The organism is Streptomyces sp. NPDC021020 (assembly GCF_044333285.1).
Taxonomy (GTDB): Bacteria; Actinomycetota; Actinomycetes; order Streptomycetales; family Streptomycetaceae; genus Actinacidiphila.
This window is the reverse complement of sequence record NZ_JBIRQQ010000010.1, coordinates 54,249-108,894: the sequence shown is the minus strand read 5'-3', so window position 1 is coordinate 108,894 and position 54,646 is coordinate 54,249. Positions and strand designations below refer to the sequence as shown.

Annotated in this window: 56 protein-coding genes, 1 pseudogene and 1 riboswitch (1 of these 58 running past the window's edge); of the genes and pseudogenes, 20 read left to right on the top strand and 37 right to left on the bottom strand. The window is 75.1% G+C overall.

Annotated elements, in window-relative coordinates; all coding sequences use genetic code 11:
- Positions 1–2,645, top strand: the 3' portion of a protein-coding gene (locus tag ACH4SL_RS28370) for an AAA family ATPase (protein ID WP_398450568.1). Its footprint begins 859 nt before the window's first position; the window shows 2,645 of its 3,504 coding nt (coding positions 860–3,504); its start codon lies beyond the left edge, outside the window; the stop codon is at positions 2,643–2,645.
- Between the two features lie 19 nt (positions 2,646–2,664).
- Here ACH4SL_RS28370 and ACH4SL_RS28365 read toward each other — a convergent pair whose 3' ends face one another.
- Positions 2,665–3,111: an Lrp/AsnC family transcriptional regulator gene (locus tag ACH4SL_RS28365; protein ID WP_398190372.1), complete on the bottom strand. Its 447-nt coding sequence runs from the start codon at positions 3,109–3,111 to the stop codon at positions 2,665–2,667.
- A 94-nt stretch (positions 3,112–3,205) separates the two neighbouring features.
- Between ACH4SL_RS28365 and ACH4SL_RS28360 the strand changes: the two genes are divergently transcribed.
- A complete protein-coding gene (locus ACH4SL_RS28360; protein ID WP_398450566.1) occupies positions 3,206–3,730 on the top strand; it encodes a rhodanese-like domain-containing protein in 525 nt (174 codons plus the stop codon).
- Between the two features lie 22 nt (positions 3,731–3,752).
- On the opposite strand, the gene ACH4SL_RS28355 is transcribed toward ACH4SL_RS28360, so the two are convergent.
- From ACH4SL_RS28355 to ACH4SL_RS28330, 6 genes are all read right to left on the bottom strand, one after another.
- The gene (locus ACH4SL_RS28355) at positions 3,753–4,277 is read right to left on the bottom strand and encodes a GNAT family N-acetyltransferase (protein ID WP_398450564.1); all 525 of its coding nucleotides are present in this window, start codon (positions 4,275–4,277) and stop codon (positions 3,753–3,755) included.
- A gap of 284 nt (positions 4,278–4,561) precedes the next feature.
- Positions 4,562–6,250: a DUF885 domain-containing protein gene (locus tag ACH4SL_RS28350; RefSeq protein ID WP_398450562.1), complete on the bottom strand. Its 1,689-nt coding sequence runs from the start codon at positions 6,248–6,250 to the stop codon at positions 4,562–4,564.
- 175 nt (positions 6,251–6,425) lie between these two features.
- Entirely contained in the window at positions 6,426–7,637 is a 1,212-nt protein-coding gene (locus ACH4SL_RS28345) for a GNAT family N-acetyltransferase (RefSeq protein WP_398450560.1), read from the bottom strand.
- Positions 7,638–7,805: 168 nt separating this feature from the next.
- Positions 7,806–8,366 (bottom strand): GNAT family N-acetyltransferase, encoded by a 561-nt coding sequence (locus ACH4SL_RS28340; RefSeq protein ID WP_398450558.1) that lies wholly within the window; start codon positions 8,364–8,366, stop codon positions 7,806–7,808.
- Between the two features lie 310 nt (positions 8,367–8,676).
- Positions 8,677–10,137: an NCS2 family permease gene (locus ACH4SL_RS28335; protein ID WP_398450556.1), complete on the bottom strand. Its 1,461-nt coding sequence runs from the start codon at positions 10,135–10,137 to the stop codon at positions 8,677–8,679.
- 237 nt (positions 10,138–10,374) lie between these two features.
- Positions 10,375–11,121, bottom strand: a complete 747-nt coding sequence (locus ACH4SL_RS28330; RefSeq protein WP_398450554.1) for an SDR family oxidoreductase — start codon at positions 11,119–11,121, stop codon at positions 10,375–10,377.
- A 261-nt stretch (positions 11,122–11,382) separates the two neighbouring features.
- Here ACH4SL_RS28330 and ACH4SL_RS28325 point away from each other — a divergent pair, with 261 nt between their 5' ends.
- Positions 11,383–12,144, top strand: a complete 762-nt coding sequence (locus tag ACH4SL_RS28325; protein WP_398450552.1) for a GntR family transcriptional regulator — start codon at positions 11,383–11,385, stop codon at positions 12,142–12,144.
- Between the two features lie 72 nt (positions 12,145–12,216).
- Here ACH4SL_RS28325 and ACH4SL_RS28320 read toward each other — a convergent pair whose 3' ends face one another.
- The 5 genes from ACH4SL_RS28320 to ACH4SL_RS28300 all read right to left on the bottom strand — a co-directional run bounded on the left by ACH4SL_RS28320 (position 12,217) and on the right by ACH4SL_RS28300 (position 17,356).
- Positions 12,217–13,374 (bottom strand): ROK family protein, encoded by a 1,158-nt coding sequence (locus tag ACH4SL_RS28320; RefSeq protein ID WP_398450550.1) that lies wholly within the window; start codon positions 13,372–13,374, stop codon positions 12,217–12,219.
- 128 nt (positions 13,375–13,502) lie between these two features.
- Entirely contained in the window at positions 13,503–14,078 is a 576-nt protein-coding gene (gene mug / locus ACH4SL_RS28315) for a G/U mismatch-specific DNA glycosylase (protein WP_398450548.1), read from the bottom strand.
- A 14-nt stretch (positions 14,079–14,092) separates the two neighbouring features.
- The gene (gene purB, locus ACH4SL_RS28310) at positions 14,093–15,526 is read right to left on the bottom strand and encodes an adenylosuccinate lyase (RefSeq protein WP_398450546.1); all 1,434 of its coding nucleotides are present in this window, start codon (positions 15,524–15,526) and stop codon (positions 14,093–14,095) included.
- A 44-nt stretch (positions 15,527–15,570) separates the two neighbouring features.
- The gene (locus ACH4SL_RS28305; protein ID WP_398450544.1) at positions 15,571–16,452 is read right to left on the bottom strand and encodes an SGNH/GDSL hydrolase family protein; all 882 of its coding nucleotides are present in this window, start codon (positions 16,450–16,452) and stop codon (positions 15,571–15,573) included.
- Between the two features lie 64 nt (positions 16,453–16,516).
- Positions 16,517–17,356, bottom strand: a complete 840-nt coding sequence (locus ACH4SL_RS28300) for a helix-turn-helix transcriptional regulator (RefSeq protein WP_398450542.1) — start codon at positions 17,354–17,356, stop codon at positions 16,517–16,519.
- 103 nt (positions 17,357–17,459) lie between these two features.
- Between ACH4SL_RS28300 and ACH4SL_RS28295 the strand changes: the two genes are divergently transcribed.
- The gene (locus ACH4SL_RS28295; RefSeq protein ID WP_398450540.1) at positions 17,460–18,170 is read left to right on the top strand and encodes an SDR family NAD(P)-dependent oxidoreductase; all 711 of its coding nucleotides are present in this window, start codon (positions 17,460–17,462) and stop codon (positions 18,168–18,170) included.
- A gap of 18 nt (positions 18,171–18,188) precedes the next feature.
- Here ACH4SL_RS28295 and ACH4SL_RS28290 read toward each other — a convergent pair whose 3' ends face one another.
- The 3 genes from ACH4SL_RS28290 to ACH4SL_RS28280 all read right to left on the bottom strand — a co-directional run bounded on the left by ACH4SL_RS28290 (position 18,189) and on the right by ACH4SL_RS28280 (position 21,151).
- A complete protein-coding gene (locus tag ACH4SL_RS28290) occupies positions 18,189–19,205 on the bottom strand; it encodes a hemolysin family protein (RefSeq protein WP_398450538.1) in 1,017 nt (338 codons plus the stop codon).
- Positions 19,202–20,536: a hemolysin family protein gene (locus ACH4SL_RS28285; RefSeq protein WP_398450536.1), complete on the bottom strand. Its 1,335-nt coding sequence runs from the start codon at positions 20,534–20,536 to the stop codon at positions 19,202–19,204. The genes ACH4SL_RS28290 and ACH4SL_RS28285 overlap by 4 nt, the downstream gene beginning before the upstream one ends.
- A gap of 186 nt (positions 20,537–20,722) precedes the next feature.
- A complete protein-coding gene (locus ACH4SL_RS28280) occupies positions 20,723–21,151 on the bottom strand; it encodes a GNAT family N-acetyltransferase (protein ID WP_398450534.1) in 429 nt (142 codons plus the stop codon).
- A 133-nt stretch (positions 21,152–21,284) separates the two neighbouring features.
- Between ACH4SL_RS28280 and ACH4SL_RS28275 the strand changes: the two genes are divergently transcribed.
- Together ACH4SL_RS28275 and ACH4SL_RS28270 are read left to right on the top strand one after the other, a co-directional pair.
- Positions 21,285–21,512, top strand: coding sequence for an antitoxin (locus ACH4SL_RS28275; RefSeq protein WP_398450532.1), 228 nt, complete (start codon positions 21,285–21,287; stop codon positions 21,510–21,512).
- Positions 21,509–21,886, top strand: a complete 378-nt coding sequence (locus tag ACH4SL_RS28270) for a fic family toxin-antitoxin system, toxin component (RefSeq protein WP_398450530.1) — start codon at positions 21,509–21,511, stop codon at positions 21,884–21,886. Before ACH4SL_RS28275 ends, ACH4SL_RS28270 begins: the two co-directional genes overlap by 4 nt.
- 39 nt (positions 21,887–21,925) lie before the next feature.
- Here the strand turns inward: ACH4SL_RS28270 and bioD are convergent, their stop codons facing one another.
- From bioD to bioB, 3 genes are all read right to left on the bottom strand, one after another.
- Positions 21,926–22,657, bottom strand: a complete 732-nt coding sequence (gene bioD / locus ACH4SL_RS28265; protein WP_398450528.1) for a dethiobiotin synthase — start codon at positions 22,655–22,657, stop codon at positions 21,926–21,928.
- A gap of 168 nt (positions 22,658–22,825) precedes the next feature.
- Complete coding sequence (locus ACH4SL_RS28260) at positions 22,826–24,157, bottom strand: adenosylmethionine--8-amino-7-oxononanoate transaminase (protein WP_398450526.1); 1,332 nt, start codon at positions 24,155–24,157, stop codon at positions 22,826–22,828.
- Complete coding sequence (gene bioB / locus ACH4SL_RS28255; protein WP_398450524.1) at positions 24,150–25,334, bottom strand: biotin synthase BioB; 1,185 nt, start codon at positions 25,332–25,334, stop codon at positions 24,150–24,152. Before bioB ends, ACH4SL_RS28260 begins: the two co-directional genes overlap by 8 nt.
- A 192-nt stretch (positions 25,335–25,526) precedes the next feature.
- On the opposite strand from bioB, the gene ACH4SL_RS28250 reads away from it, so the two are divergent.
- Positions 25,527–26,705 carry an aminotransferase class I/II-fold pyridoxal phosphate-dependent enzyme gene (locus ACH4SL_RS28250; protein ID WP_398450522.1) on the top strand — a complete coding sequence of 393 codons (1,179 nt, stop codon included), beginning with the start codon at positions 25,527–25,529 and terminating at the stop codon, positions 26,703–26,705.
- A gap of 23 nt (positions 26,706–26,728) precedes the next feature.
- Here the strand turns inward: ACH4SL_RS28250 and ACH4SL_RS28245 are convergent, their stop codons facing one another.
- Complete coding sequence (locus ACH4SL_RS28245) at positions 26,729–26,980, bottom strand: DUF397 domain-containing protein (protein ID WP_398450520.1); 252 nt, start codon at positions 26,978–26,980, stop codon at positions 26,729–26,731.
- Positions 26,977–27,870, bottom strand: a complete 894-nt coding sequence (locus tag ACH4SL_RS28240) for a helix-turn-helix domain-containing protein (RefSeq protein WP_398450518.1) — start codon at positions 27,868–27,870, stop codon at positions 26,977–26,979. The genes ACH4SL_RS28245 and ACH4SL_RS28240 overlap by 4 nt, the downstream gene beginning before the upstream one ends.
- A 279-nt stretch (positions 27,871–28,149) precedes the next feature.
- Here ACH4SL_RS28240 and ACH4SL_RS28235 point away from each other — a divergent pair, with 279 nt between their 5' ends.
- Positions 28,150–28,581: an ATP-binding protein gene (locus tag ACH4SL_RS28235; RefSeq protein ID WP_398450516.1), complete on the top strand. Its 432-nt coding sequence runs from the start codon at positions 28,150–28,152 to the stop codon at positions 28,579–28,581.
- A gap of 18 nt (positions 28,582–28,599) precedes the next feature.
- On the opposite strand, the gene ACH4SL_RS28230 is transcribed toward ACH4SL_RS28235, so the two are convergent.
- The 3 genes from ACH4SL_RS28230 to ACH4SL_RS28220 all read right to left on the bottom strand — a co-directional run bounded on the left by ACH4SL_RS28230 (position 28,600) and on the right by ACH4SL_RS28220 (position 30,556).
- A complete protein-coding gene (locus ACH4SL_RS28230) occupies positions 28,600–29,085 on the bottom strand; it encodes a C40 family peptidase (RefSeq protein WP_398450514.1) in 486 nt (161 codons plus the stop codon).
- A 3-nt stretch (positions 29,086–29,088) separates the two neighbouring features.
- A riboswitch (cyclic di-AMP (ydaO/yuaA leader) is annotated at positions 29,089–29,261 on the bottom strand.
- A gap of 339 nt (positions 29,262–29,600) precedes the next feature.
- Positions 29,601–29,915, bottom strand: a complete 315-nt coding sequence (locus ACH4SL_RS28225) for a hypothetical protein (protein WP_398450512.1) — start codon at positions 29,913–29,915, stop codon at positions 29,601–29,603.
- A 5-nt stretch (positions 29,916–29,920) separates the two neighbouring features.
- Positions 29,921–30,556, bottom strand: coding sequence for an ATP-dependent Clp protease proteolytic subunit (locus ACH4SL_RS28220; RefSeq protein WP_398450510.1), 636 nt, complete (start codon positions 30,554–30,556; stop codon positions 29,921–29,923).
- Positions 30,557–30,614: 58 nt separating this feature from the next.
- On the opposite strand from ACH4SL_RS28220, the gene ACH4SL_RS28215 reads away from it, so the two are divergent.
- The 8 genes from ACH4SL_RS28215 to ACH4SL_RS28180 all read left to right on the top strand — a co-directional run bounded on the left by ACH4SL_RS28215 (position 30,615) and on the right by ACH4SL_RS28180 (position 37,319).
- On the top strand, positions 30,615–30,905 hold the full coding sequence (locus tag ACH4SL_RS28215; protein WP_398450508.1) for a type II toxin-antitoxin system Phd/YefM family antitoxin: 291 nt from the start codon (positions 30,615–30,617) through the stop codon (positions 30,903–30,905).
- Between the two features lie 93 nt (positions 30,906–30,998).
- The gene (locus ACH4SL_RS28210) at positions 30,999–31,301 is read left to right on the top strand and encodes an urease subunit gamma (RefSeq protein ID WP_398450506.1); all 303 of its coding nucleotides are present in this window, start codon (positions 30,999–31,001) and stop codon (positions 31,299–31,301) included.
- 9 nt (positions 31,302–31,310) lie between these two features.
- Positions 31,311–31,622 carry an urease subunit beta gene (locus ACH4SL_RS28205; protein WP_398450504.1) on the top strand — a complete coding sequence of 104 codons (312 nt, stop codon included), beginning with the start codon at positions 31,311–31,313 and terminating at the stop codon, positions 31,620–31,622.
- A complete protein-coding gene (locus ACH4SL_RS28200) occupies positions 31,615–33,336 on the top strand; it encodes an urease subunit alpha (RefSeq protein WP_398450502.1) in 1,722 nt (573 codons plus the stop codon). The genes ACH4SL_RS28205 and ACH4SL_RS28200 overlap by 8 nt, the downstream gene beginning before the upstream one ends.
- A 2-nt stretch (positions 33,337–33,338) precedes the next feature.
- Positions 33,339–34,061 (top strand): urease accessory protein UreF, encoded by a 723-nt coding sequence (locus ACH4SL_RS28195; protein WP_398450500.1) that lies wholly within the window; start codon positions 33,339–33,341, stop codon positions 34,059–34,061.
- 15 nt (positions 34,062–34,076) lie between these two features.
- Positions 34,077–34,760, top strand: coding sequence for an urease accessory protein UreG (gene ureG / locus ACH4SL_RS28190; RefSeq protein ID WP_398450497.1), 684 nt, complete (start codon positions 34,077–34,079; stop codon positions 34,758–34,760).
- Positions 34,757–35,542: an urease accessory protein UreD gene (locus ACH4SL_RS28185; protein ID WP_398450495.1), complete on the top strand. Its 786-nt coding sequence runs from the start codon at positions 34,757–34,759 to the stop codon at positions 35,540–35,542. Before ureG ends, ACH4SL_RS28185 begins: the two co-directional genes overlap by 4 nt.
- A 190-nt stretch (positions 35,543–35,732) precedes the next feature.
- Positions 35,733–37,319 (top strand): alpha/beta hydrolase, encoded by a 1,587-nt coding sequence (locus ACH4SL_RS28180; RefSeq protein WP_398450493.1) that lies wholly within the window; start codon positions 35,733–35,735, stop codon positions 37,317–37,319.
- 102 nt (positions 37,320–37,421) lie between these two features.
- On the opposite strand, the gene ACH4SL_RS28175 is transcribed toward ACH4SL_RS28180, so the two are convergent.
- The 4 genes from ACH4SL_RS28175 to ACH4SL_RS28160 form a co-directional block, all read right to left on the bottom strand.
- Positions 37,422–37,964: a YbaK/EbsC family protein gene (locus tag ACH4SL_RS28175; RefSeq protein WP_398450490.1), complete on the bottom strand. Its 543-nt coding sequence runs from the start codon at positions 37,962–37,964 to the stop codon at positions 37,422–37,424.
- Positions 37,965–38,004: 40 nt separating this feature from the next.
- Positions 38,005–38,835 (bottom strand): TIGR02452 family protein, encoded by an 831-nt coding sequence (locus tag ACH4SL_RS28170; protein WP_398450488.1) that lies wholly within the window; start codon positions 38,833–38,835, stop codon positions 38,005–38,007.
- Between the two features lie 112 nt (positions 38,836–38,947).
- Positions 38,948–39,670, bottom strand: coding sequence for a lysophospholipid acyltransferase family protein (locus tag ACH4SL_RS28165; protein ID WP_398450486.1), 723 nt, complete (start codon positions 39,668–39,670; stop codon positions 38,948–38,950).
- A gap of 255 nt (positions 39,671–39,925) precedes the next feature.
- Positions 39,926–41,383: an MFS transporter gene (locus ACH4SL_RS28160; RefSeq protein WP_398450484.1), complete on the bottom strand. Its 1,458-nt coding sequence runs from the start codon at positions 41,381–41,383 to the stop codon at positions 39,926–39,928.
- A 184-nt stretch (positions 41,384–41,567) separates the two neighbouring features.
- Here ACH4SL_RS28160 and ACH4SL_RS28155 point away from each other — a divergent pair, with 184 nt between their 5' ends.
- Positions 41,568–42,290 carry a TetR/AcrR family transcriptional regulator gene (locus tag ACH4SL_RS28155; protein ID WP_398450482.1) on the top strand — a complete coding sequence of 241 codons (723 nt, stop codon included), beginning with the start codon at positions 41,568–41,570 and terminating at the stop codon, positions 42,288–42,290.
- 30 nt (positions 42,291–42,320) lie between these two features.
- Here the strand turns inward: ACH4SL_RS28155 and ACH4SL_RS28150 are convergent, their stop codons facing one another.
- The 5 genes from ACH4SL_RS28150 to ACH4SL_RS28130 all read right to left on the bottom strand — a co-directional run bounded on the left by ACH4SL_RS28150 (position 42,321) and on the right by ACH4SL_RS28130 (position 47,466).
- The gene (locus ACH4SL_RS28150) at positions 42,321–43,277 is read right to left on the bottom strand and encodes a cytochrome c oxidase assembly protein (RefSeq protein WP_398450480.1); all 957 of its coding nucleotides are present in this window, start codon (positions 43,275–43,277) and stop codon (positions 42,321–42,323) included.
- Positions 43,278–43,404: 127 nt separating this feature from the next.
- The gene (locus tag ACH4SL_RS28145) at positions 43,405–44,430 is read right to left on the bottom strand and encodes a 6-phosphofructokinase (protein WP_031513423.1); all 1,026 of its coding nucleotides are present in this window, start codon (positions 44,428–44,430) and stop codon (positions 43,405–43,407) included.
- Positions 44,431–44,632: 202 nt separating this feature from the next.
- The gene (locus ACH4SL_RS28140; RefSeq protein ID WP_398450478.1) at positions 44,633–45,364 is read right to left on the bottom strand and encodes a type 1 glutamine amidotransferase; all 732 of its coding nucleotides are present in this window, start codon (positions 45,362–45,364) and stop codon (positions 44,633–44,635) included.
- 35 nt (positions 45,365–45,399) lie between these two features.
- Complete coding sequence (locus ACH4SL_RS28135; RefSeq protein WP_398450475.1) at positions 45,400–46,638, bottom strand: MurT ligase domain-containing protein; 1,239 nt, start codon at positions 46,636–46,638, stop codon at positions 45,400–45,402.
- Between the two features lie 186 nt (positions 46,639–46,824).
- Positions 46,825–47,466 carry a TetR family transcriptional regulator gene (locus ACH4SL_RS28130; protein WP_398450473.1) on the bottom strand — a complete coding sequence of 214 codons (642 nt, stop codon included), beginning with the start codon at positions 47,464–47,466 and terminating at the stop codon, positions 46,825–46,827.
- A gap of 148 nt (positions 47,467–47,614) precedes the next feature.
- Between ACH4SL_RS28130 and ACH4SL_RS28125 the strand changes: the two genes are divergently transcribed.
- Complete coding sequence (locus tag ACH4SL_RS28125; RefSeq protein ID WP_398450471.1) at positions 47,615–48,844, top strand: acyl-CoA dehydrogenase family protein; 1,230 nt, start codon at positions 47,615–47,617, stop codon at positions 48,842–48,844.
- 33 nt (positions 48,845–48,877) lie between these two features.
- On the opposite strand, the gene ACH4SL_RS28120 is transcribed toward ACH4SL_RS28125, so the two are convergent.
- Positions 48,878–49,030 carry a hypothetical protein gene (locus ACH4SL_RS28120; protein ID WP_199923334.1) on the bottom strand — a complete coding sequence of 51 codons (153 nt, stop codon included), beginning with the start codon at positions 49,028–49,030 and terminating at the stop codon, positions 48,878–48,880.
- Positions 49,031–49,081: 51 nt separating this feature from the next.
- Positions 49,082–51,185 (bottom strand): annotated as a pseudogene (locus tag ACH4SL_RS28115) (FUSC family protein).
- Positions 51,186–51,374: 189 nt separating this feature from the next.
- On the opposite strand from ACH4SL_RS28115, the gene ACH4SL_RS28110 reads away from it, so the two are divergent.
- A complete protein-coding gene (locus ACH4SL_RS28110) occupies positions 51,375–51,503 on the top strand; it encodes a hypothetical protein (protein WP_398450468.1) in 129 nt (42 codons plus the stop codon).
- Positions 51,504–51,597: 94 nt separating this feature from the next.
- Positions 51,598–52,209 (top strand): winged helix-turn-helix domain-containing protein, encoded by a 612-nt coding sequence (locus ACH4SL_RS28105; protein WP_398450466.1) that lies wholly within the window; start codon positions 51,598–51,600, stop codon positions 52,207–52,209.
- 39 nt (positions 52,210–52,248) lie between these two features.
- Here ACH4SL_RS28105 and ACH4SL_RS28100 read toward each other — a convergent pair whose 3' ends face one another.
- From ACH4SL_RS28100 to ACH4SL_RS28090, 3 genes are all read right to left on the bottom strand, one after another.
- Entirely contained in the window at positions 52,249–53,469 is a 1,221-nt protein-coding gene (locus tag ACH4SL_RS28100; protein ID WP_398450464.1) for a cation:proton antiporter, read from the bottom strand.
- A gap of 3 nt (positions 53,470–53,472) precedes the next feature.
- The gene (locus ACH4SL_RS28095) at positions 53,473–53,955 is read right to left on the bottom strand and encodes a cation:proton antiporter regulatory subunit (protein WP_398450462.1); all 483 of its coding nucleotides are present in this window, start codon (positions 53,953–53,955) and stop codon (positions 53,473–53,475) included.
- A 109-nt stretch (positions 53,956–54,064) separates the two neighbouring features.
- Positions 54,065–54,529, bottom strand: coding sequence for a universal stress protein (locus tag ACH4SL_RS28090; RefSeq protein WP_398450460.1), 465 nt, complete (start codon positions 54,527–54,529; stop codon positions 54,065–54,067).
- Between the last annotated feature and the right edge of the window lie 117 nt (positions 54,530–54,646).

Here is a 54,646-nt window from a genome sequence, read left to right as displayed (position 1 = left end):
ACGCCGCGGCCCTCGCCGCCGAGGCCCCCGCCCGGACCGCCGCCCGCGCCGCCCTGACCCGCGCCCAGCGCGCCACGACGGTCGACCCGGCCCTCACCCACCGCGACAAGGCCGCCGCCCACCACGCGGAGGCCCTGGCGGCGGAGCACGCGGCGGCGACCGCCCTCTCCGCCGCGGGCGACCTGGGCCTCGCCGTCCCGCCGCAGCAGGCGTCCGGGGCCGAGGACGTCCCCGCGCGGGCGGGCGCGCGGTACGCGGGGGAGGCGGGTGGGCCGGGCGCCGCGGGGGAGGCCCGCGCGGCGGCTTCCCGCCGAGTGCTCGGCGAAGCCGTGGGCGCGGCGGGGCCTGCCCTCGGCGAGGGCGGTGGGGCCGGTGGGAGTGGCGCCGGGCATGGCTCGTCGGTGACAGGCGCGGAGACGGTGCCGTCCGGCGGCGCCGACGCGGTGCAGGCCAGTGGCCCGGCCGGTGCGGGCCGCGCGGACGGCGGCGTGCCGGGCGCCCGGCAGAGGGCCGGCGACTTCACGCCGGGCTCGGCCGCCGGGCCCGGTCCCGAAGCCGGTGGAGTGTCCGCTGCGGGTCTCGGGGACGGGAGCGGTGGTGTGCCGGACGCCCGGGCGCCCGGCACGGTAGGCGGGCCCGGGCGCCGCGAGGGCTTGCGGGCCGATGTGCTGGAGCGGCGTGCGGGGGAGCTGCGCGAGGTGCTGGGCGGGCTCGGCGCTGCTGCGGAGGCCGAGGCGCGGGTCCAGGACGTCGCCGCCCGGCGGCAGTTGCTGGAGCGCGAGGAGCGGGACGACGAGGAAGCCGTACGGGACGCGAGCGGCTGGCTCGCCGGGTGGCCGCGCGAACGGGCCGCCCTCCAGGCCGGGCTCGACGCGGGCCAGGAGGCCGCGGCCCGTGCCGCCGCGCTCGCCGCCGAGCTGACCGCGGCCCGGCAGCGCAGGGACGCCGCCGCCCGCCGGGACACGCTCGCCGCCGAGCTGGAAACCGCCGAGCAGGCCGCGCGCGCAGCCCGCGACCAGGCCGCCGACGCCCGCGAGGCCTGGCAGGACATCCGCGAGAGCCGCATCTCCGGCATCGCCGCCGAACTCGCCGCCGGCCTCGGCGACGGCGAGCCCTGCCGCGTCTGCGGCTCCCCCGACCACCCCGCGCCCGCGCGCCCCGCCGGGCACCACGTCACGCGCGCCGACGAGGACGCCGCGTACGCCCGCTTCCAGCGCCGTACCGCCGCCCACGACACGGCCCGCGAGGACGCCGCCCGGCTGGGCGCGGCCCTGGAAGCGGCCACCGCGACGGCCGGCCCCGCCCCGTACGCCGAACTTGCCGCCGGGTACGGGGAAGTGGACGCCGCCCACACCGCCGCCGTACGGGCCGCCGCCGGGGTCCCCGAGGCGCGGGCGGCCCTCGCCCGCGCCGAGGAGGAGCGCGACCGGCGTACCGCCCAGCAGCAGGAGGCCCAGCGCCGGGCCGCCGCCCGTACCTCCCGGCGCGAGGAACTGGACGAGCAGTACGAGCGGTTGAGCGGCGAGGTCACCAGAGCCCGGGCGGGGCACCCGAGCGTCGCCGCCCGCCGGGAGCGGCTGTCCGCCGCCGTCGCCCTGCTCGACCGTGCGGCGCACGCCGCCCGCGACCGCGCCGACAGCGGGGAGCGGCTCGCCGAGGCGGAGTCCGCGCTCGCCGAGGCCGCCGTCCGGGCCGGCTTCCGCGACGCCGCCGAGGCCGCCGCCGCGCTCCTCCCGCCCTCGCGTCTGCGGGAGGCCGAGCGTCAGGTCGCGGCCTGGGACCGCGAGGAGGCCGCGGCGCGCGCCGCCGTCGAGGCCGCGGAGCAGGCCCTGACGGCCGCCGCCGGGGCGACCGCGGGCCAGGACGGCCCGGCGGGCACCGAGGGCGCGGCCGCGCCGCCCGCGGGCGGCCCCCTCGCCCTCCCGGAGGCCCCCGACCCCGTCGCGGCGGAGGCCGAACTGGACGCCGCCGGGCTGCGGTTGCGGCGCGCGGCGGCCGAGGAGTCCGCGGCCGGGACGCGGTGCGCGGAGCTCGACCGGCTGGGGCGGGAGGCCGCGGCGCTCGTGCGGGAGCTGGCGCCGGCCCGTACCGCGTACGAGCGGCTCGCCCGGCTGTCCGACCTGGTCTCCGCGACCTCCGCCGAGAACCGCTTCCGGATGGAGCTGGAGACGTACGTGCTGGCCGCGCGGCTGGAACAGGTCGCCGCGGCGGCCGGGGTGCGGCTCCAGCGGATGTCCGGCGGGCGCTACACCCTCGTGCACAGCGACGCGCGGGGCGGCGGGCGGGCCAAGTCGGGGCTCGGTCTCGTCGTGGTCGACGCCTGGACCGGCACCGAGCGGGACACGTCCACGCTGTCCGGCGGCGAGACCTTCTACGCCTCGCTCGCGCTCGCGCTGGGCCTGGCCGACGTGGTCACCGACGAGGCGGGCGGCATGCGGCTGGACACCCTCTTCATCGACGAGGGCTTCGGCAGCCTCGACGAGCAGGCCCTCGACGAGGTCCTGGACGTGCTGGACGGGCTGCGCGAGCGGGACCGCGCGGTCGGCATCGTGAGCCATGTCGCCGACCTGCGCGACCGCATCCCGGCCCGGCTGCGCGTCAGCAAGGGCCGCGACGGCTCGACCCTGCGGCAGCGCACCGGCTGAGCCCGCTTGCCAGCTGGCCTCACAGCACGAGCGGGCGGCGCTCCAGCGGCGAGGAGTAGACGACGCTCGTGGTGACGGCGCCCAGTCCGGAGAGCCGGCCGGTCGTCTCCTCCAGATGCCGCATCGAGCGGGCCGCGACCTTCATCACGAAGCAGTCGTCCCCCGTGACGTGATGCGCCTCCAGCACCTCGGGGGTGCCGGCCAGCAGGTCGTGGAAGGGCTTGTAGTTGCCGTGCGGATAGCGCAGCCGCACCAGCGCCAGGATCGGCAGCCCGATCCGCTCGGGGTCGATCACCGCCGAGTAGCCGGTGATCACCCCTGCCTCCTCCAGCCGCCGCACCCGCTCGGTCACCGCGCTCGGCGACATCGCGACGGTACGGGCCAGCTCTGCGAAACTGGCGCGCCCGTCCCGCTGCAGGGCTTCCAGCAGCTTCCAGTCGGTGGCGTCCAGGGAATACGCGGTCATGCCCGAGAAATACCAGGGGAATCCCCGGCCGATCAACCCGGACGCCGGGGAAGCGCACTTCCCGGCCCCGCGGACGGATCATAGGCTTCCCGTCATGACCGTGGAAACCGCCGCAGAGGCCACCCCCGTACCCGCCCTGACCAGCGAGAACCCCGTTTTGCGCGTCCCCCCGGCCGCCCCCGCCGACGCCGCCGCGCACTTCGCGGCGAGCCTCGCCTTCCACACCGACGTGTCCGACGTCGCCGCGGCCCTCGCGACCGCCGCCGGGACGGATACGGACCTCGGCTTCGTCCTGGTCGACACCCGCAGCACCGAGGCGTGGGAGCAGGGCCACATCCCCGGCGCCGTCCACCTGCCGACCGCGCAGATCCCGCAACTGGCCGACGCGTTCCTGGACCGCGCGGTCCCGGTGGTCGTCCACTGCTGGGGCCCCGGCTGCAACGGCGCGACCCGGGCCGCGTACGCCCTCGCCTCCCGCGGCTACCAGGTCAAGGAGATGCTGGGCGGCATCGAGTACTGGATCCGCGAGGGCTTCGGCTACGAGACCGCCGAGGGCGCCGAGCAGCGCGCCGCCGACCCGCTGACCGCGCCGGCCGGCGCCGACGACTGCGGCTGCTGAGCAGCGGCGGGCCGGCGGGCCGTCAGGCGGGCAGCACCCGCAGCTCGTACGCCCACAGCTCGCCCCGGTCCGCGACCCGCACGAAACCGACCCGGCCCAGCACCGCCTGCGAGGCGCTGTTGCCCGGCTCGGTGGTGGCCAGCACCCGGTCCACCTCGGGCTGGCCGAGCGCCCACCGGCACAGCGCCCGCGCCGCGTCGGTGGCCCAGCCCCCGCCGCGGCCGGACACGGACAGGTCGTAGCCGATCTCGACCGCGCCCGCGTCCGGCGGGCCGTGGAAGCCCGCCCCGCCCAGCGCGGTGCCGTCCGCGGTGCGCTGGATCGCGAAGACGCCCCAGCCGGGCCGGTAGAGCCCGGCGACCGCGGCCGCGACCGTCATCGAGGCCGCGCCTATCGTGCCCTCGCCCGGGGCGCCGTCGATCCAGGCCAGCCCCGCGGGCTTGCCCTCGGCCAGATCCGCGGCGTCCCGCGGAAGCTGCTCGCGCAGCGTCAGCCGGCCCTCGGTCAGCACGAGCCGACCGCCGTCCAGCGAAGCGTGCAGGGTCATCGGCCGTACCGCCTTGTCCAGGAGCAGAGGAGAAGTGCCGGGGACGGGGGTGGGGGCCGGCCCCCCCCCCCCCCCCCCCCCCCCCCCCCCCCCCCAACACCCCCCCCCCCCCCCCCCCCGGCCCTCATCGAGCGCCCCACCCCCACCCCCACCCGCCCGCACAACCCCCCGGGTGGTGGGTTGCCCGCCGCCCGCTCCGTGGGCCCCTTGTGTCCGCGGCTGGGGGGGGGGGGGGGGGGGGCCCCCCCCCGCCCCGGGCCGCCCCCCCACCCCCGCGTACGTACTTACAGTGCCGAGATCTCCGCGAGCAGGTCGTCCAGGCCCAGCGAGCCCTGCGACAGCGCCGCCATGTGCCACGCCTTCAGGTCGAACGCGTCGCCGTGCGCGGCCCGCGCCGCCTCCCGGCCGAGCAGCCAGGCGCGCTCACCGAGCTTGTAGCCGATCGCCTGGCCGGGCATGCCCAGGTAGCGGACGATCTCGCTCTCGACGAAGGCCGCCGGCCGCCCGCTGTGCCGCCCGAAGAACTCCTGGCCCAGCTCCGGCGTCCAGCGCTCGCCCGGGTGGAAGGGCGAGTCGGCCGGGATCTCCAGCTCCGCGTGCATGCCGATGTCGATGATCACCCGGACCGCGCGCATCATCTGCGCGTCCAGGTAGCCGAGCCGCCGCTCCGGGTCGGACAGGAAGCCCAGCTCGTCCATCAGCCGCTCCGCGTAGAGGGCCCAGCCCTCCGCGTTGGAGCTGACCAGGCCCGCGGTCGCCTGGTAGCGGGAGAGGTCGCCCGCGACGTGCGCCCACTGCGCGAGCTGCAGGTGATGGCCCGGCACACCCTCGTGGTACCAGGTGGAGACCAGGTCGAAGACCGGGAAGCGGGTCCGGCCCATCGTCGGCAGCCAGGTACGGCCCGGCCGCGTGAAGTCCTCGGAGGGCGCGGTGTAGTACGGGGCCGCGGCGCCGCCGGGCGGGGCGATCCGCGCCTCGACCTTCTTGACCCGGTCGGCCAGGTCGAAGTGCGTGCCGTCCAGGCCCTCGATCGCCTCGTCCATCAGCGCCTGGAGCCACGCGCGGACCTCGTCGACGCCCTCGACGGCCTGCCCGTGCGCGTCGAGATGGGCCAGCACCTCCCACGGGTCCTTGCCGGGCAGGATCTTCGCGGCCTCGGCGACCATCTCGGCGTGCAGCCGGTGGTATTCGGACCAGCCGTACGCGTAGGCCTCTTCCAGGTCCAGGTCGGTGCCGTTCCACATACGGGAGAAGGTCGCGTACCGCTCGCGGCCCACGGCGTCGGGCGTGCCGGCGACGGCGGGCGCGTAGACGTCGCGCAGCCAGTCGCGCAGCGCGGCGTACGCGGCGGTGGCGTCGGCGGCGGCCGCGTCCAGCTCCGCGCGCAGGTCCTGCGGGCCCTCGGCGACCAGCTCGGCGAACCAGCTGCCGTCGCCGCCCTCGCCCGCCCACTCGCCGAACTGCGTCACCATCGTCTCGACCTGGCGCGGACCGCCCGGCAGCCCGCGCGACAGCCCCTCGGCGAGCGAGGCCCGGTAGCCCTCCAGCGCGGCCGGCACACCGCGCAGCCGCGCGGCCAGGTCGGCGAAGTGCTCGGGCGTCTCGGTGGGCATCAGGGTGAAGGCCTCCCGCACGGAGTGCGCGGGGGAGTTGAGGTTGCTCACCGTCCGCAGGTGCTCGCCGGCGGCGTGCACCGCGAGGTCCGCCGTCAGCCGCTCGCGCAGCAGGCGCGCGCAGCGCCGCTCCACCCCGGTGCCGGCCCCCTCCACCTCCTCGGCCGCGGCCAGCCGCTCCAGCGTCCGCCGGTGCAGCGCGGCGAGGGCGTCCGCCCCGGCGGGCGAGAAGTCCGGCAACCGCCGTGCGGCACTGGCGACACCGAGGTACGTGCCGAGCAGCGGGTCGAGTTCGATGAGGTCGTCGACGTACGCGTCGGCGACCTGCCGGGGAAGCGAGGTGCTGGTCAGATTGGACATGCGGCCATCTTCGTACGAACGCCCCGCCGATTGCCACCGCCCCCGCGGCCGGAAGAACCGCAAGATCGGCGCGCCCGGGCACCCCTGGCCGCGAGGAACTGCGCACCGGACCCCGCGCGGCCGCAAGTTCGGCCGCCGGAGGCAGGCGTTCCGGGGGCGCGGGGTGACCGCGTGCTCAGCCCCCCGCCGGGCGGCGCAGCGTGCTCCACGGCAGATGCGCCGGCGAGGCGGGAAGGGCCGCGGTGACGACGAGGGTGCCGTCCTCGACCTGGTAGTCCAACGGGAGTCCTAGCTCGCGCATGACGCCCGCCACCCCCGGGTTCGCCGCGCGCGTCACCGCGTAGACGCTGGAGCGCCCCGCCTCCGCCGCGAGTTCGACGAGCCCGCGCAGCAGCGCGCTGCCGATGCCGCGGCGCTGCCAGCCGTCCTCGACGAGCAGCGCGACCTCGTTCTCCTCGCCGTCCCACAGCAGGTGGCCGAGCGCGACCAGGCGGCCCGACGCGGTCTCGACGGCCAGCGACTGGCCGAAGCGCGGGGTGAGCAGATGGCCGAGGTAGCGGTCGGCGTCCTGGACCGGGCCGTGGTAGCGGCGGGCGAGCGTCGCGGGGGAGCAGCGGGCGTGCATCGCCAGCGCCGCCGCGTGGTCCTCGGGCCCGGCCCGGCGGACCGTCAGCTCGTCGCCCGAGGCGAGAGGGCGGGCCCGCCCGGCCGCGGGAGTCCGCACGCCGAGCCGGGCGTCGAGCTCCACCAGCGCGCGGGCCCGGGCGAATTCGGTCGGCGTGAAGGGCGGGTGCGCCCGCCGTACGGTCAGGGTGCCGCCGGACGGGTCGCGCAGCTGCATCATGGTGGGCTCCAGCGCCTCCACGGGCTCCTCGCCGGGGGCGGCGGGGGCGGCGGTGACGGTGCAGCGCCCGAACAGCTGCCGCAGCGCCAGCGGGAGTTCGGCGGGGTCGAGCGCGGTGCGGGTGGCGAGCGCGAGGACCTGCGCCGGGGTGTCGACGAGGTCGTGCGCGTCGGCCCGCTCCAGCCACGTGTCGGTGCCGCCCGCGCCCTCCACCAGGCGCGCCAGCTCGGGGCCGGCCGCGCCGCCGGGGGCGCGCAGCAGGAACTCGTCGACGGTGCCCTCGGCCAGCGGGTGGGTCTGCAGGGTCACGATGTCCACCCGGGCGCCGGCGAGGGCCGCGCACACCGCGGCGAGGCTGCCGGGGGTGTCCCGCACGGTGGTGCGCAGCCGCCACAACGCGGTCTCGGCGCGGGTTTCCGGTGTCAGGGCGGGAGCCGCCGGCGCGGCTCCGCCGCCGCGCGTCGGGCGGGTACGGCGGGCGAGCGGCCACAGCAGGAACCGGGTCACGGCTCCGGCCGGGGGCTCAGGAGTCGAATGTGGCATACGCCTACAATGGCGAAGCCGTGTTGCGCGATCACGAACATGCCGTGACCAGACGGTAAAGGACGGATCTTCTCGGTCAACCGGCCCTTTCCCTTCGTTGCCGCCCGTTGCCGGTACGAAACCGATCGAAGCGACCGCCTTCCCACCGCGCCCGGCCCGTACGGGAGTTCAGCCCGCCACGGGCCCGCGGACGTGCAGGTGCCCCGGCTGCGGGAATTGCGGCGGGTAGGGATCCAGCTCCGCGTGCAGCGTGAAACCGCACTTCGCGGCGACCCGGCAGGACGCGGTGTTCCCGACGGCGTGCAGCAGCTCCAGCCGGGTCAGCGGCCGGTCGTGGCCGCCGCCGAGCGCCCAGCCGGTGACCGCGCGCGCCGCCTGCGTGGCGACGCCGCGGCCGCGCGCGGCGGCCGCCGTCCAGTAGCCGACTTCCGCCGACGTGTCCCCGGCCGCCTTGCGCTTGACCGCGACGTGGCCCAGGAGCCGGCCGTCCTCCTGCCCCAGCACGGCGAAGGTGTACCGCGTGCCGTCCGCCCAGCCCCCGGCCTGCGCCGCGATCCAGCGCCGCGCCTCGGCGACGCCGTCGATGCTCGTCGCGAGCCAGCGCTTCATCACGGGGTCCTGGTGGGCGAGCGCCAGCGCCTCCGCGTCGTCCGCGCCCCAGGGGCGCAAGGACAGCGCGGGAGCGCCGTCCGCCGCGGGTACCGCCAGCCCGGCGAAGTCGGTGGCCATGCCCGGTCCTCCCTTGCCTCGTCCGTCCCGCGGAAATCTACCCGCACTCCCGGACACTCCTGGCACGCGGGCGGGAAGGCGGGCGAAGCGGCGGGGGGAAATGTCCGGCGGCGGGAACTCCGGTGCGATGGCGGGAGTTGTGACAGTACGGGCCGGTGCGCGGCACCGGCCCGGCCAGCTGCCCCGACCGGGCGCCCCCGTCCCGGTCGGGGCGCCGACCGCTCCGCGCCTGCCCGCCCCCTCCTCGGGCGGGCGCGGCGCGGAGCGGGTCCCCGTGCCGGGGAAGGGGCGGAGCGGCGGACGGCAGGCGCTACTTCACGCCCAGCAGCTGCTGGAGCGGGTCGATCGCGAAGTAGACGACGAAGCACACCGACACGCCCCACACCAGCGGGTGGATCTCCCGCACCTTCCCGAGCGCCAGCTTGATCGCGACGAAGGACACGAAGCCCGCCCCGATGCCGTTGGTGATGCTGTAGGTGAAGGGCATCGCGGCGATCGTCAGGAAGGCCGGGATCGCGATGTCGTACTGCGTCCAGTCGATGTTGCGCACCTGCGCCATCAGCAGGAAGCCCACCGCGACGAGCGCGGGCGCCGCCGCCTGCGAGGGCACGACGGCCGCGAGCGGGGCGAGGAAGAGCGACACCGCGAAGAGCGCGCCGGTCACGACGCTCGCCAGGCCCGTACGGGCCCCCTCGCCGACGCCCGCCGCCGACTCGACGTAGGCGGTGTTGGACGAGGCCGAGGCCACGCCGCCCGCGGCGGCCGCGAAGCCGTCGATGAAGAGCACCCGGCCGATGTTCGGCACCCTGCCCCGCTCGTCGAGGAGCCCGGCCTCGCTGGAGATGCCGACGATCGTGCCCATGGCGTCGAAGAAGTCCGAGAGCACCAGCGTGAAGATGAACAGCACCGACGTCACCACGCCGGCCTCGGAGAAGGACCCGAAGAGGCTGAAGTGGCCGATGAGCCCGAAGTCGGGGGTGTCGACGACGTCGTGCGGCACCTTCGGCGCGGTCAGGCCCCATGCCCCGTCCGGCAGGTCGGCGATCTTGTTGACGACGATCGCGACGACCGTCATCACCACGATGCTGATCAGGATGGCGCCCTTCGTCCGCCGTGCGACGAGCGCGACGGTCAGCAGCACCCCGAGGCAGAAGACCAGCACCGGCCAGCCGGTGAGCGACCCGGTCGCGCCGAGCTGCACGGGAACGGTGGTGTGCGCGGCGTCCGGGATGCGGCTGGCGAACCCGGCGTCGACGAAGCCGATGAAGGCGATGAAGAGCCCGATGCCGACGCTGATCGCCTGCTTGATCGGCAGCGGGATCGCGTTCATGATCGCCTCGCGCAGCCCGGTCGCGACCAGCACGCAGATGACCACGCCCTCCAGGACGACCAGCCCCATCGCGTCCGGCCAGCTCATCTTCGGCGCGAGCTGGAAGGCGACGACGGCGTTCAGGCCGAGCCCGGCGGCGACGGCGAGCGGCAGGTTGCCCCCGACGCCCATGATCACCGACATCACCGCGGCCACCAGCGCGGTGGCGGTGACCAGTTGCGCGGCCGACAGGTGGTGGCCGAACTTGTCGGTCGCCCCGGACAGGATGATCGGGTTGAGGACCAGGATGTAGGCCATCGTGAAGAAGGTGGCCAGGCCGCCCCGCACCTCCCGTACCGGGGTCGAACCGCGCTCCGATATTCGGAACCAGCGGTCCAGGAAGGTGCCGCCCGGCGGCGGCCCCGGCGGTGGCTTGACGGTGTCCACGACGGGTCCAGGCATGGTGCTCCTCTGCGTGCGGGTGGGACGTGCGACGAGCGGCGGCAGGCACGCGCGGCGGCGCGCCGGCGCCGCGCGGGACCCACGGATTGTCCCGGGACACGGGCAGCCGCAGGTTGCCGCGGTGTTACCGGGTATCACCGTCGGGTTTCGGCCATGCTCAGGTCAACACTTGCGACACACCCCGCCGCGTCCGGGGCACACCGGGCCCTGCGTCCGCGGTGCGCCGGGCGGCCCCGCTCAGAGGCCGCCCGCGATCCGCAGCACCGCGCCCGTGGTGTAGGACGCCTCCGGCGACAGCAGCCACGCGACCGCGCCGGCGATCTCCTCCGGCTGGCCCGGACGGCGCATCGGGACCCGCTCCGGATTGCGCCAGGGCCGCTGCGCGTCGCCCATCGCGGCGTGGATGTCGGTGACCACCATGCCCGGCTGCACCGAGTTGACCCGCACCCCGTCCGGGCCCAGCTCCTTCGACAGGCCCACCGTCAGCGCGTCCACCGCCGACTTGCTCGCCGCGTAGTGCACGTACTCGCCCGGGCTGCCGAGCGTCGCCCCGCCCGAGGAGATGTTGACGATCGCGCCGCCCTCGCCGCCGTAGCGCGTGGACATCTCCAGCGCCGCGCGCCGGGCGCACAGCAGCGCGCCCATCAGGTTGACGTCCACCACCCGGCGCATGACCTCGACCGGCGTCTCGGTGAAGCGGCCGAGCGGCCCGGTGATCCCCGCGTTGTTCACCAGCCCGGTGACCGCGCCCAGCTCCTCCTTGGCCGCGTCGAAGAAGCTGTCGACCTGGCCCGCGTCGCTCGTGTCGAGCTGGAAGAGCAGGCATGTGCCGCCCTGCTCGCGGATCCGCCGCGCGACGTCCTCGGCGGCGTCCTTGGCCCGCTCGTACCCGATGCCGACCCGGTGGCCGCCCGCCGCCAGCCGCAGCGCGACCGCCGCGCCGATGCCCCGACTGCCCCCGGTGACCAGCGTGACCTCGTCCATCGGCCGTCCGCTCCCTCGTGCCGCCCTGCGGCACCAGGCGCCGCTCGATGATCACGAACACTATCGCAGCACTCCGTCAACATCGCATGAACACTGGACATATCCCCTTCCTGGCCGCCTGTACCGGTTCGAGGATTGGTCTTGACCAAGGGTGACGGCCCGCTCTATCGTCCTTAGTAGTGCAAGGACCTTTAATAAACACTGGTTAGGAAACAAGGCTGAACAAGCCTTGAGCTGACGACGGTTGATTGCGAGGACAGGGTGGGGACCACGCAGCTCGAATCGGTGCCGGAGCCGAAGTACTGGCATCTCAAGACGGTGCTCAACGACGCGCTCGACTCCGAGTTCGAGGTCGGCGAGATCCTGCCGAACGAGCGCGACCTCGCCGCTCGCTTCGGCGTCGCCCGCGCGACGCTCCGCCAGGCGCTCGAACAGCTCGAACTGGAAGGCCGGCTGCAGCGCCGCCGCGGCGTCGGCACCACGGTCGCCCCGCCGCGCATGGGCGTGTCCGTCGGCCCGTCGGCCGGCGTGTGGCCCGGCGCCGGGCGGGACGCGTGGGAGACCGCCGGGTGCATCGAGGCCGTCGCCCCCGCGCCGGTCGCCGCGCTGCTCGGCACCGGGGCCGACGAGGCCGTGCACACCATCCGCCGGGCCCGCGTGATGCGCGGCCAGCCGGTCGCCGCCGAGCTGCTGTACGTACCGCGCTCGTCCGTGCCCGGCCTGCCCGCCGACCTGACGCCCGCCGCGCACGCCCCCGCGGTCCTGCGCGAGCTGCACGCGCTGGCCCTGGAGGGCGAGGACCGCTCGGTCGAGCTGGGCTCGGCCCGCGCCGACGACGCCAAGCAGCTCGACCGGCTCCCCGGCGCCCCGGTCCTCGTCGTGACCTCGCGCTACTACGCGGGCGGCCGGGTCGCCGCGGTGTCGCTGGCCACCTACCGCGCCGACACGTGCAAGCTCACCTTCGGTGACGCGGGCGCCTTTGAAGTCACCCACCACCAGCAGGTCGCCCGCCAGGCCTCCTGACCCCCGTCACGCCGTGGCCTTGAGGGCCTGCCTCCCCCGGCCGGGGGAGGCAGGCCCTCAACGCTGTTGCGGTCAGCGCACCGCCATCGACGTCTGCTGGACGGTGAAGAGCTGCTCCTCGACGTGGTCCAGTGCCAGCCGCAGCGCGCCCGTCGCGATCGCCTCCTGGCCCAGCGCGGACAGCACCACCTGCGGAGTGCGCAGGCAGTAGCGGGCCAGCTCGGCCCGCAGCGGCTCCAGGATGCCGTCCAGGCCCGCCGCCCATCCGCCGATCACGACCAGCTCCGGGTCGATCGCGAGCACCAGCGCCGCCACGTCGTGCACCAGCCGGCGCAGGAAGCGCTGCACCGCGTCGGTGGCCTGCGCGTCCCCCTGCCGGGCCAGCGCGAAGACCCGCGTCACCGCGGGCTCGTCCAGCGGGTGCAGCGGCTCGCCGGTGGTCGACAGCAGGTGCTCGGGCGTCGCCTCGCGGCCCAGCAGGTGCAGCGCCCCGATCTCGCCCGCCGCGCCGCCGAAGCCGCGGTGCAGCCGGCCGCCGATCAGCGACCCCGCGCCGGGGCTGAGACCCGCCAGCACGAAGACCACGTCGTCGGTGCCGACCGCCGCGCCCTTCCAGTGCTCGGCCACCGCCGCCACGTTCGCGTCGTTCTCCACCAGCACCGGGCAGCGGAAGGAGCGCCGCAGCCGCTCGCCGAGCGGCAGCCCGGTCCAGCCGGGCAGCGCGGTGCCCAGCCGCACCTCGCCGTCGGTCTCGACGATCCCGGGGCTGCCCACACCCACCGCCCACAGCGTGCTGCGCGCGACACCCGCCTTGCGCAGCAGCTCGGCGACGGTGCCGCGGACGCGCTCCAGGCGGTCGTCGGCGCTCGCGCCCTCGTCGACGTCCCGGCCGTGCGAACCCAGCACCTGGCCGCCGAGGTCGGACAGCACGACCCGGATCTGGTGCGCGCCGATCTCGATGCCCAGCAGGTGCCCGGCTTCGGCGTGGAAGCGGAAGCGCCGCGCGGGCCGGCCCTGCTTGCGGGTGTCGCCGGCCTCCGGGCCGACCTCCACCACCAGGTCCGACTCCGTCAGGCCCTCGATGACGCCCTCGACGGTGGGCCGGGACAGGCCGGTGCTCTGCACCAGCTCGGTCAGCGTGGGGGTCTGCGCCCCGCGCAGGGCGTGCAGGACGACCGCGGAGTTGATCCGCCTGAGCAGGGACGGGTCCCCGCCGGTGAGTCGCCCCAACGTATGTCCTCCCAGCCTGTGCCTGTGTGTGGCGGATCGTACCGGGCGCAGGGCTACGCGGCGAGTGCGGTCCCGTTACGTTTGGGTGCCATCGTCACCGTCCCGCCCGGTCCGGCGCTGACGTGCCGTCAGCCGCGCGGAGCGGGCGGCGCGGGGGCCGCGGCGCGCAGCCGGGCGAACTCCGCGGCGAGCGCCGCCGGCGTCCAGTGCGCGTTGAGCCCGCTGGGGCTCGGCAGCGCCCAGATCCTGGTGCCGCCCAGCGTCCGCTGCTGCGGGCCGACCTGGGCGCGGGGCTCGGCGAAGGCCACCCGGTAGGCCGTGACGCCCAGCACCGCCAGCCACGCCGGGCGGTGCTCGGCGACCTTCGCCGCGAGCAGCCGCCCGCCCTCGACCAGCTCCTCGCGGCTCAGCTCGTCGGCCCGCGCGCTTGCCCGCGCCGCCACGTTCGTCACGCCGAGCCCCAGACCCAGCAGCTCCGCCTGCTCCACGGGCGCGAAGCGGCGCGGGGTGAAGCCGGCGGCGTGCAGCGCGGGCCAGAACCGGTTGCCGGGCCGGGCGAAGTGGTAGCCGGTGTGCGCCGACATCAGCCCCGGGTTGATCCCGCAGAACAGCACCCGCAGGCCCGGCCCGATCACGTCCTCCAGCGTGCGGTCGCAGGCCGCCGCCAGCTCCCGCGCGGAGGGCGTGGGCAGCCGGGGCGGCACGGCCGGCGCGGACGTCAGAGGATCGCCCCCGGGCGGTAGGCCGCCGCCTCCGGACGGGCCTTGACGACGTCCTCGATCCGCCGCACGACCTCGGCGACCTGCCCGGCGGCCGCGCCGGTGAAGGACAGCCGGTCGGCCATCAGCGCGTCCAGCTCCGCGCGGTCCAGCGGGATCCGCGCGTCGGCCGCGAGCCGGTCCAGCAGCTCGTTGCGCTCGGTGCCCTGCTCGCGCATCGCGAGCGCGGAGGCCACCGCGTTCTCCTTGATCGCCTCGTGCGCGATCTCCCGGCCGACACCCGCCCGCACCGCGCCCATCAGCACCTTGGTGGTGGCCAGGAAGGGCAGGTAGCGGTCCAGCTCGCGCGCCACGACCGCGGGGAAGGCGCCGAATTCGTCCAGCACCGTCAGGAAGGTCTCCAGCAGCCCGTCGAAGGCGAAGAAGGCGTCCGGCAGGGCGACCCGGCGCACCACCGAGCAGGACACGTCGCCCTCGTTCCACTGGTCGCCGGACAGCTCGCCGGTCATCGAGGCGTAGCCGCGCAGGATCACCATCAGGCCGTTGACCCGCTCGCAGGACCGGGTGTTCATCTTGTGCGGCATCGCCGACGAGCCGACCTGGCCGGGCTTGAAGCCCTCGGTCACCAGCTCGTGGCCCGCCATCAGCCGGATCGTCTTCGCGGTGGACGACGGCGCCGCCGCGAGCTGCACCAGGGCGCTGACCACGTCGTAGTCCAGCGAGCGCGGGTAGACCTGGCCGACGGAGGTGAAGGCGCGCGCGAAGCCCAGGTGCGCGGCGATCCGCTGCTCCAGCTCGGCGAGCTTGCCGCTGTCGCCGCCCAGCAGGTCCAGCATGTCCTGCGCGGTCCCGACCGGGCCCTTGATGCCGCGCAGCGGGTAGCGGGCGATCAGGTCCTCGACGCGCTCGTACGCCACCAGCAGCTCGTCGGCCGCGGTCGCGAAGCGCTTGCCGAGCGTGGTGGCCTGCGCCGCCACGTTGTGCGAGCGGCCGGCCATGACCAGCTCCGCGTACTGCCCGGCGAGCTGCCCCAGGCGCGCCAGCACCGCGACCGTGCGGTCCCGCACCATTTCCAGCGACAGCCGGATCTGCAGCTGCTCGACGTTCTCGGTCAGGTCGCGGGACGTCATGCCCTTGTGGATCTGCTCGTGCCCGGCGAGGGCGTTGAACTCCTCGATCCTGGCCTTCACGTCGTGCCGCGTGACCTTCTCGCGCTCGGCGATCGAGCCCAGGTCGACCTGCTCCAGGACCCGCTCGTAGTCGGCGACGGCCCCGTCCGGCACCTCGATGCCGAGGTCGGCCTGGGCGCGCAGGACGGCCAGCCACAGCCGGCGTTCGAGCACCACCTTCTGCTCGGGGGACCACAGGGCGGCCAGCTCCGTGGAGGCATAGCGGCCGGCGAGGACGTTCGGGATACGCGGCTTGGCTGTCACGTGGGGATTCTACTGGTCGCGGGTCCGCCGCCCGTCCCGCGAGGTCAGTGCCCGGCCTCGGACGGCAGCGGCGCCGCCTGCGGTTCGGGCGGGGGCGGGCCGTACGGGAGCAGCTCGGGGCGTTTGGCCGGGCGGCCGTCGCCGGACGAGCGGCCGGTCAGCCGGCGGCCGATCCACGGCAGCAGGTGGCGGCGGGTGAAGGAGGCGTCGGCCCGGCGCCGGGCGGCCCAGCCGGGCGGCACCGCGAGCGGCAGCGGCGCCCGCCAGTTCCCCCGCGCGGGCAGCCCGAGGGCCTGCCACACCGCCTCCGCGACCCGCTCGTGGCCCTCCGCGGTCAGGTGCAGCCGGTCCTCGCCCCACATCCGCGGGTCGCCCAGCACCTCGGCCCCGTACAGGTCGACCACGACCGCGCCGTGCCGCGCCGCCAGGTCGTCGACGAAGGCGAACAGCTGCTCCATACGCGGCAGGAAGCGGGTGGCGACCGGTCCGCGGCGCGCCGGGCTGCGCATCAGCACCAGCTGTCCGCAGGCCGGGGCGAGCCGCCCGGCCGCGTCCTCCAGGTGCGCGCACACCGCGTCGACGTCGCAGCCCGGGCGGAGCACGTCGTTGAGCCCGCCGACCAGGGTGACCAGGTCCGGGCGCATCGCCACCGCCGCGTCCACCTGGTCGTCGACGATCTGCCGGATCAGCTTGCCGCGCACCGCGAGGTTGGCGTAGCGGAAGCCGCTCCCGTCCGCCGCGCCCGGCAGCTCGGCCAGGCCCGCGGCGAGCAGATCGGCCCAGCCGCGGTAGCTGCCGTCGGGCAGCAGGTCGGACATGCCCTCGGTGAAGGAGTCGCCGAGGGCGACGAAGCTGCGGTACGGCCCGGGCGCCGCGCCCGGGCCTGCGGAGGTCTCCGCGCGGGTGTCAGTGGTGTCGCTTTCCATCGCGGCGCGATCCTATCCGCCGGGCCCGCCGCGGGACGCGCCGCGGGTCCCGCCCACCGCCGCGCTACGGGGTTCCGGTCAGCTTCTGGGTGCCGATGACGGACAGCAGCGCGAGCTTCTCGGCGTCCTCGGTGCCCGGCTCCGCGGTGAAGACCATGATGCGCAGCTCGCTGCCCTCGACGCTGAGCAGGTCGCAGTCCAGCGTCATCAGGCCCAGCTCCGGGTGGTCGACGGTCTTGCGCGACCCGTCGTGCTCGCCCACCTCGCGCGACTCCCACAGCTCGGCGAAGCGCTCGCTGCCCGCCCGCAGCTCCGCGATCAGCCGCTTCAGCCGCTGGTCGGCGGGGAAGCGGCCGGCCGTCGTCCGCAGCGCGCCGACCTGCGCGGCCTCCAGCGTGGCCAGCGACCGGGCGCTGTGCACCACCCGGGGGTTTCCCTGGCCCAGGAAGTGCCGCCACACCGCGTTGCGCTCCTTGCCGTGGAATTCGCCCATCAGCGCGTTGTGCAGCGGGTTGGCGAGCAGCAGCGTCCAGGCCGCGTCCGACACCGCCACCGGTGTGCCCGCCAGCCGGTCCAGCAGCCGCTGCACACTCGCCGGGATGTACGCGGGCACCGTCCCGCGGCCCGGCGGCACCAGGCCCGCGGTGTGGAAGAGCTGGTCGCGCTCCGGCCCGGACAGCCGCAGCGCGCGCCCCAGCGCCTCGACGACCTGCTCCGAGGGGTTGGCCGAGCGGCCCTGCTCCAGCCGCGTGATGTAGTCGACGGAGATCCCGGCGAGCATCGCCAGCTCCTCGCGGCGCAGCCCCGCCGCGCGCCGGTGGCCGCCCGTCGCCAGCCCCGCCGACTCCGGGGACACACGGTCCCGCCAGCGCCGTAGGGTGTACCCGAATTCCGTGGTCGCCATGCCCCCACTGTCGCACCGCGCCCGGCCGTCCGTCCTGGTACTGCCGGTCCCAGGAAGCCGGGGGCGCTGGCAGGCGGCCGGCGCGCCGCCGCACCGTGGGGGCATGACAGCGACACTGATCACCGGAGCGAACAAGGGTCTCGGCTTCGAGACCGCCCGCCGGCTGGTGGCCGCGGGCCACACCGTCTACCTCGGCTCCCGGGACGCGGCGCGCGGCCGGGCCGCCGCCGCGGCCGTGGGCGCCACCGCCGTGCGGCTGGACGTCACCGACGATGCGTCGGTCGCGGCCGCGGCCGCGGAAATCGAGGCGGCCGGCGGCCTCGACGTGCTGGTCAACAACGCCGGCATCCAGCAGGAGATGGCCGCCGACGGCACCGTCACCGGCGCGGCCGGCCTCACCCCCGAGATGATGAGCGGGACCTTCGCGACGAACGTCTTCGGCCTCGTCCGCGTCACCCGCGCCTTCCTGCCGCTGCTGCTCCGCTCGGCCGCCCCCGTCGTCGTCAACGTCAGCAGCGGCCTGGCGTCGCTGACCCGGGTGAGCGAGCCGGGCAGCCACGCGTACGCCTACCCCGGCGTCGCCTACCCGGCGTCGAAGGCCGCGGTCAACATGCTCACCGTGCAGTACGCCAAGGCCTTCCCGCAGATACGGGTCAACGCCGTCGAGCCCGGCTACACCGCGACCGACCTCAACGGCAGGCACGGCGTGCAGACCGTCGAACAGGGCGCGGAGATCATCGTGCGGATGGCGCAGACCGGCCCCGACGGCCCCACCGGCGGCTTCTTCGACGCGGCGGGCCCGCTGCCCTGGTGACCCGCCCCGGCGGCGGGCTCACGCCCGGCCCGGGCCGACCAGCCGCTTGAGCACGTCCTCCATGGTGACCAGCCCCACCCCGCGCCCGTCGGCGTCCACGACCGCCGCGAGGTGGGCGCTGCCCGCGCGCATCGCCGTCAGCACGTCGTCCAGCGGGGTCGCCGCGCCGACCCGGGTGATGGGGCGCAGCGCCGAGCGCGGGAAGGCGGCGCCCCGCGGCTCGGCGTCCAGCGCGTCCTTGACGTGCAGGTAGCCGAGCACATGCCCGTCGCCGTCCGCGACCGGGAAGCGCGAGAAGCCGGAGCGGGCCGCCAGCGCCTCCAGCTCGTCCGGGGTGATGCCCAGCGACGCGCGCACGACCTGGTCGGCGGGCAGCACGATCTCCCCGACCGGCCTGCGCCCCAGTTCCAGCGCCTCGCGCAGCCGCCCGGTGGCCCGCTGGTCCAGCAGCCCCGCGGCGCCCGCGTCGGCGACCATCGCGGCCAGCTCGTCGTCCGAGAAGACCGCGGCCACCTCCGAGCGCGGCTCGACCCCCAGCAGCCGCAGCCCGGCGTTCGCCAGCGCGTTGATCCCGAAGATCACCGGCCGCAGCGCGCGCGTGAAGCCCACCAGCGGCGGCCCGAGCAGCAGGGCGGAGCGCACCGGGTCGGCCAGCGCGATGTTCTTCGGGACCATCTCGCCGAAGAGCATGTGCAGATACGTCGCGAGCGCCAGCGCCACCACGAAGGCGATCACATGGATCGCGCCCTCCGCCGCGCCGGCCGCGTGCAGCGCCGGCTCCAGCAGGTGCGCGATGGCCGGCTCGGCGACGATGCCCAGCACCAGGGTGCACGCCGTGATGCCGAGCTGGGCCGCGGCCAGCAGCGGCGCCAGGTGCTCCAGCCCCCACAGCACCCGCACCGCCCGCCGGTCGCCCTCCTCCGCGCCCGCGGCGACCTGGTCGCGGCGCACCGAGATCAGCGCGAACTCGGCGCCGACGAAGAAGGCGTTCACCACCAGGGTGAGCAGCCCCACGAGCAGCTGGACGACCGTCATCGGCGCGCTTCCTCCGGCCCGGCGGCGGGCGGGGACACCAGCCGCACCCGCGCGGCCCGGTGCCCGGAGGCGTCCTCGACCTCCACGAGCCAGCCGTCCAGCCGGACCTGGTCACCGCGCTCCGGGATGCGGCCGAGCCGTTCGGCGACCAGGCCGGCGAGCGTCTCGTACGGCCCGTCCGGCACCCGCAGCCCGATCCGCACCAGCTGGTCCTCGGTACGCGTCGCGCCGTCCGCCCGGTAGGTGCGCCGGCCGTCCTGTTCCTCGCGGACGAACAGCAGGTCGGGCTGCTGCAGCGGGTCGTGCTCGTCCTGCACCTCGCCGACCACCTCCTCCACGATGTCCTCCAGGGTGGCGACGCCCGCGGTGCCGCCGTACTCGTCGATGACCACCGCCATGGCGCGTGCCCCCGACAACCGGTCCAGCAGCCGGTCCACCGCGAGCGACTCCGGCACCAGCAGCGCGTCCCGCAGCAGGTCGGTGACGGGGGTGTGCGCGCGGCGGCCGGTGGGCACGGCCAGCACGTCCTTGATGTGCACGGTGCCGATCACCGCGTCGAGGCTCTCGCGGAAGATCGGGAAGCGGGACAGCCCGGTGGCCCGTGTGGCGTTGGCGACGTCCGCGGCGGTCGCCCGCGCCTCCAGCGCCGTCACCTGCACCCGCGGTGTCATCACGTTCTCCGCGGTGAGGTCCGCCAGGCCCAGCGTGCGGACGAACAGCTCGGCGGAGTCCGGCTCCAGCGCGCCCGCCTTCGCCGAGTGCCGGGCGAGCGCCTTGAGCTCCTGCGGCCCGCGGGCCGAGGCCAGCTCCTCCGCGGGCTCCAGGCCCATGCGGCGCAGGACCCGGTTGGCGGTGTTGTTCAGATGCCGGATCAGCGGGCCGAAGGCGGTGGTGAAGGCGCGCTGCGGGCCCGCGACCGCCTTGGCGACCGGCAGCGGCCGCGAGATCGCCCAGTTCTTCGGCACCAGCTCGCCGACCACCATCAGCACCACCGTCGACACCGCCGTGCCCAGCACCAGCGCCAGCGACGAGGCGGCGCCGCCGCCCAGCCCCGCCGCGCGCAGCGGGCCGCGCAGCAGCTCCGCGATCGAGCCGCGGGCCAGCATGCCGATGACCAGACCGGTGACGGTGATGCCGAGCTGCGCCCCCGACAGCTGCACGGTCAGCGACCGCACCCCGGCGAGCGCCGCCGCCGCGCCCCGCTCACCCTCCCGCGCGGCGCGTTCCACCTCGCCGCGCTCGACCGTGGTCAGCGAGAACTCCGCCGCGACGAAGACGCCGCAGGCGAGAGCGAGGAGCAGGGCCAGCAGCAGGAGCAGCGCTTCGGTCATCGGACACCTCGCCACCCATCGTCCGTCCCCGCCCCCGACCGCGCACCCGGCGTGCGCCGTACGGGCCGCGGGCGGTGCCGGGCCCGGGGGTCGTGGCACGGCCCACGCGCCCGGGGACGCCGGCTCGGGGCGGTCCTCGACGGCATCCTCGACGCCGCACAGCCCGTGTGCCCGGGAACGCCGGGCTCACACCCGGCGCAGCGGCTTCGTCCAGCGCCGCCACTGCGGCTCGGGTGCGTAGCCCGCGGCCCGCCAGGCGGGGTGGGCGCGCTCGTTGGCCTCCAGCACCATCGCGTCGCCGCGCCGCCCGCCCAGCGCCCGGAAGCGCTCCTCGGCCGCGTCCAGCAGCGCCCGCGCGACCCCCTGGCGGCGGGCACCGGGGTGCACCGCCAGCCGGTAGAGGTGGCAGCGCCACCCGTCGAAGCCGGCGATCACCGTGCCCACCAGCTCCCCGTCGCGCTCGGCGAGCAGCAGCGCGCCCGGGTCGGTGGCGACGAGCCGGGCGACCCCGGCCTCGTCGTCGCTGATGCTGGTGCCCTCGGCGGCCACCCGCCAGAAGGCCAGCACGCCGGTCGCGTCGGCGGGGACCGCGGTCCTGATCAGGGGATTGCTCATGCCCGGCATCCCACCACCGGCCCGGCGCGCCCGGCCCGCAATTCCGGGATCCGAGACGGCCCGCGCCCGGGGGCGGCAGCGCGGGCCCGCGACGGCCTTGCCGCTACTAGCGCCACGGCGCTAGCGTGGTGCCATGGCCAAGACCCAGTTGAACGTGCGGGTGGACGAAGCCACCGCGGAGACCGCGCGGGAACGCGCCTCGCAGCGCGGCATGAGCGTGAACCGCTACATCGAGGAACTGGTCCGGCGGGACGAGGGCGAGAGCGGCAGGGCGTTCGTCCAGGCCGCCGCGGACTTCATGAAGGAGTACGAGGCGGTCTTCGCGGAGGAGTTCGGCGGCAGGGACACGAACCCGCGTTGAGCCTGAACATCGACCTGGCCTGGCTGCTGATGGTCGCCGAGCACAACACGCCCGGCGACCCCCTGGTCACCGACTGGGGCGCGCTGGTCGCGGCGGTCGGCAGGCACAAGGCCGAGATATTCGGCGTGCCCGTCTACCCCGACGACCATGTCCGCGCCGCCTCCCTGCTCCAGTTGCTGCTGCACGTCCCCGCCCTCGAACGCTCCAACGCGCTCTTCGCCACCGCCGTCGCCTACGCCTACCTGGTGGCGGGCGGGCAGCCCGTGACCACCACCCCCGAGCAGGTACGCGACCTCGCCCGGCTGGTCAAGGACGGGTCGGTCGGCGTCGACCGCATCGCCGAGGAGCTGCGCGCCTGGACCGTCCCGGCCTGAGCCGCCCGGCCGTCCCCCGCTCCCGGCCGGGACCCGGCCTCACGACGCGAACGGCGGCGCCGCGTAGACCTGCGCGAAGGCCTCGCCGTCCCAGGTGCCGCCCAGCTGCGGTGCCAGCCACTCCGGCGCCGCGGCGCGGAAGGCCGCCGGGGACAGCGCCCCGGCCCCCTGCGGCAGCGCCCCGAGCAGCGGCGCGCCCGCGACCTCCGGGACATCCGCGACGTTGCAGCGCTCGGCGAGGTCCGGCTCCCCGCGCCAGCTCCCGAAGAGCACCCCGGCGCAGCTCAGACCCCGCTTGCCCAGCGCCTCCACGGTCAGCGCGGTGGCGTTGAGGGTGCCCAGGCCCGGCTGCGCCACCAGCAGCACCCGGGCGCGGATGAGCGCGGCGGCGTCGGCGAGCGTGGCGCCCTTCTCGTCGTAGCGGACCAGCAGCCCGCCCGCGCCCTCCACCAGCACCACGTCGTGGACGGCGGACAGCTTGGCCGCGGCCTCCGCGATGTCCTCGGGTCCCACCGCGGGGATCCCCGCGCGGGCCGCGGCGGTGGCCGGCGCCAGCGGTTCGGGGTAGCGGGCCAGCTCCACCGCGGTGACCGCGCCCGCGAGCCGGGCCACCTCCGCCGCGTCCCCCGGCTCGCCCTCGGCCACCCCGGTCTGGGCGGGCTTGAGCACCGCCACGCTCAGCCCCTGCGCCAGGGACGCGGCGGCCACCGCGGCGGTCGCCATCGTCTTGCCGACCTCGGTGTCCGTACCGGTGATGACCACGATGGCCATGGGTGTCGCTCCGTTCCTCGTCGTCCTGCGCCCGTTCCGCCCGCCCCCGGCGGCCCCGGATTCTCCCGCGGCTCGGGGCACCCTGCCCCGCCGCGCCCTTCCCATCCGGCTTCCGGCAGGTTTTCACCCGTCCGTCACCCGTTTGCCCGCGGGCCCCCGGCCGGGGCGTCATCCCGCCCGGGCCGCGTCCCGTACACCGGCGCAGATCCGCGCCAGGTCCTCGTCGCCGGTCACGTAGGGCGGCATCGTGTAGACGAGGTCCCGGAAGGGCCGCAGCCACACCCCGGCGCGCACCGCGGCGCGGGTCGCCGCTGCCATGTCCACCTCGTGGTCGAGCTGCACCACGCCGATCGCCCCGAGCACCCGTACGTCGCGCACGCCGGGCAGCTCCGCGGCCGCCGCCAGGCCCTCGCGCAGGCCCGCCCCGATCCGCTCGACCTGCCCCGCCCAGTCCTGCCCGAGCAGCAGGTCGAGGGAGGCGTTCGCGACCGCGGCGGCCAGCGGGTTGCCCATGAAGGTCGGCCCGTGGGCGAGCACCGGCACCTCGCCGCGGGAGATGCCCTCGGCGACCGCGGAGGTGCACAGCGCCGCCGCCATCGTCAGGTAGCCGCCCGTCAGCGCCTTGCCGACGCACATCACGTCGGGGCTGATCCCGGCGTGCTCGGCCGCGAAGAGCTTTCCGGTGCGGCCGAAGCCGGTGGCGATCTCGTCGAGGACGAGCAGCACCCCTTGTTCGTCGCACGCCTCCCGCAGCACCCGCAGGTAGCCGGGGGAGTGGAAGGTCATGCCGCCCGCGCCCTGCACGACCGGTTCCACGACCACCGCCGCCAGCTCGTGCGCGTGCCGCGCGACCAGGGCGCGCAGCCGCTCGCAGTACGCCGGGTCGGGCTCCGCGTCGAAGCCGGGCGGCGGCTGCTCGGCGAAGACCTGCTCGGGCAGCACCCCTGACCACAGGTGGTGCATGCCACCGTCGGGGTCGCACACCGACATCGGCTGCCAGGTGTCGCCGTGGTAGCCGCCGCGCCAGGTCAGCAGCCGGCGCTTCTCCGGCCGGCCGAGCGAGCGCCAGAACTGCAGGCACATCTTGACCGCGACCTCGACCGACACCGACCCGGAGTCGGCCAGGAAGACGTGCCGCAGCGGCTCGGGCGTGATCTCCACCAGCCGCGCCGCGAGCCGCACGGCGGGCTCGTGGGTCAGGCCGCCGAACATCACATGGCTCATCCGCCCGAGCTGGTCGCGTACGGCCGCGTCCAGCACGGGGTGCCGGTAGCCGTGGATCGCCGACCACCACGACGACATGCCGTCGACCAGCTCGTCACGCCCCTGCGCGGGCGCCGCGAGCCGCAGCCGCACCCCCTCGGCCGACGCCACGACCAGCGGCTCCTGGCGGCCGGGCATCGGCCCGTACGGATGCCAGACGTGCTCGCGGTCCAGGCCGAGGAGCACCTCGGGCGACAGCGGGGCCGGGGCCGCGAACAGGGCCGCGGGCTCAGGCATTGGGCGGCAGGTCCGTTCCCGCACCCCGGCGGCGCACCGCGACCAGGTCCGTCCGCGCACCCGGCACGGGCGGTGCGGCCTCCGCCCCGCCGTGCCCGTGCCCGTGCGCGTCGGCACAGGCGGTGTCGCCGCAGCCCCCGCAGCCGCGGTCGTGGGTGCCGCACAGCCCGGCGGCGCGGTGCGCGGGCAGCGTCGTGGTGTCCGCGCCCTCCACCTCGAAGCCGGCGTCCGCGATCATGTCCAGGTCGGCCTGGCCGGCCTGGCCCTCGCTCGTCAGGTAGTCGCCCAGGAAGATCGAGTTGGCCAGGTGCAGGGCCAGCGGCTGCATCGTGCGCAGGTGCACCTCGCGCCCGCCCGCCAGCCGCACCTCCACGTCGGGGCACACGAACCGGACCATCGCCAGGATCCGCAGGCAGCGCTGCGGGGTGAGATTCCACTCCTCGGCCAGCGGGGTGCCCTCGAAGGGGATCAGGAAGTTGACCGGCACCGAGTCCGGGTCCAGCTCGCGCAGCCCGAAGACCACGTCCACCAGGTCCGCGTCGCTCTCGCCCATCCCCGCGATGAGCCCCGAGCACGCCGACAGCCCGGCCGCCTGCGCCTGCTGCACGGTGTCGACCCGGTCGGCGTACGTGTGGGTCGTGGTGATGGTCCCGTACGTGCCCTCGGAGGTGTTGAGGTTGTGGTTGTACGCGTCCGCGCCGGCCGCCTTCAGCCGGTCGGCCTGGCCGCCCGTCAGCAGGCCCAGGCACGCGCAGACCTCGACGTCCTCGTGCTGCCCCTTGATGGCCGCGATCGTCTCCGAGACCCGGTCCACGTCGCGGTCGGTCGGCCCGCGCCCGCTCGCCACCAGGCACACCCGCTTGGCGCCGCCCGCCACCCCGGCGCCCGCCGCGGCCGCGGCCTCCTCGGGCTTGATCCAGGTGTACTTGAGGATGCCGGTCTGCGAGCCCAGCCGCTGCGAGCAGTACGAGCAGTCCTCGGGGCACAGCCCGGACTTGAGGTTGACCAGGTAGTTCAGCTTCACCCGGCGGCCGAACCACGTGCGGCGCACCCGGCCCGCGGCGGCCACCACGTCGAGCAGTTCGTCGTCGGACGTCGCCAGCACGGCGAGCGCCTCGTCCCGGGTGGGCAGCTCGCGGCGCAGCCCCTTGTCCACCAGTGCGGTCAGCAGATCCATGAGGGGATACTCGCCTACCCGGCGGCCCCGAGCCAAGGACGGACCGAACAAGAGCGGTGGCCGCCGGTGTGTGCATCACCACACCCTGTGCACGATTGCGGGCCAGTACGTTGCAGGGTGAGGCCCCCGCAGCGGGCGCCGCCCCGGCCGCACCCCGCCGACCGTTCCCGAACCGCACCCCGAAGGACCGCCGTGACCAGCACACCGCCCGCCGCCGGGCACCCCGGCCCCTTCGGCTGGATCGCCGAGCAGGCCACCGCACGCTCCGCCGCCGGGCTGCGCCGCGAACTGCGCCCACGGGCCGCGGAACCGGGCCTGCTCGACCTCGCGGGCAACGACTACCTCGGCCTCAGCCTGCACCCCGAGGTCACCGCGGCGGGCGCGCAGGCGTGCGTGACGTGGGGCGCCGGGGCGACCGGCTCCCGGCTGGTCACCGGCAGCACCGCGCTGCACGCCGAACTGGAGGCGGAGCTGGCCGACTTCACCGGGTTCGAGGCCGCGCTGGTGCTCGCCTCCGGCTACGCGGCCAACCTCGCGGCGGTCACCGCGCTCACCGGGCCGGGCGCCCTCATCGTCTCCGACGCGGCCAACCACGCCTCCCTCATCGACGGCTGCCGGCTGTCCCGGGCGGCCACCGAGGTCGTCCCGCACGCCGACCCCGCCGCCGTGCGCAAGGCGCTCGCCGCGCACGCCGGGCGGGCCGTCGTCGTCAGCGACACCGTCTTCTCGGTGGACGGCGACGCGGCGCCGCTGGGCGCGCTCGCCGCCGCGGCGCGTGCGCACGGGGCCGCGCTGCTGCTGGACGACGCGCACGGGCTCGGCGTCCTCGGGCCCGGCGGGCGCGGGGCCGCGCACGCGGCGGGCCTTGCGGGCGCGCCCGACGTGGTGTGCACCGCGACACTGTCCAAGGCGCTGGGGGCGCAGGGCGGAGTGGTGCTGGGCCCCGCCGCCGTCATCGACCACCTGGTCAACACCGCGCGGACGTTCATCTTCGACACCGGGCTGGCGCCGGCCGCGGCCGGCGCCGCCCTCGCCGCGCTGCGGCTGCTGCGGCGCGAGCCCGCGCGGGCGGGCCGCGCGCTGGGCGCGGCCCGCGACTTCCACCGCCGCCTCACCGCCGCGGGGCTGGATGCGACGGCGCCGGACGCGTGCGTCGTCTCGGTCCGGGCGCCCTCGCCCGCGGCGGCGGTGGAGTGGGCCGCCGCGTGCCGCGCCGCGGGGCTCGCGGTGGGCTGCTTCCGCCCGCCGTCCGTCCCCGACGGCGTCTCCCGACTGCGGGTGACGGCCAACGCGGCGCTGTCCCCGGCCGGGATCGCGGCGGCGGCCGCCACGATCGTCGCGACCGCGCCGGCCGGGGCGATCCGTACCTGACGGGACCTGCCCGCCTCCGGGGTCTAACCGGCCTTGAGCGCCTCCGCGTTGACGGCCGCCACGAACGAGGTCCACGCACCCGGTGCGAACAGCAGGGCCGGCCCGGCGGTGTCCTTGGAGTCGCGGACCGCGACAGGGCCGGAGGGCAGACGGGCCGTCTCGACGCAGTTGTTCGCCGCCGTGCTGTGGCTGCTGCGCCGCCAGGCGACGTCCAGCGCCAGGCTGGACGGAACGTGGGCGTGCGGCTCGCGGGCCGCCGGGATTCGCGCAGTCATGCTGTCGGTGCCTCCTTAGTGCGCCGCTGCAACCGCGAGAACTCCGCCCCGATTTCCGTGATCATCGCAGCCGATTCCGCACAGGGGAGCGCGCGATCACACAATCGGGCGAACGCGGCGGTGTAAGCGGCGATGTCTTCTTTCCGATCGACACAGAGACTACCGGTCAGATGGTCGAGAACAACCACATCCAGATCTGCAATGCGCGGAAAGGAGAAGATGACGAAAGACCCCGTCACCCCTATGTGCCCGCCCGCGGCAAATGGCAGCACCTGCAGGGAAACCTGCGGGAGTTCGGCCGCGCGTGCGAGCCACCGCAGCTGACCTGCCATCACCTCCGGCCCGCCGACACCGCGGCGCAGCACCGCCTCGTCGAGCACCGCGTTCAGCTCCAGCGGCGGGTTCTGCTCCAGCAGGACAGCCTGCCGTGCGATGCGCACCTCGGCCAGCGCGGCCACCTCGCGCGGGGCGAGCTGCGGCAGTACGTCGCGGGTGAGCGCACGGGCGTACCCGGGAGTCTGGAGCAGGCCCGGCACCACCGTGGTCTCCAGCGACCTGGCCCGGGTGGCGCCCGTCTCCAGGCTGATGAAGTCGCGGTATTCGACCGGCAGGACCTCGCGGAAGTCGTGCCACCAGCCGCGCTGGTGGCCGTGTCCGGCAAGGGTGTGCAGCAGGTCGCGAACATCGCGGTCACGTACGGAGTAGGCGTCGAGCAGCAGGTTGACGTCCTCGGCGCGGACGCTGCTGTGGCCGGTCTCGATACGGCTCACCTTCGACTGGTGCCACCCCACCCGCTGGGCCGCCTCGCCGCTGGTGAACCCCGCGAGATCGCGCAACCGGCGCAGTTCCGCGCCGAGTCGGCGCCGGCGTACGGCGGGCTCTCGTTCCATGTCCTCTCGCCCTCCTCGCTGCGACGCAATCCGGCGGCCGGTTGCGTTCTGTCCTCTTCTCCCCGATACGCCAGTCTGCCGACCATGTGCGTTCTCCCGCGGCAGAGTTCACCGATTTGAGCGACAGATATATGCAGACCGCTGTGCGGCGCCCGCATTGGCGGCACGATGAGTGCATTCTGGCGCGAACCCGGCGTATGCGAGGGCGGCCCAATTCCGGCCCCGCAGCCGGGGCGTTCGCATCGGAGCCAGGTCACGGCGGGAAAGGGAAGCGTCGCCATGGCAGATCTTCAGGAAGCGTCCGTCACCCTGCCGAGCGAACCCGCCTCGGTGACGGCGGCCAGGCGGTACGTCTGCGCGCTGCTCGCCGACTGGGGACTGCCCGCGGGCGCCCCGGCCGTCGACACCGTGCGCCTGATCGTGTCCGAACTGGCCACCAACGCGGTGCTGCACACCTCGGGCCTGTCGCCGACCTTCACCGTCGACGTACGCCTGGAGCGGTCCGAGCAGCTGCACATCGGTGTCACCGACAGCCACCCGCGCTGGCCGCGCCAGGCCGCGGTGTGCCCGCAGCAGCAGGACAACGGCCGCGGGCTGGTCATCATCCGCCATCTGACCGCCGAGTCCGGCGGCAGCCTGCGGGTCACCCCGACCGGCGACGGCGGCAAGACCGTCTGGATCGTGCTGCCCTGGGCCGTCCCGGTGGGCTGAGCGCGGGCCGCGCGGCGGTCAGACCCGCCCGTACCAGACGGTGCGCGTCCAGATGTGCTCCAGGCGCACCCGGGCGCCGGTCTTCGGGGCGTGCCAGATCTTGCCGCCGCCCGCGTAGATGCCGACGTGGTAGACGGAGGACGCGGACGGTCCGCTGTGGAAGAAGACCAGGTCGCCGACGTGCCGGCCGGACGCGGAGATGTGGCGGGTGTTGCGGTACTGGGCGGCGGCGGTGCGCGGCAGCCGCTTGCCGGCCTTGCTGAAGGAGTAGAGGGTCAGGCCCGAGCAGTCGAAGCGCGAGGGCCCGGTGGCGCCCCACTGGTAGAGGGAGCCCTCCTTGGACGCCGCCACCCCGAGGGCCCGGACGCCCGTGGTGGCCGCCTCGGCCTGCTGGACGGCGCCGGGCAGCAGGGACGGTACGGCGACTGCGGCGGCGGTGAGCACGGACGCGGCCCCGAGACGGGTCAGCCGTGCGGAAGCGGAAACTGCGACAGGCGCGGTCATGCGCAACCCTTCGTCGTCGGCCTGCGAAGGATGACCTGTCGGGTTCGGGCAGGCGAAGATGCCCGGCCGCGTGCTGCGGCTTCACCCCAAGGGGCGGCCCGGGAGTACCGGGTCCGGCCCCGTCGTGCGTGGGTCCTCCGCTCCCGCCGTTGCACTCGTGTCGACCTGGCATCCGCACGCCGGCGGGACTCGGCGTCCGTGCGGACCGCCCCGCCACGGCGGCGGGGGCTTGTCGTCACCACGGATCGTGACGCACACGGCACGCCGGTACCCGGCGGGAAACGCCCGGTGTGACCCTCGTCACGCTTGGTCCGACCGGGTGGCGGCGCTGCTCCCTTCCGGTGAGCGGCGCGCCCCGGCACACCGCTGTGACCTGCGCTGTCGACCCACCGCCCGGACCGGCCCGCGCAACCGGGGCGGTCGCCCGCCGGCCCCGCGCCGCTGGGCCGACGGGATGAGGGAGGGTTCGGCCGACAAGGGGAGGCCGCGCCGCAGCGTGACGGCGCGGGCGGCCGTCACGGCGCGGGCGGCTCCGGTGCGGGCGCCACCACCGCGAGCGAGGACCGGCGCTCGCCGTCCAGCACCCGCAGCGCCCGCCCCAGCGTGGCGTGGTGGAGCTGCGTCTCGCCGCGCAGGTGCATCACCGTCAGCGCCTCGCGCAGCGCAAGCGCCCGCCCGACGAGCGCCTGCGCGGCACGCAGCGCCCCGTACGTGTCGGTGCCGCGCGACGGGTTGACGCGGCCGAGCAGGTCGACGACCTCCAGGTAGCAGTCGATCAGCTCGCCCTCGGAGCGGGTGAGCGCCGGCAGCGGCGGCGGTTCCGGGCGCACCGGCCTCACCGCGCGCCGGTGGCCGGGCCGTTGGTCTTGCGGCTGTTGGTGAGCCGGTCCGCCAGGCCGTAGTCGACGGCGGACGCGGCGTCGAAGACCTTGTCGCGCTCGATGTCCGCCCGGATCCGCTCCGGCTCCTGCCCGGTGTGGCGCACCAGCAGCGCCTCCAGCTTGTCGCGGGTGCGCAGCAGTTCGTTGGCCTGGATCTCCAGGTCCGACACGTCGCCCTGCACCACGTCGCCCATCGACGGCTGGTGGATCAGGATCCGGGCGTACGGGGTGATCATCCGCTTGCCCGGCGCCCCGGCCGCCAGCAGCACCGCCGCGGCCGACGCCGCCTGCCCGATGCAGACGGTCGCGACGTCGCACGTCACGTACTGCATCGTGTCGTAGATCGCGGTCATCGCGGAGAAGGACCCGCCCGGCGAGTTGATGTAGAGGTGGATGTCCTGGTCGGGGCTCGCGCTCTCCAGATGGATCAGCTGGGCCATCACGTCGTTGGCCGACGTGTCGTCGACCGGGGTGCCCAGGAAGACGATCCGCTCCTGGAGCAGCTTGGAGTACGGGTCCGTGGTGCGGGTGCCGCTGCTGCTGCGCTCGGTGAACTCCGGGAGCACGTAGCGGGCGGTGGGTCGGATCATGCGGGCACCTCCGTGCGTACAAAATGTACAGGACGTACAGGTCGTTATGATGGGGAGCATGACCCATGACGTCCCGGTGACACAAGCGCGAGCCGAGCTGGCCGAGCTCATCAACCGCGTGGTCTACGGCGGTGAGCAGGTGGTGCTGACCCGGCACGGCAAGCCGCTGGTGGCCCTGGTCTCGGCCGCTGACCTGCAACGACTGCGCGATCTCGACGCCGCCGCGGACGAGCGGCCGATCGTCGCCGTCTCCACCGCGACCACGCCCCCTTCCGCCACGGGCGAACGCCGCAGGTTCGGCATCGTCGCCGAGCACCGCGGGCCCACCCCGGGCGACCGCCGCCCGTAACAGGGGTTAACGCGCCCGAAACGCCGCCGCCGTAACCTCGCGCCCCAGGCCCCGAACTGCCCGGAAACGGGCCGGAGATGGCGAGGTGCGGCGGTGCGGTTGACCCCTCACGAGCAGGAACGCCTGCTCATCCATGTCGCGGCAGACGTGGCCGAGCGGCGCCGCGCCCGCGGCCTGCGGCTCAACCACCCCGAGGCCGTCGCGCTGATCACCGCCCACATCCTGGAGGGCGCGCGGGACGGGCAGGGCGTCGCGGAGCTGATGCGCACCGGCCGCACCGTCCTGACCCGCGCGGACGTCATGGACGGAGTCCCCGAGATGATCCACGACGTGCAGGTCGAGGCCACCTTCCCGGACGGCACCAAGCTCGTCACCGTCCACGAGCCGATCGTCTGAGGGGGCGGCATGATCCCGGGGGAAATCGTGTACGGTGACGCGCCCGTAGAACTCAACGCCGGCCGCCCGGTCACCCGGCTCACGGTGCTCAACACCGCCGACCGGCCCGTCCAGGTCGGCTCCCACTACCACTTCGCCGAGGCCAACCCCGGCCTGGACTTCGACCGGGCCGCCGCCCACGGGCTGCGACTGGACGTCCCGGCCGGCACCGCTGTCCGCTTCGAGCCCGGCATCCCCGCCGAGGTCGCCCTGGTGCCGATCGCCGGCGCCCGGGTCGTCCCCGGGCTGCGCGGCCGGACCGCGGGAGCTCTCGATGGCTGAACTCGCCCGCCCCCGCTACGCCGACCTCTACGGCCCCACGACCGGCGACCGGATCCGGCTCGCCGACACCGACCTGCTGATCGAGGTCGAGCGCGACCTCGCAGGCGGCCCCGGACTCGCCGGCGACGAGGCAGTCTTCGGCGGCGGCAAGGTCATCCGCGAGTCCATGGGCCAGGCGCGTACCACCCGGGCCGAGGGCGCGCCGGACACCGTGGTCACCGGGGCCGTCGTGCTCGACCACTGGGGCGTGGTCAAGGCCGACGTGGGCCTGCGCGACGGCCGGATCACCGCGCTCGGCAAGGCCGGCAACCCCGACACCATGGACGGCGTCCACCCGGACCTGGTCATCGGCCCGGAGACCGAGATCATCGCGGGCAACGGCCGGATCCTCACCGCCGGGACGATCGACGCGCACGTCCACTTCATCTCGCCCACCCTGATACCCCAGGCCCTCTCCTCCGGCGTGACCACCGTCATCGGCGGCGGCACGGGACCTGCCGAGGGCAGCAAGGCCACCACCGTCACCCCCGGCGGCTGGCACCTGGCCCGGATGCTCGCCGCGCTGGAGGGCTTCCCGGTCAACGTCGGGCTGCTCGGCAAGGGCAACACCGTCAACCCGGACGCGCTGCACGCCCAGCTGCGGGCGGGCGCGCTCGGCTTCAAGATCCACGAGGACTGGGGCGCCACGCCCGCCGCGATCGACGCGTGCCTGCGGGTCTGCGAGCAGTCCGGGGCGCAGCTCGCCCTGCACACCGACACCCTGAACGAGGCCGGCTTCGTCGAGGACACCCTCGCCGCCATCGCGGGCCGCGGCGTGCACGCCTACCACACCGAGGGAGCGGGCGGAGGGCACGCGCCGGACATCATCACCGTCGTCGCGCACCCCAACGTGCTGCCGTCGTCCACCAACCCGACCCGGCCGCACACCGTCAACACCGTCGAGGAGCACCTCGACATGCTGATGGTCTGCCACCACCTCAACCCCGCCGTGCCCGAGGACCTCGCCTTCGCCGAGTCCCGCATCCGCCCGTCCACCATCGCCGCCGAGGACGTGCTGCACGACCTGGGCGCGATCAGCATCGTCAGCTCCGACTCGCAGGCCATGGGCCGCATCGGCGAGATCGCACTGCGCACCTGGCAGACCGCGCACGTCATGAAGCGCCGCCGCGGCGCCCTGCCCGGTGACGGCCCCGCCGACAACCACCGGGCCCGCCGCTACGTCGCCAAATACACCATCAACCCCGCCGTGGCGCAGGGCCTGGACCACGAGATCGGCTCGGTCGAGCCCGGCAAGCTCGCCGACCTGGTGCTGTGGGACCCGGCCTTCTTCGGCGTCAAACCGGACCTGGTGCTCAAGGGCGGGCAGATCGCCTACGCCCAGATGGGCGACGCCAACGCCTCCATCCCGACCCCGCAGCCCGTGCTGCCGAGGCCGATGTTCGGCGCCACGGGGTCGGCGCCCGCCGCCAACTCCTTCACCTTCGTCACCCAGTCCGCGCTCGACGACGGCCTGCCCGAACGGCTCGGCCTCGCCAAGCCCTTCGCCGCCGCCCGCGGCACCAGGGCCGTCACCAAGGCCGACATGCGCGGCAACGACGCGCTGCCGGACGTGCGCGTCGACCCCGACACCTTCACGGTCACGATCGACGGCGAGCCGGTGGAGCCCGCGCCCGCCGCCGAACTGCCCATGGCCCAGCGCTACTTCCTCTTCTGAGCATGACGCCGGCCGACCCCTTGCCCGCCGACCCCGCGCCCGCCGGTACGGGAGCCCTCGCCGCCCTGCTGCTGCTCTGCGACGGCCGCTTCCCGGCCGGCGGCCACGCCCACTCCGGCGGCGCCGAGGCAGCCGTCGCCGACGGGCGGATCCGCGACACGGCCACCCTCGCGGACTACTGCCGCGGGCGGCTGCACACCACAGGACTGGTCGCCGCCGCACTGGCCGCGGCGGCGGCCGCAGGACTCGACCCGCTCGGCCTCGACGACGCGGCCGACGCCCGCACGCCCTCGCTCGCGCTGCGCACCGCCTCCCGGAAACTGGGCCGCCAGCTCACCCGGGCCGCCCGCGCCACCTGGCCCTCCAGCGCGCTGGAGGAGCTGGCCGCGGCCCGCCCGCGCGGCGCCCACCAGCCCGTCGTGCTGGGCCTGGTCGCGCGGGCCGCGGGGCTGGACCCCGCCGACGCCGCCCGCGCCGCGGCGTACGAGGCCGTGACCGGCCCGTCCGGCGCCGCCGTCCGGCTGCTCGGACTCGACCCCTTCCACGCCGCCGGCGTCCTCGCCGGGCTCGCCCCGCAGGTCGACGCCGTCGCCGACGCCGCCGCCCGCGCCGCGGACCTCGCCCGCGACCACGGCCCGACCGCCCTGCCCGCCGCCTCCGCGCCGCTGCCGGACATCGCCGCCGAGCAGCACGCGGCATGGCCGGTGCGGCTCTTCGCCTCCTGACCCCCGGAGCCCCTCATGCACCGTGACCACCCCGAGGTCTTCCCCCAGCGGCACTCCCACTCCGCCGAGGCGCTGCGCCCCGACGGCCGCCGCCGGGCCCTGCGGATCGGGCTCGGCGGCCCGGTCGGCTCCGGCAAGACCGCCACCGTGGCGGCGCTGTGCCGGGTGCTGCGCGACCGCTTCGCCATCGGCGTCGTCACCAACGACATCTACACCCGCGAGGACGCCGACTTCCTGCTGCGCAACGCCGTGCTGCCGCCCGAGCGGATCGTCGGTGTCGAGACCGGTGCCTGCCCGCACACCGCGATCCGCGACGACATCTCGGCCAACCTGGAAGCCGTCGAGGACCTGGAGGAGGCGGTCGGGCCGCTGGACCTGGTGCTCGTCGAATCCGGCGGCGACAACCTCACCGCGACCTTCTCCCGGGGCCTGGCCGACGCGCAGATCTTCGTGATCGACACCGCGGGCGGCGACGACATCCCGCGCAAGGGCGGCCCCGGCGTCACCACCGCCGACCTGCTGGTCGTCAACAAGACCGACCTCGCCCCGCACGTCGGCGCCGACCTGGAGCGGATGGCCCGCGACGCCGCCGCCCAGCGCGGCCCGCTGCCGGTCGTCTTCACCTCCGTCGCCCGCGGCGACGGCATCGACCCGGTCGCCGCCTGGGTCGGCGAGCGCCTCGCGGCCTGGACCGCGTGACCGCGACCGCCGCCCGCGGCGCGGACACCCGCCCCCCGGGCGCCGTCAGCGCCACCGCGCGGATCCGCGCCGTCGGCGACGGGCGGGGCGGCACCTCGCTGCCGCTGCTCGCCGGGGCCGGGCCGCTGGCGCCGCGCCGCACCCGCGCCGAGCGGGAGGGCTGGGCGCGGGTCACCGTCGTGGGGGCCATGAGCGCGCCGCTCGGCGGCGACCGCCTGCGGATCGAGGCCGAGGCGGCCGCCGGCGCCCGGCTGGTCGTCGACGCGTCCGCGGCGACCGTGTCGCTGCCCGGCCGCGACGGGCGGCCCGCGCAGTACGACGTACGCCTCACGGTCGGCGCGGACGCCGAACTGCACTGGCTGCCCGAGCCGGTGATCGCCGCGCGCGGCAGCGACCTGCGGATGACGACCCGGGTGACGCTCGCCCCCGGCGCCCGGCTCGTACTGCGCGAGGAGCTGGTGCTCGGCCGGCACGCGGAGGCGCCCGGCAGGCTCGGCACCCGCCTCACCGTCATCTACGGCGGCCGCCCGCTGCTCGACCAGGCCCTCGACGTCGGCCCCGGTGCGCCGCCGGGCTGGGACGGGCCCGCCGTCCTCGGCCCGTACCGCACGCTCGGCCAACTGCTCGTCGTGCCCGCGCCCGACCCGCCGCCCGGCCCCGCACTGCCGCCGCTGACCTCGCTCACCGAGCTGGCCGGCCCCGGCGTGCTGCTGACCTCCGCGGGCCCCCGCGCCGCCTTCACCGTCGTGGCCGACACGCTGACGCGCGCCGCGACCCGCTGAAGGTGCCCGGCCCGCAGTCGTGGTGACGTACCGTCACCCGACCGGACCGCACCCTGCCGGGCAGAAATCACGCTTTGATGAAGAATCACTCGCCCGGCCTGTTCACAGCCGCCCCACAGGGGAAAGGATTCGCTTCTGATCACAGTGATCACCGTGGCCACAAGCCACGGAGGAGAGGGGGAGTTTCGACGTGAGACGCACCATCGTGCTCGTCTCCACCGGCGCCCTGATCGCCGGAGTCGTCGCCGCGGCCCCGGCCGCGACCGCGGGGTCCGCCCACCACGGACAGCCGTCCTCGGTGACCGTGCCGGAGGCTGCGGGTGTGGCCGTCGCCGCCGCGAACGCCTGGCGCACCGGGATCAGCTGGGCGGACTGCCCGGCCGACTGGGGCCTCGCCACCCCGGTGCAGTGCGGCTGGGTCACCGTGCCTGTCGACTACCGCAAGCCGTTCGGCGCCACCGTCAAGCTCGCGGTCGACCGCGCCGTCGCCACCGGCACCAAGGCCGAGCACCAGGGCTCGCTGATCTACAACCCGGGCGGCCCCGGCGGCTCCGGCCTGCGCTTCCCGGTGCGGGTCACCACCAGCGCCGCGCTGTGGACCAAGACGGCCAAGGCGTACGACTTCGTCGGCTTCGACCCGCGCGGTGTCGGCCACTCGGCGCCGATCTCCTGCGAGGACCCGGCGGACTACGCCCAGGCGCCCAAGGCCGACCCGGTGCCCGACAGCGACGCCGACAAGCAGGCCCAGCGCAAGCTGGCCGCCGAGTACGCGGCAGGCTGCCTGGAGCGGACCGGCGCCGCGATGCTCTCCCAGATGACCACCCCGAACACCGCCCGCGACCTGGACGTCATCCGGGCCGCGCTGCACGAGAGCAAGCTCAACTACCTCGGGGTGTCCTACGGCACCTACCTCGGCTCGGTCTACGCGACGCTCTTCCCGACGCACGTGCGCCGCATGATCATCGACAGTGTGGTCAACCCGTCGCGCGACCAGATCTGGTACCAGAACAACCTGGACCAGGACATCGCCTTCGAGGGCCGGTGGAACGACTGGGAGACCTGGGTCGCGAAGTACGACTCCGTCTACCACCTGGGCAGCACCGTCGCCCAGGTCGAGGCGAAGTGGGAGGCGCTGCGCGCGGCCGCCAAGGCACACCCGATCGGCGGTGTCGTCGGCCCCAACGAGCTGCTGGGCTTCTTCCAGAACGCGCCGTACTACGACTCCACGTGGGCGACCGTGGCCGGTGTGTGGAGCGCGTACGAGGGCGGTGACACCCAGGCGATGCTGGACGCGGCGGCCCCCGACCCGTCCGACACCGCGGGCAACACCACCGGCGAGAACGGCAACGCCGTCTACACCGCGGTCGAGTGCACCGACGCCAAATGGCCGACCAGCTGGCACACGTGGGACCGGGACAACACCGCGCTCAACGCGCAGTACCCGTTCCTGACCTGGTCCAACGCCTGGATGAACCTGCCGTGCGCCACCTGGCCGGTCAAGCAGCAGACCCCGGTCGACGTACGCGGGCACCGCGGGCTGCCCGGCGTGCTGATCGTCCAGAGCACCAGGGACGCCGCCACCCCGTACACCGGCGCGCTGGAGACGCACCGCCGGCTCACCGGATCGCGGCTGATCACCGAGCAGGGCGCCGGCTCGCACGGCGTGACCAACCTCGTCAACCCGTGCATCAACTCCCGGGTCGACGACTACCTGCTGCACGGCACGCTGGACCGGCAGGACGTGGTGTGCGGACCGCACGCCACGCCCGTGCCGTAACCGGCGCACCCCGTACGGCCGTTCACCGGGCCGCCGGCCGCACCCCGCCCACGGGCGGGTGCGGGCGGCGGCCCGCGGCGTGTACGGGCCGGCGCGGGCCGGTCAGAGCGCGATGGCCTCGGTACGGGGCGCGGCGATCCGCACGTAGTCCTTCGCCGAGAGCGCGAGCGAGCGGTCGAGGCGGGCGGCGTTGAAGTAGAGCGTGTCGTGCTCCAGCAGCCCCGGGTCGACGACCAGCTCCAGCTTCTCGTCGAAGGAGAAGGGCAGCACGGTGCCGCTCACGCTGCCCGCCAGCCGCTCGGCGATGTCGCGGGAGGCGAAGGAGACATAGGTGCCGGACAGCAGCGCCTTGACCGCGCCGAGGTCCACCCGCTTGTCGCCGGGCACCACCGCGAGCACGTAGCGCGTGGTCTTCTTGCCGACCTTGACCATCACCACGATGCACTTCGCCGCCTGCGCGAGGGTGTTCCCGCGCAGCTCGCTGACCAGCTCGGTCGCGCCCTGCGGTGCGTGCTCGACGATCCGGTAGTCGGCGCCCTGCGCGTCGAGCAGCGCGATGAGCCGGTGGTAGGTGGCGTGGTCGTCCGGCTGCGCCGCAGCCAGCGGGGCTTCTGCGGCTTCGGGGGTTTCCTGGGTGTCGCTCATGACCGCCTGGGGTTCGCTCGGTGTCGGGGATGACGGGGGATCAGACCGGCGCGGCGCCGAAGACGGCGGCGAAGGCCGCGCGGGTGGGGGAGTCCGGGCGGCGGTCGAGGACGGCGAAGACCGCCTCGTCGACCGCCCGCGCGAAGCGCCCGCCCGGCCGCAGCAGGACGGCGAAGGCCTCCGCCACCCGCGCCGGGTCGTTGCCGAAGACGCCGCAGCCCCACGCGCCGAGCACCAGCCGGCGGTAGCCCTGGGCGACCGCCACCTCCAGCACCCGCTCGGCGCGCGTGTCGAGCGCCGGGCCTATCTCGTCCCTGCGCTCCGGCAGGGTACGTGCGACGACCCCGGCGTTGGGCGCGGGCGAGGTGAGGAAGCCGACCGCCCACGGCTCGTCCAGCAGCGCCCCGCGCGCGTCGCGGAAGACCGGCACCGCGGGGGAGTGGATGACGCGGTGCGAGTAGAACGGGTCGCGGTGCGCCCGGTGGTGGGCGTAGTAGCCGGGCGCGCGCAGCAGGCAGCTGTAGAGCGCAGAGGCCCGGCACAGCGCCTCCTCCTGCGCCTGCGCCCCGTTGACGTAGCCGCCGCCCGGATTGCGGGCGGAGGCGAAGTTCAGTACGGCCACGGGCCCGCCGCCCGCGGCGACCAGCCGCTGCGCGGCCACCAGGCTGTCCTCGCCGGTGACCGTGCAGCGCGCGCCGGGCCCGGACGCCGCCTCGGGGACGGGGACCGGGTCCGGGCCGAACATCCGGGTGCCGTCCGCGGCCGCCTCGACACCGCCGAGGCCGACCCACTGCCCGCCGGGGCCGGGGTAGCCGCCCTCCTCGACGAACCGCTGGTTCTCCATCGCGATGTTCCGCAGTCGTGCGCTCACGGAGTCAGACCCTACGGGGGCGGGGCACCGCCGCGCGAACCGGTATTCGCGGCGGGCTGACGGCCCGTCGGCCCGGCGGCCCGTCAGCCCGCGGGGCCGCAGGCCTCCGCGGTCAGGAGCCCGAACCGCGGCGCAGCCGGGAGCCGGAGCCCTTCTGCGCCTGCGCCTCCGCCTTGACCTCGCCCGCGTAGCGGTCGACGTACTCCTGCCCGGACAGCTCCATGATCGCGTACATGATCTCGTCGGTGACCGCCCGCACCACGTGCCGCTCGCCCTCCATGCCGTAGAAGCGGCTGAAGTCCAGCGGCTCGCCGAAGCGGATGGTGACCCGGCCCAGGCGCGGCAGCTTGCGGCCGGGCGGCTGGAGCTCGAAGGTCCCGATCATGGCGCACGGCACGACGGCCGCGCGGGCGCGCAGCGCCATCACCGCGACGCCGGTCCGGCCGCGGTAGAGCCGCCCGTCGTGCGAGCGGGTGCCCTCGGGGTAGATACCGAGCAGCTCGCCGTGGCGCAGCACGCCGAGCCCCGCGTCGATCGCGGACTGCGAGGCGCCGCCGCCGGAGCGGTCCACCGGGATCTGGCCCACCCCGCGGAAGAAGGCCGCCGTCAGCCGGCCCTTGAGGCCCGGCCCGGTGAAGTATTCGGCCTTGGCCAGGAAGGTGATCCGGCGCGGCAGGATCGCGGGCATCACGAAGTGGTCGGAGAAGGAGAGGTGGTTGCCGGCGATGACGGCGGCGCCGGTCTCCGGGATGTTCTGCGCGCCCTCGATACGGGGCCGGAAGAACATCCGCAGCAAGGGCCCGAGTATGACGTACCTGAGCACCCGGTAGAACACGGGCAGCCTCCCCCTCGACGGCGGTCCGGGCGCTCCCGGCCCGCACGGCCGGTCCACCCGGCGCCCCGGCAGAGTAGTGCCCGCGCGCCCGTACCGACCAGCGCGGCGGCCGCCGCCCGCCACCCGCGCCGCACGGCCCGTACCGGCCCCGGTGCCGCCGTGCGCACGCCCCCCGGCAAGGGCCCCCGCACGCACCGCGGCCCGGCTCCCCCGTGGGGCCGGGCCGTACGCCATGGGGCCGCGGCCCCGGGGGCCTCAGTGCGCCGCCCGGCGCGGCATCAGGAAGGCCACCGCAGCCGCGGCGGCGAGTGCGCAGGACGCGACCAGCATCACCGTCTCCAGCGCCCCGCCCATGCCGTGCTGCCCGGCGCGGGAGAAGAAGACCGTGCCCAGCACCGCCACGCCCACCGAGCCGGACAGCTGCTGCACCGCGTTGAGGACCCCGGACGCCGACCCGGCCTCCTCGTCCGACACCCCGGCGAGCGCGATGTCGAAGAACGGCGCCATCACCATGCCCAGCCCGATCCCGCTGCCCAGCAGCGCCGGGGCGAGCTGCCAGCCGCCCGGCGTGCCCGCCGCGTGGACCGTGAGCGCGACCGACGCCACCCCGGCCGCGGCGACCAGCAGCCCGCCCTGGAGCGCGGCCCGCCCGTACTTCCGCCCCAGCCACGCCCCCGACAGCGTCGCCCCCACCGCGGCGCCCAGCGCCCAGGGAATCATCGACAGCCCGGCCTTCTGCGCGCTGAAACCGAGCCCGTACTGGAGGTACAGCGGCACCACGAGCATCAGCCCGGTCATCGCGGCGAAGAAGACCAGCCCGACGGCGAGGGACCCGGTGAAGCCGCGGTGCCGGAAGAGGCCGGGCTCGATGAGCGGCGAGCCGCCGCGCCGCCGGACCCAGCCCTGGTGGCGGGCGAAGAGCGCGTAGACCGGCAGCGAACCGGCCATCAGAAGGTACGACCACAGCGGCCAGCCCAGGTCGCGGCCCTGCACCAGCGGGTAGACCAGCATCAGCACCGCGGTGCTCAGCAGCGCGACGCCCGGCAGGTCGAGCCGCGGCGAGTGCGGCGCCCTGCTCTCGGGCAGCACCCGCAGGGCGAGGGCGAAGGCGGCGAGCGCGAGCGGCAGGTTGATCAGGAAGACCGCGCGCCAGCCGGTGCCGAGCACGTCCGCGTCGGTGAGGTAGCCGCCGAGCACCGGTCCGGCGACCGCGCCGAGGCCCATGACCGGCCCGAAGACGCCGAACGCCACCCCGATTTCCTCGGGCGGGAAGAGCTCCCGGACCAGCCCGAGGCCCTGCGGGACCATCATCGCGGCGAAGCCGCCCTGCGCCGCCCGCATCCCGATCAGCATCCCCGCCGAGCCGGAGCACGCGCACAGCAGCGAGCACAGCCCGAAGCCCGCGACACCGATCAGGAACATCCGGCGGCGCCCCACGATGTCGCCGAGCCGTGCGCCGGTGATCATCAGCACCGCGAAGGCCAGCGTGTAGGCGGCGGCGATCCACTGGATCTGCGTGGAACTGCCGCCGAAGTCGGCCTGGATGGCGGGGGAGGCGACGCCGACGATCGTCGCGTCCAGCAGGTCCATCACCTCGACGGCGAGTACGACGGCGAGGCCGAGCCAGCGCATCCGGGTGCCCCCGCGGGGGGCGGGGGCGCGGTCACGTACGCCGCCGGCACGGGCCGGCTGGTCCGTGGCGGGTGTGGTCATGGCGGGTCCTTCGCTTTCGCTGCGGGCGGGCGCCGGCCTTCGGGGCGCCACGCGAACGGCGTTCGTGTGATGACGAACACCGTTCTAGTGGCGAACGCTGTTCGTCGTCAAGAACATTGTTCGTATCTCGCGAACGGCGTTCGTTTCGGTTACCGTGGACCCCAGTACCCCGCAGGAGGAGCCCGTGCCGCAGCCCACCGAGCCGACCGGTGCCCCCGCCCTGCCCTGGGAGCGCCCGCGCAGGTCCGCCCCGCGGCGCACCTTCTCCCGCGAGGCGGTCGTGACCGCGGCGCTGCACGTGATCGACACCGAGGGCGTCGAGGCGATGACCATGCGCCGGGTCGCCCAGGAGCTGGGCACGGGTCCGGCGTCGCTCTACGCGCACGTGTCGGGCCGCGAGGAGATGATCGTCCTGGTCCTGGACCGGGTACTGGCCGACGTCACCTGCCCGGAGCCGGACCCGCAGCGGTGGCGCGAGCAGATCAAGGACGTGGCGCGGGACGGCCGCCGCGCTCTCGTCGCGCACGGCGACCTGGCCCGGCTGCTGCCGGAGATCGGCGTGCCCACCGGTGAGAGCATCACCGTCCACAGCGAGGGGATGCTCGCCATCCTGGCCGCCGCGGGCCTGCCGAAGCAGGTGTGCGCGTACGCGGTGGACGCGCTGAGCATGTACGTCACCGGTATCGCCGCCGAGGAGGCGTCCCGGGCGTACCGGGCGCGCAGCGGAGGCCCCGGCCCGGACACCGCCGCGCGGGTGGAGGACTACATCGCCGCCCTGCCGCCCGACCGCTTCCCGATGCTCACCGGCATGGTCGCGGAGCTGGCCCGCGACGTCGGCGACGAGCGCTTCGAATTCGGCCTGGATCTGATGGTCACCGGCCTGGCCGCCCACCTCCCGGCGTCCTGAGCGCGGCCCCCGGCCCGGCGGGAGCGGGGCTCAGCCGCGGCCGCGCGACTCCAGCGAGGCCAGGTACGCGTTGTAGGCGACCAACTCGGCGTCGCCGTCCCGGTCCGCGGCACGGTCCTTGCGGCGGGCCTGCCGCTGCTCGGACGTGTACCACTGGATGAGCAGCGCGATGAGGACCACGACCGAGGGGATCTCGCTGAAGGCCCACGCGATGCCGCCGGCCGCCGTCTGGTCGTCCAGCGGGTCGATGCCGAGCGACGCAGCGGGGTGCTTGAAGGTGCTCACCAGCGGCTCGCTCGCCATCATCACCGCGATGCCGAAGAAGGCGTGGAAGGGCATCCCGGCGAACAGCTCCAGCATCCGCATCACGTAGCCCGGCCGGTGCGGGCCCGGGTCGACGCCCATGATCGGCCAGAAGAAGAGCAGCCCCACCGCGAGGAAGTGCACCATCATCGCGGTGTGCCCGAGGCTGTGCCGCATCAGCGAGTCGAACAGCGAGGAGAAGTAGAGCCCGTACAGGCTCGCGACGAACAGCGGGATGGTGAAGGCCGGGTGCGAGACCACCCGCACGTAGCGGCTGTGCAGCAGCTTGACCAGCAGCTCGCGCGGACCGGTGCGGCCGCGGCCGGCGGCCGGCAGCGCGCGCAGCGCGAGCGTGACGGGCGCGCCCAGCAGCAGCAGGATCGGCGAGAGCATGCTGAGGATCATGTGCTGCACCATGTGCACGCTGAACATGACCATGCCGTAGTCGTCGAGCCGGGTGCACATCGTCGCGGCGATCGTCAGCACCCCGAGGACGAAGGAGACCGTACGGCCCACCGCCCACGCGTCCCCGCGCCGCCGCAGCCGCAGCACCGCCCAGCCGTAGAGCACCAGCGCGAGCGCGCAGCCGGCGGCGAAGTACGGATCGCCGCCGGTGACGGCGAGCCCCCGGCCGAGGGTGAACGGCGGCAGGTCCATGTGCATGCCGTGCCCACCGTGGTCCATCGCTCACTCCTCCGTCGCGCCGAGCGGCAGCCGGCCGATTCGACCGATGTGCCCGCTCCAGAGTAGAACCGCCCCCGCCCGGCACTCCGGGCGGGGGCGGGCCGCGGTCGTCGTCGCGGTCAGCGCGTCACAGGACGCACTCGGCCTCGGTGTAGCGCTCGGCGGGCACCGTCTTGAGGTGCTGCACCGCCTCCGCCAGCGGCACCAGCGTGATGTCGGTGCCGCGCAGCGCGGTCATCATGCCGAACTGCCCGCTGTGCACGGCCTCCACGGCGTGCCAGCCGAAGCGCGTCGCGAGCACCCGGTCGTACGCCGTCGGGGTGCCGCCGCGCTGGACGTGGCCCAGGATGACCGGCCGGGCCTCCTTGCCGAGCCGCTCCTCCAACTCCACGGAGAGCTGGTTGGCGACACCGGTGAAGCGCTCGTGGCCGTAGACGTCGGTGGCGCCGGCGCTGAAGTCCATCGTGCCCTCGCGCGGCTTGGCGCCCTCGGAGACGACCACTATGGCGAACTTCTTGCCCGCCTCGAAGCGCTTGCCGACCACCGCGGCCAGCTCCGCGATGTCGAAGGGCCGCTCGGGCACCACGATCGCGTGCGCGCCCGCGGCCATGCCGGAGTGCAGCGCGATCCAGCCGGTGTGCCGGCCCATGACCTCGACGATCAGCACCCGCTGGTGGGACTCGGCGGTGGTCTTCAGCCGGTCCAGCGCCTCGGTGGCCACGGTCACGGCGGTGTCGAAACCGAAGGTGACGTCCGTCGAGGCGATGTCGTTGTCGATGGTCTTGGGCACGCCGACGATCGGCAGGCCCGCGTCCGACAGCAGCCGGGCCGCCTTGAGGGTGCCCTCGCCGCCGATCGGGATGATCGCGTCCAGGCCCAGGTCGGTCACATGGCCGCGGGCCGTCTCCACACCGCCGCGCAGATGCGCGGGCTGCACGCGGGAGGAGCCGAGGATGGTCCCGCCGCGCGCCAGGATGCCGCTCACGGCGTCCAGGTCGAGCTTGCGGTAATCGCACTCGAGCAGGCCCTTCCACCCGTCGTGGAAGCCGATGACCTCGTCATTGTGGTCCACGACGGCGCGGTGCACGACGGACCGGATGACGGCGTTCAGCCCGGGGCAGTCGCCGCCGCTGGTCAGCACACCAATACGCATTGCTCTCGTTACTCCCGCGACTCGTCGGGACGGCCGGACCACGTCGTCCGGATGGATCACCCGCAAGCTTACCGATCCCCGTACCGTGCCCTCCACGGCGACCGCACTGCGGACACCTGACGATTGACCGAACGCGAGGAAGACGTTTACCGGCGGCTTGCCGTCCACACCCCCGCGGGGCGCGGACGGCGGGCCCGCGGGCTCACGCGGGCTGCTGCTCCGCGGCCGCGATGCGCTCGGCCCGCAGCGCGTCGTACCACCGGTCGTCGGCCGGCGGCAGCGCGTTGACGTCCAGCGCCAGCTTGATGAGCATGTCGGCGATGTGCGGGTTGCGGGCCATCACCGGGCCGTGCATGTACGTGCCGAAGACGGTGTCGTTGAAGGCGCCCTCGGTGCCGTCCCCGGTGCCGTTGCCGCGGCCGATCCGCACCCGGGCGAACGGGCGGGCGGTCGGGCCGAGGTGGGTGATGCCCTGGTGGTTCTCGAAGCCGGTGAGCGGCGGCAGGCCGAGCCGCGGGTCGATGTCCGCGAGCACGTCGCCGACGCAGCGGGCGCCCTCGCCGCGGGTGCTCACCACGTCCAGCAGGCCGAGGCCCGGCTCCGGGCGGCCGAGGTCGTTGACGAACTCGTGGCCGAGGATCTGGTAGCCCGCGCACACCGAGAAGACGATCGCGCCGTTGGACACCGCGCGGCTCAGCCCGCCGTCGCGGCGCAGCCGCTCGGCCGCGAGCCGCTGCGGGCGGTCCTCGCCGCCGCCGATCAGGTAGATGTCGCCGGAGGTGGGGACGGCCTGGTCGGAGCGGACGTCCACCCGGGTCACCGGCACCCGGCGCTGGAGCGCCCGGCGCTCCACCACCAGGGCGTTGCCCTGGTCGCCGTAGGTGCTCAGCAGATCGGGGTACACCCACACCAGGCGCAGGCTGGACTCACTCATTGGGGTATCTCCTTGACGGTCCTTGACGGCCCGGGTCAGTTGCCGACGCGGCGGCGCAGGTCCTGGAAGGCGGTGTAGTTGGCGATGGCCTCGATCCGGCCGGGCGGGGCGGTCCTGACCGCCTCGTCGAGGTTCGCGCAGACCGTGAACTGTTGGTTCGCCACCTCCAGGCGCACCGCGAGGTCCAGCTTCCGGTCGCCGATCACCATGATCGGGTGCCCGGACAGCCGGGTGTAGTCCACGTCCCACAGCCACGAGGTGTCGGTGCCGTCCGCGCCGCGCGCGTTGACCGACAGGATCACCGGGGTCGGGGGCCCGTCGATGAGGGAGAAGGTCTCCAGCCAGCCCGCCGGGTTCTTCGCCAGCAGCAGCCGCAGGTCGCGGCCCTGGAAGCTCACCACGTCGTAGCGCCCGGCGACCGCCTGCACCTTGTACATCCGCTCCAGCGCGACCTTCGGGTCGATGCCGAAGGTCGCGGCGACGGCCGCGGAGACGGCCGCGTTGGACTTGTTGGCCCGGCCCGGCAGCTGCAGGTGGATCGGCCAGGCGACGCCGTACGGGTCGACGACGTGGTCGCCGGACAGCGCCCAGGTCGGGGTGGGGCGGCGGAAGCCGCACTCGCCGCAGTACCAGTCGTCGCCGGGGCGCTGGAGCACCCCGCCGCACGACGGGCAGGACCAGGCGTCGTCCTTCCAGGACTGGCCGGCCGCGACCCACACCACCGTGGGGCTGGAGGAGGCGGCCCAGGTGATCAGCGGGTCGTCGGCGTTGGCGATGACGACGGCCTCGGAACCGGCCAGGCCCTCGCGCCACTTCTCGGCGAGCATCCGCGTCTCGGCGGCCCGGTCGAGCTGGTCGCGGGAGAGGTTCAGCAGCGCGATGGCCTTGGGGGCGACGTCGCGCGCGACACCGGCCAGGTACTTCTCGTCCACCTCGATCACGCCGAAGCGGGCGTCGGAGCCGCCGGCCAGCGCGGAGGTGATGCCGGCCGGCATGTTGGCGCCCAGCGCGTTGGAGACGACCGGGCCGCCGGCCCGCAGCGCCTCGGCGAGCAGCCGGGTGGTGGTGGTCTTGCCGTTGGTGGCCGACACCAGCACGACGTCGAGATGCCGGGCGAGCCGGGCCAGCAGATCGGGGTCGAAGCGCAGCGCGACCTTGCCGCCGATCACCGACCCGCTGCCCTTGCCCGCCGCGCGGGACACCGCCGCGGCCGCCTTGCCCGCCGTCACGGCCAGCTTCGCCCGCGGCGTCAGCGGCTCCGATTTGCCTGCCATCCGTCTGTCTTCCCTCCTGGATCCGGCGCGACTGAAGCCCACGCGCCCCCGCGGCGGGCCGGTCTTCCGTCCCCCCGGGCGGCCGCGACGGCGGCCGGCAAGTTCCGGTCGAGGTCAGCCTATCGACTCCGGACCCCGGAGCCGCACCTCACGGCCGGGGCGGTTGCCCTTCCCGGGTGCCCGCGGTCACAGCCCGGGGCTGCCCGCGCGGTCGCCGGCCTCGACGAGCCGCCCCCACAGCAGATCGGCCAGGTGGCGTACCAGGATGTCGCGGGGCAGCGGGCGCTCGCCGAGCCACCAGTCGCCCGCGGCGTACATCATGCCGACGATGCCGTGTCCCCAGACCCGGGCCAGCTGCGGGCCGTCGGGACCGAGGTCCAGGCGCTCGGCGATCACCTCGCCGAGGTCCTCGCCCATCCGGCGCAGCAGCGGTACGGAGTGCCGGCCGACGTCGAAGCCGCGCTCGTCGGAGGGGGTCTCGGCGGGGTGCATCAGGAAGCGGTAGACCTGCGGCCGGGTCTCGATGGCCGACAGGTACGCGTGCAGCGTCGCCTCGACCCGGTCGCGGCGGTCGCCGGGGGAGTCCAGTGCGGTGCGCAGGGTCGCCAGCAGCGCGTCGGTGTGGCGCTTGGCGAGGGCGCGGTAGAGCCCGCTCTTGTCGCCGAAGTGGCGGTAGAGGATGGGCTTGGTGATCCCGGCCTCGGCCGCGATGGCGTTCATCGACGCCTCGGGGCCGTCGCGCAGGACGACCCGCTCCGCGGCCTCCAGCAGCTCGTTGCGCCGCCGCTGCGTGGCTGCCTGCTGCTCGGTCCGCTGGCCGGTCTCCACCCGGAACCTCCCCGTCGTCCGATGGCGGTGGTCTGCGCAACGTAACACCCCTGGCCCCGCACACCGGATGCGGCTTGGCGAGTTGACATCGCTTACCCGACGGTAACAGACTGCTGTTACCGCAAGTAACTAGCATGTGGAGGGGACGATGGGCGACTTCACGCTCGATCTCAACGACGACCAGCGGCAGGTGCGCGACTGGATCCACGGCTTCGCCGCCGACGTGATGCGCCCCGCCGCCGCCGAGTGGGACGAACGCGAGGAGACCCCGTGGCCCATCATCCAGGAGGCGGCCAAAATAGGCTTGTACTCGCTGGATTTCTACGCCCAGCAGTTCTTCGACCCCACCGGCCTCGGCATCCCGATGACGATGGAGGAGCTGTTCTGGGGCGACGCCGGCATCGCGCTGTCCATCGTCGGCACCGGCCTGGCCGCCGTCGGCGTGCTGGCCAACGGCACCGAGGAGCAGATCGGCACCTGGGTCCCGCAGATGTACGGTGACGCCGACGACGTCAAGGTCGCCGCCTTCTGCTCCTCCGAGCCCGACGCCGGCTCCGACGTCGGCGCCATGCGCACCCGAGCCGTCTTCGACGAGGCCTCCGGCGAGTGGGTGCTCAACGGCACCAAGACCTGGGCCACCAACGGCGGCATCGCGAACGTCCACGTCGTCGTCGCGGTCGTCGACCCCGAACTCGGCACCCGCGGCCACGCCTCCTTCATCGTGCCGCCCGGCACCCCCGGCCTGTCCCAGGGCCAGAAGTTCAAGAAGCACGGCATCCGGGCCTCGCACACCGCCGAGGTCGTGCTGGACAACGTCCGCGTCCCGGGCGACTGCCTGCTCGGCGGCAAGGACAAGCTCGACGAGCGCCTGGCCCGGGCCCGCGAGCGCGCCAGGACCGGGAGCACCGAAAGGTCCAAGAACGCCGCCATGGCCACCTTCGAGGCCTCCCGCCCCGCGGTCGGCGCGATGGCGGTCGGCACCGCGCGCGCCGCCTACGAGTACGCGCTGGAGTACGCCACGGGTCGCGAGCAGTTCGGCCGCCCGATCATCGACAACCAGGGCGTCGCCTTCCAGCTCGCCGACATGCGCACCCAGATCGACGCGGCCCGGCTGCTGGTGTGGCGCGCCTCCTGGATGGCGACCGCGGGCAAGCCCTTCACCTCGGCCGAGGGCTCGATGTCCAAGCTCTTCGCGAGCGAGACGGCCAAGAAGGTCACCGCCCAGGCCGTGCAGATCCTCGGCGGCAACGGCTTCACCCGCGAATACCCGGTGGAGCGCATGCACCGCGACAGCGCGATCTACACCATCTTCGAGGGCACCAGCGAGATCCAGCGGCTGGTCATCGCACGGACCCTGTCGGGCCTGCCGATCCGCTGAACCGCCGGGGAACGGGCCCGGCCGGAAGCGCGGCTACTTGTCCTTGCCGTAGCCGCGCAGCAGGAACCACGCCATCAGCGCGACCCCCACCACCGACACCAGCAGGACGGTACGCATCACCGGCCCCGGGCCCGCGGTGTCGGACACCGCCAGGGTGCTCAGGTCGTGGATCGCGCCGATGTGCATGGAAGGCTCCTTCTGGTCCGGCCCCCAAAAGCGTAGACCCGCACCCCCCGGTCACCGCGCCGCGGGGGGCCCGGGTTCGCCCGCGGGGTGCCGGCGGCCCGCCGACCTGGGACGCAGCGCCTCGGCCAGCTCGTCGAGCGTGTCGACCAGCAGCTGCGCGCCGCGCCGTACGACCCGGTCGCCCGCTGGGTCGGACGGCCAGCGCGCCAGCTCGGCGTGCAGCGCCGACCAGTCCGGCGCCCGCCGCTCGCGCACCTGGTCCGCGGCAAGCGCGGTGGCCTCCCGCAGCGCCGCGGCGAAGCGCGCCGCCTCCGGCACCGGGGCGGCATCCTTGCCGGGCTGGTGCGCCTCCATGACCAGCCCCACCCGCCCGACCGCCGACAGCGCCGCGTCCGCGTCCCGCACCGCGCTGCGCGACACCCCCCGGTGCCGCACCGGCTCGGCGTCCGCGCGGGCCACCGCCTGGTCCCAGGTCGCCCCGGCCGCCCGCAGGTCCAGCAGCGCGCGGCGCACCGCGCCGGGGCGGCGCCGCCCCGGATCGGCGTGCGCGTCCATCACCGCCGCGACGTAGCCGCTGGTCGCCTCGATCCACTCCGCGAGCCGGTCCCGCAGCCGCGGCGTCTCCCACGCCGGGAAGACCGCGTAGGCGGCCATCGCCAGCAGCCCGCCGAGCAGCGTGAGCAGCACCCGGTCGCGTACGGTCTGCTCGACCTGCTGCCCGCCCATGCCCAGCAGGAAGACGACGTACGCGCCCACGCACGCCTGCGCGACCACGTAGCCGCTGCGCATCAGCAGGTACATCAGCCCGATGCTGACCACCGCGAGCCCCGCCAGGGCGTACGTGCCCGGGTGCGCCGCCTGCGTGATCGCGGTGCCCAGCGCGACGCCCACCAGCGAGCCGGTGAAGCGGGCCACCCCGCGCTCGTAGGTCTGGGTGAAGTCCGGACGCATCACCATGACCGAGGCCATCGGCGCCCAGTAGCCGTGCCCCAGCGGCAGCGCGCTGCCCAGCACGTAGCCGACGCAGGCCACCGCGGACAACCGCAGCGCGTGCCGCAGCACCGGCGCGTCCCAGCGCACCTGGCGGCGCACCGTGCGCACCGCGGTTCGGCAGCAGCTCGCCGGCCTTGGGGCGCAGCAGGTGCGCGGTGCCGGTGGCGTCCGCGGGGCCCGAGCCCTCCGCCCGCTCCACCGCGGCCGACAGCAGCGACACCAGCCGGGTCGCCGAGCGGCGCGCGCTGCCGGTCAGGTCCGCGCCCGGGGCGTCGGAGCGCAGCAGCGCGTCGGCGCGCTCCGGCACCTCCAGCGGGGTGCCGTGCCGGATGGAGCGGGCCACCGCGTCCAGCACGACGGCCGCGGCCGCCAGCACCTCGCGCGCCCGGTCCCGCTGCGGCCCCTCGGCCGCCGCGCCCACCGTGGGGTCGGCCAGCGAGGCCAGCACCGGGCGGATCCGCTCGGCCAGCGCCCGCTGCCCGTGCAGCTCGTCGGGCCGCCGCCGTGCCTGCCGGGGCGTCAGTTCGGCGGCCTCGCGCGCGGCCATGAGCGCCTCGGGGTCGAAGGGCGCGACGGGCTCGTGCCGCAGCCGCCGGGCGTAGTCGGCCTCGGCGGCGAACGCGTCGGCCAGCGCGTCGCGCTGCGCGCCCCAGCGGCGGATCGGGAAGACCACGATCAGCGCCGCCTGCACCAGCGCCCCGAGCCCCACCAGGGCCGCGTGGTGCAGCGCGCTGAGCGCCGACGTCGGCAGCGTGACCGTCACCAGCATCACCGCGACGGTCAGCGCCGAGACCATCCCGGTCGTCGGGCCCAGCGCCCACGCCAGGCCCGCGCCGAACGACCACACCGCCAGCAGCAGCACGAACAGCACCACGTGGGAGGCGGCCAGGTAGCCGAGGAAGGTGCTCAGGGCGAGCCCCGCGCCGGTCGCGAGCGCGAGCACCGGCCGCGGCCGCCAGCTGCGCTGGAAGGTCGCGACCCCGGCGGCGAACGCCCCGAAGGCCGAGGACGCGGCGACGGGCGGCGACCACAGCCACAGGGCCAGCCCGACGACGATCGCGACACCGGCCGCCGCCCGCAGCGCCACCAGCGGCTCCAGCCGGGTCCGCTCGACCTTCAGGCCGGACCGGGAGGTCTCCCGCAGCGCACGCAACCACGTCATGGAGCAGACAATAGGCAGTTCAGCGCCCGTTGCGGAGATCCGGCCCGGTCCGGTGCGGGCAGGAACGGAAGCGCAGGCTCCGGCGGGGGAGCGCAACGCCCTTCCGCCCGGCGGGACGTGACGACCACCACCCCGCGGGGCGCGCACACCCCTCACACCCGCACGCCGCCTTCTGGTTCAATGGGGGACATGGCCAGCATTCATGACACCGGGACAGGTCGCAGCGACCTCGAACCGTTCTGGCCGTCCCGGCAGGAGCACCACTTCGACCGCTGGTGTTGCCGCGCGATCCCCGCGCGGACCGGCGTATCCCGCTGACCTGCCCGTAAGCCCCGCCCTCCGGCGGCCGGGCGACAGCAGAAGGTCCCGCGCACACGGCGTCCCACGACCCTTCGCGCGAAAGAGCCGAGCCATGTCGAACGTGCCCACCGCTTCCCCCGTCACCACCGCGTCCCCGGTGGCCGGTGTGCCCCCGCGACCGGGGATGCCACCGCGTGTGCCGTCCCTCAACCCCGCCGGGGTGCCCGCCGCCCGGCAGCGACTGCGCGCCGTACGGCCCGACGAGGTGCCGCCCGCGCCGGACTTCCTGCCGCCCGGCGCCACCTGGCTGCCCGCCCCCGGCCATGTGCTGCCCACCGCCCCGGGCGGCGCGCCGATGGTGGGCTACCTGGTGCTGGTGCCCGCCGAACCGCCCGCCCCGCCGGCGCCGGCGCCCGCGCCGGCCGGACCCGCGGGACCGGGACTGCGCATCGACGCCGACCGGCGCACCGTCGAGGTGGACGGCCGCCCGCTGGACCTCACCTACCTGGAGTTCGAGCTGCTCGCGCACCTGGTGGCCCACCCGCACCGGGTGCACTCGCGCGACCAGCTCGTCACCACGGTGTGGGGGTACGGCCACGTCGGCGACGGCCGTACCGTCGACGTCCATGTCGCACGGCTGCGCCGCAAGCTCGGCGCGGGCCACCGCGGCACGATCGTGACCGTGCGCCGGGTCGGCTACAAGTACGCCCCGGCGCAGCCGTAGCGCCCGTCCGCCCCCTCCCGTCCGCCCGGCGGCGGGTCGTCAGTTCGTGGCCGCGGTCTTCTCCGGTTCCGCGGCCGGCGTCCCGTCGTCGCCGGCGGGCCGCCGCGGGGCGCGCAGCCGCCCGAGCGCCTGGGCGGCGGGCTGGGTGACGCGGGCGGCGACCGGCCCCGCGATGACCAGGATCAGGACGTACGCGGTCGCCAGCGGGCCGATGCGCGGCTGGGTCGCGGTCGCCAGTCCCGCGATGACGATGGAGAACTCGCCGCGCGCGACGAGCGCCCCGCCCGCCCGCCAGCGGCCCCCTGACCCGACTCCCGCGCGCCGCGCCGCGTACCACCCGGTGGCGATCTTGGTGCCGGCCGTGACCGCGGCCAGGGCCAGGGCCTGCGGGAGCACCGAGGGGATCGCGGCCGGGTCGGTGCTGAGCCCGAAGAAGACGAAGAAGAGGGCGGCGAACAGGTCGCGCAGCGGGGTGAGCAGGTTGCGGGCGCCCTCGGCCACCTCGCCGGAGAGCGCGATGCCGACCAGGAACGCCCCGACGGCGGCGGAGACCTGGAGCCGCTGGGCGAATCCGGCGACGACCAGGGTCAGCCCGAGGACGACCAGCAGCAGGAGTTCCGCGTTGCTGGTGGACACCGCGCGGCTGATCAGCCGCCCGTGCCGCAGCGCGACGTAGAGCACCACCGCGACGGTGCCGAGCGAGATCAGCAGCGCGAGGCTGCTGCCGGCCAGGCTCATCCCCGCCAGCACCGCTGTGACCAGCGGCAGGTAGACGGCCATCGCCAGGTCCTCGATGACCAGGACGCCGAGGACGACGGGTGTCTCGCGGTTGCCGAGCCGCCCGAGGTCGCCCAGCACTTTGGCGATCACCCCGGAGGAGGACACCCAGGTGACACCGGCGAGCACCACCGCGGCGACCGGGCCCCAGCCCAGCAGGAGGGCCGCGAGCGCCCCCGGGGTGGCGTTGAGGAGGAAGTCGACCGCGCCGGACGGATACTGGGTCCGCAGGCTGCCGACGAGTTCGGGCGCGCTGTACTCCAGCCCGAGCAGCAGGAGCAGCAGGATGACGCCGAGTTCCGCGCCGGTGGCGATGAACTGCTCGCTGGCGTCGAGCGGGAGGAGGCCGCCCTGCCCGAAGGCCAGCCCGGCGAGCAGGTAGAGGGGGATCGCCGAGAACCCGAACCGGTCGGCGAAGCGGCCGAGTATGCCGAGGCCGAGGATGACCGCGCCGAACTCCAGCAGGAGGTCCGTGCTCTCCACGCCTCAGCCTCCGTCGATCAGGTCGGCCACGGCCTCGACGCCCTCGCGGGTGCCGACGACGACGAGGACGTCGCCCACCGCGAAGCGGAAGTCCGGTGCGGGGGAGGGGGTGGCCGACGTGCGCCGGAGCACCGCGACGATCGAGGCGCCGGTGCGGGTGCGCGCCTGCGTCTCCCCCAGCAGCCGGCCGCAGAAGGGCGAGCGCGCGGTCACCGGGATCTTCTCCGTGACCAGGTCGATCCCCGCGGGCAGGTACTGCCGCAGCGGCTCGGGGGCCAGGATCTTCGCCAGGGCGTCGGCCTCGTGCGGGCCCAGCAGGACGGTCTCCCGGCAGGCGTCGTCGTCCGACGGGTCGTGGAAGGCGAGCCAGCGCCGGCCGTCCAGGTGCGCCACCACGGACACGTGGCGGCCGTCGTCGGTGACCACGTCGTAGCGGACGCCGACACCGGGCAGCGGGGTGCGTCGCGGGCGGAACTCGTTGTCCATGGGAACTCCAGGTCGAAACGGGCCTGGCAGCCCATCCAATCACGGAGTCCCACCCCTGTGACGTGGCCGCCGTCACTCTGCGTTCTCGCAGGCGGCCGCGGAGCGGGCGTTACGGGACCACGGTGACGGGCCATTTGCCCGCCTTGACCAGCCGGACGGCCACCGAGCCCACGAAGCGGTGGCCGGCCCGCTCCGACGCGCCGACCACGACCGCGTCGGCCTTCAGCTCGTCGGCCGCGCCCGCCAGCCCGCCGTACGCGTCGCCGCGGAAGGTGTGGAATTCCCACCGCACCTGGAAGGTGCCGCGCAGCCGCTCCACCGAGGCGCGGATCTCGGCGACCAGCTGGTCGGCGACCCCGGTGTCCACGTCCGCCACCGGCACCCCGAGCGCGGCGCCGCCGGGCAGGTAGGACTGCACGTAGACGAGGGCCAGCAGCGCGTTCTGCCGGCGCGCGAGCCCCGCGGCGTACGCGGCGGCGCGCCAGGACGAGTCGGAACCGTCGAGTCCGGCCACGATGACCTTCGGTCCGTCGGTGCCGCGTTCGAAACGCACAGGTGATTTCTGCTCGTCCACGCGGCCAGGCTATAGGCCCCCGGCCTGCGGGTTCACCCCCGGCGACGCTGTGTGCTCACCCCAATGGGTGTATTGCCACGACATGTGCACCTTTGCGGGGCACGCTTCTCGGGAGGA

Coding starts and splice junctions, on each gene's coding strand:
- ACH4SL_RS28365 (WP_398190372.1), bottom strand. CDS start 3,111: ATGACCGCGTATTCCCTGGACGCCACCGACTGGAAGCTGCTGGAAGCC.
- ACH4SL_RS28360 (WP_398450566.1), top strand. CDS start 3,206: ATGACCGTGGAAACCGCCGCAGAGGCCACCCCCGTACCCGCCCTGACC.
- ACH4SL_RS28355 (WP_398450564.1), bottom strand. CDS start 4,277: ATGACCCTGCACGCTTCGCTGGACGGCGGTCGGCTCGTGCTGACCGAG.
- ACH4SL_RS28350 (WP_398450562.1), bottom strand. CDS start 6,250: ATGTCCAATCTGACCAGCACCTCGCTTCCCCGGCAGGTCGCCGACGCG.
- ACH4SL_RS28345 (WP_398450560.1), bottom strand. CDS start 7,637: ATGCCACATTCGACTCCTGAGCCCCCGGCCGGAGCCGTGACCCGGTTC.
- ACH4SL_RS28340 (WP_398450558.1), bottom strand. CDS start 8,366: ATGGCCACCGACTTCGCCGGGCTGGCGGTACCCGCGGCGGACGGCGCT.
- ACH4SL_RS28335 (WP_398450556.1), bottom strand. CDS start 10,137: ATGCCTGGACCCGTCGTGGACACCGTCAAGCCACCGCCGGGGCCGCCG.
- ACH4SL_RS28330 (WP_398450554.1), bottom strand. CDS start 11,121: ATGGACGAGGTCACGCTGGTCACCGGGGGCAGTCGGGGCATCGGCGCG.
- ACH4SL_RS28305 (WP_398450544.1), bottom strand. CDS start 16,452: ATGGAAAGCGACACCACTGACACCCGCGCGGAGACCTCCGCAGGCCCG.
- ACH4SL_RS28300 (WP_398450542.1), bottom strand. CDS start 17,356: ATGGCGACCACGGAATTCGGGTACACCCTACGGCGCTGGCGGGACCGT.
- ACH4SL_RS28295 (WP_398450540.1), top strand. CDS start 17,460: ATGACAGCGACACTGATCACCGGAGCGAACAAGGGTCTCGGCTTCGAG.
- ACH4SL_RS28290 (WP_398450538.1), bottom strand. CDS start 19,205: ATGACGGTCGTCCAGCTGCTCGTGGGGCTGCTCACCCTGGTGGTGAAC.
- ACH4SL_RS28285 (WP_398450536.1), bottom strand. CDS start 20,536: ATGACCGAAGCGCTGCTCCTGCTGCTGGCCCTGCTCCTCGCTCTCGCC.
- ACH4SL_RS28280 (WP_398450534.1), bottom strand. CDS start 21,151: ATGAGCAATCCCCTGATCAGGACCGCGGTCCCCGCCGACGCGACCGGC.
- ACH4SL_RS28275 (WP_398450532.1), top strand. CDS start 21,285: ATGGCCAAGACCCAGTTGAACGTGCGGGTGGACGAAGCCACCGCGGAG.
- bioD (WP_398450528.1), bottom strand. CDS start 22,657: ATGGCCATCGTGGTCATCACCGGTACGGACACCGAGGTCGGCAAGACG.
- ACH4SL_RS28260 (WP_398450526.1), bottom strand. CDS start 24,157: ATGCCTGAGCCCGCGGCCCTGTTCGCGGCCCCGGCCCCGCTGTCGCCC.
- bioB (WP_398450524.1), bottom strand. CDS start 25,334: ATGGATCTGCTGACCGCACTGGTGGACAAGGGGCTGCGCCGCGAGCTG.
- ACH4SL_RS28245 (WP_398450520.1), bottom strand. CDS start 26,980: ATGACTGCGCGAATCCCGGCGGCCCGCGAGCCGCACGCCCACGTTCCG.
- ACH4SL_RS28240 (WP_398450518.1), bottom strand. CDS start 27,870: ATGGAACGAGAGCCCGCCGTACGCCGGCGCCGACTCGGCGCGGAACTG.
- ACH4SL_RS28235 (WP_398450516.1), top strand. CDS start 28,150: ATGGCAGATCTTCAGGAAGCGTCCGTCACCCTGCCGAGCGAACCCGCC.
- ACH4SL_RS28230 (WP_398450514.1), bottom strand. CDS start 29,085: ATGACCGCGCCTGTCGCAGTTTCCGCTTCCGCACGGCTGACCCGTCTC.
- ACH4SL_RS28220 (WP_398450510.1), bottom strand. CDS start 30,556: ATGATCCGACCCACCGCCCGCTACGTGCTCCCGGAGTTCACCGAGCGC.
- ACH4SL_RS28215 (WP_398450508.1), top strand. CDS start 30,615: ATGACCCATGACGTCCCGGTGACACAAGCGCGAGCCGAGCTGGCCGAG.
- ACH4SL_RS28205 (WP_398450504.1), top strand. CDS start 31,311: ATGATCCCGGGGGAAATCGTGTACGGTGACGCGCCCGTAGAACTCAAC.
- ACH4SL_RS28200 (WP_398450502.1), top strand. CDS start 31,615: ATGGCTGAACTCGCCCGCCCCCGCTACGCCGACCTCTACGGCCCCACG.
- ACH4SL_RS28195 (WP_398450500.1), top strand. CDS start 33,339: ATGACGCCGGCCGACCCCTTGCCCGCCGACCCCGCGCCCGCCGGTACG.
- ureG (WP_398450497.1), top strand. CDS start 34,077: ATGCACCGTGACCACCCCGAGGTCTTCCCCCAGCGGCACTCCCACTCC.
- ACH4SL_RS28175 (WP_398450490.1), bottom strand. CDS start 37,964: ATGAGCGACACCCAGGAAACCCCCGAAGCCGCAGAAGCCCCGCTGGCT.
- ACH4SL_RS28160 (WP_398450484.1), bottom strand. CDS start 41,383: ATGACCACACCCGCCACGGACCAGCCGGCCCGTGCCGGCGGCGTACGT.
- ACH4SL_RS28150 (WP_398450480.1), bottom strand. CDS start 43,277: ATGGACCACGGTGGGCACGGCATGCACATGGACCTGCCGCCGTTCACC.
- ACH4SL_RS28145 (WP_031513423.1), bottom strand. CDS start 44,430: ATGCGTATTGGTGTGCTGACCAGCGGCGGCGACTGCCCCGGGCTGAAC.
- ACH4SL_RS28140 (WP_398450478.1), bottom strand. CDS start 45,364: ATGAGTGAGTCCAGCCTGCGCCTGGTGTGGGTGTACCCCGATCTGCTG.
- ACH4SL_RS28135 (WP_398450475.1), bottom strand. CDS start 46,638: ATGGCAGGCAAATCGGAGCCGCTGACGCCGCGGGCGAAGCTGGCCGTG.
- ACH4SL_RS28125 (WP_398450471.1), top strand. CDS start 47,615: ATGGGCGACTTCACGCTCGATCTCAACGACGACCAGCGGCAGGTGCGC.
- ACH4SL_RS28120 (WP_199923334.1), bottom strand. CDS start 49,030: ATGCACATCGGCGCGATCCACGACCTGAGCACCCTGGCGGTGTCCGAC.
- ACH4SL_RS28110 (WP_398450468.1), top strand. CDS start 51,375: ATGGCCAGCATTCATGACACCGGGACAGGTCGCAGCGACCTCGAACCG.
- ACH4SL_RS28105 (WP_398450466.1), top strand. CDS start 51,598: ATGTCGAACGTGCCCACCGCTTCCCCCGTCACCACCGCGTCCCCGGTG.
- ACH4SL_RS28095 (WP_398450462.1), bottom strand. CDS start 53,955: ATGGACAACGAGTTCCGCCCGCGACGCACCCCGCTGCCCGGTGTCGGC.